Origin of the sequence: Clostridium disporicum (genome assembly GCF_001405015.1) — a bacterium.
GTDB lineage: Bacteria > Bacillota > Clostridia > Clostridiales > Clostridiaceae > Clostridium > Clostridium disporicum_B.
The window spans coordinates 115,343-173,013 of record NZ_CYZX01000002.1 but is presented as its reverse complement, the minus strand read 5'-3'; the positions used below and the strand labels follow the sequence as shown (position 1 = coordinate 173,013).

Sequence of the window (57,671 nt, the reverse complement as noted above, 5' to 3'; positions counted from 1 at the left end):
ACTTTACCTGGATCTGATACTTTGATATGGTTAGGATCTGTATACATGCTCATAATTTTTTTGCTAACCACATCAGCTTCATCTGATATATAAATAGCATTTCCTAATGACTTACTCATTTTTGCCTTGCCATCAATTCCTGGTAATCTTCCTAAGGTATCTTCAGGAACCATTGCCTTAGGCTCCACTAATATATCTCCATATATAGAATTAAAGGTTCTAACTATTTCTCTAGTTTGCTCAATCATAGGCAATTGATCTTCTCCAACTGGCACTAAATTAGCTTTGAATGCTGTTATATCAGCAGCTTGACTTACAGGATATATTAAAAATCCAGCAGGTATACTATTTTTAAAATCTCTTAATTTAATTTCCTCTTTTACTGTGGGATTTCTATTTAATCTAGCTACCGTAACAAGATTTAGATAATGCATAGTTAATTCATTTAACTCTTGTATTTGTGATTGTACAAATATAGTAGCTTTACTTGGTTCTATTCCAACTGCTAAATAATCTAACGCAACTTCTATTAAACTGTTTCTTATCTTTTCAGGATTTCTTGCATTATCTGTTAATGCTTGCTGATCAGCTATCATAATAAAACTTTCATACTTTCCAGTATTCTGTAATTTAACCCTGTTTTTTAATGAACCTATATAATGTCCTAAATGTAATTTACCAGTTGGTCTATCCCCTGTTAAAATAATTTCTTTATTCATACTTTTTAACGCCTCCAATAATTAAACTCAATTTGTAATCAAAGTAATACTCTGAATACTATTTTCTAATTTCTATACCATAAAAAAATAAAAACTCCATCCTATAAATATTATAGGACGGAGTTAATCCGCGGTACCACCTAAATTGTATAATTTAAAATTATACCTCTTAAATTCAAGTACTAATATACTTTACCTGCTATAAGGTGCAGGCCACCATATCACATACTCTTATAAAAATTTCTGCTAATTCCTCTAAGGTCCATTCACTAAATTTTTTCTTGCTAAGATTTCACCATCCTTAACTCTCTTAATTGAATCTAAATTTAGTTACTTCTCCTTTTCATAGGATTAATACAATTCATTTACATATATTGTATAATACTTTTATCATATATTCAATATTTTTATAATTTTATTTTCCATTTATTCTATCAATATATTCTCTCATTATTCTTGCAGATGAAGTAAACTTTTCTTTTTCTTCATCTGAAAAATCTACTTTAAGCACTTTTTCTACTCCATTTTTTCCTACAATTGTTGGAACACTTAAATAAGTGTCACTTACACCACAATAATCATTAAGAAGCGTTGATACTGTTAAAATAGTTTTTTCATCCCTTAAAAGAGCCTCCACTATTCTAACTAAAGCAACAGCAACTGCAAATGCTGTAGCTCCTTTACGATTTATTACTTCATAAGCACAATTCTTAACATCCTCTGATATAACTTTTTCTGTTTCACAATCCCATTCTATTGAATTTTGTTCTGAGAAGCTTTTAACAGGAATAGTTCCTACTCTTAATGATGACCAAGGAACAAATTCACTATCTCCATGCTCACCCATCACAAAACCATCAATTGTTCTTCCATCTATCTCAAAATATTTTCCAAGTAAACTTCTAAGTCTAGCTGTATCTAAAACTGTTCCTGATCCTATAACTCTTTCTTTTGGGAATCCTGATAACTTATATGTCATATAAGCTAAAATATCTACTGGATTTGATACTACTAGTAATATTGCATTAGGACTTGCCTTAGCTATCTTAGGAATAAAATCTTTAAATATACCATAGTTTTTATCTACTAAATCTAATCTTGTTTCTCCTGGTTTTTGATTTAATCCAGCAGTTATAATAACAACATCAGAATCTTTAGTATCTTCTATTGTTCCTAAAGTAACATTACATGGTTTGCATAATGAACTTCCATGCATTAAATCCATTACTTCTCCTAAAGCCTTTTCTTGATTTATGTCATTTATCACTATTTCCCTTGCTATACCTTTTTGCAATAATGCAAAAGCTGTTGTTGCTCCAATTGATCCTGCTCCTATAATTGATATTTTACTCATAGCTTTCACCCCTTGATTTTATATTGTTAATAAGCACTATTGTTTAATAATTGTTATTTTAGTATATTATACCATATATTTTTTATAATAAAAAATAAATTCATTCATATTATTAACTTTATTAAATCTAATATTCATACTATTAAATAACTTTTATATTATTAACCTCTTTTAAAAAAAATAAAGCCAAGAGATAACTTATTAATCTCATGGCTTTTATTCTTTATTTCTTTGCTATATTAAGAGCTAGATCTATTACTTTATCAGCATTTCTCATTCCATATGTTATATGATCTATAATTTGTACCGGTATTTCTTTAGGCTCTGCCATTTCTCTTACCTTTCTTATGTAGTGCTTAACTTGCGGTCCAAGTAAAATTACACTAGCTCCGTCTATCTCTTTAACTATATCCGTATATCCAACTCCTGTAATATCTAAATCAAGATTTTTTTCAATAGATATTTTATTCATCTTATTTACTAAGTCTCCTGTAGACATACCGTTTAAACAAACAAGAACTATCTTCATCTTACTTCTTTCTCCTCCCACCTTAAAATATTATACGAATTCAAAATATCTTTCGTTTCCATATCCCTCTCCTTTGATAACCTTTTCATTAATGGTGTTATTATAATTCTTTAAATTTATACTTCCACCTATAATATACTTATTTACATATCTCTAAATATATTCATCAATTTTATTTACATATTGAAAACCTCAAGCAATTCCACAACTTGAGGTTTTAGAATTTTTTAAAACTATCTTTACTCACACCTTGTTATAAGACTATATGAATCTTGTCTAATACTTATATCATTTATCTTTTTAATTGATATTTTTATTTTTCCTCCTACAACAGTATTAATATCTAAAAACTTATCAGTTTCTTTCTTTTCCTTTTCGATTTCTTTTTCCCAAATAAAAATTTTCTTATTTAATATTGCAGATGATATTCTAACGATATTAACTTTATTCTCAATCTCTTTTTGTTCTACTTTAAGTCTTTTATATTCATTCCACATAATCTCCATAGAATCTTCCTCATTATCATTAAATAAACTTCTATAATCTTCCGCAATATCTAACTCAACTTTTTTCTTAGGATATTTTTCTACCTTCCATTCAAAAACTTTAGCTAAATATATTTGAAAATCACTTGATACATTATTTTTTTCTACTCCAATGGGATGATACAAACCTTTTTCATCAACTCTGTACTTTTTAATTATCTCTGATGTACCATCCACTATATATTTATTTTTATTAACTTTATCATTTTTATATCTATCTTTAATTATATTAGATATTATTCCCTGTCTTATCTTCAGCTCCTCTATTTTCCAAAGATATTCTGCTATACATTCTGCATCTAACAATCTCAACATTTTATTATTTGTTATATCTAACTTAGTTAAGTCCAGTGTAATAATTTCTTCCCCAAATACATTATTTATTGATTTAATTAATTTTCTTTTTTTATATTTTGCTTTAAGTTTATTGGAAAGCTTACACCACATAACTCCCATATTCAATTTACCATTTAGCACCAACGTATACTCTCTAAATATATAAGAATCTAACTTTAATTTATTTTCTTTATTTTTTACCTCTCCGTCTATTTTAACCTTAGCGAAGATATTTAATTTCTTACTTCCTATAACTATATCTTTTATCTCTCCATAACCAATTTTAGGTCTTATAAAAATGTAATTATCTTCTATCATATAGTTTTTTTGAGTTGTTCTTTTATAATCATAGCTATAATCCCAAAGTAATTTTGATTCTTTATCTTCCATTATTTCATTTAGTATTTGAATCAAACATTCAGCCTCTTCATTTTTTGAATTTGCTTTTATCTTTAACTTTCCCTCTTTAAATCTATTGCTTCTTTCATCAATACATACCGTTAATATATTCATTACTTTTATTTTTTCTTCAATATTAAAGTCTTTTTCTAATAAATTATATATATAAATATCACCTATTTGAGCTATTATTTCTTGTCCACTTTCTATATTTTCATTTTTAATATAATATAATGCTAAAGAGTATAAAAAATCTTCTTTTATTGCTTCATCGATTTTATTTTTCTTTATAGCTTTAAACTTTTCTTCATTTATAATTAAATCATCTTCAAAAACAACTATTTCACATTTATCATAGGATATACTTCTATGTCCTCTCATTCTTCTAGATTCTTTTGTAATAAAATAATCATTACTTTCAATACTATAATCTTCACCTTTATCTGAAACTTTTTTTATTAAATAAAAATTACACATCTTATTTTCATATTCAGATATTTGAAGCTTTTCCCCTCCTAAATATTCCACTTCTAAAGACTCTTTACTTTTTAACATATTTTTCTCCTAAATATATCACTATGTAATAGTATATTTAGGAAAATAAAAACTTATGAACTCTAGTTCTAATATAAAATGTTTTTATAACAAAAATCTAGCTAAGTAATATTTAGTTAGAATAATATACTTTTTATTTACCACCCTACACCTAGATTATCAACTAATATCTAATAAATATTTTTATTAACAAGTTTAGAATAAATATCTTCCACTGAACAAATAATACTTATATCAAAGAATTATTTGTTTCAAAAATATATAAACTAAAAGGAGTAATCAATATGAAAAAACATTTCTCAAAATCTATTAACTTTTTATTAATAACTTTACTAGTAGTAGGGCTTTTTGTTGGTTGTGGTAATAAAACTACTAATGATACTACAAACAATAAACCGCAAACAGAAAACTCTACTAACAATACTACTAACAATTCTACTACAGATAATAAGGAATCAAGCAATTCAGGAAATGAAAAGACCTTTACTCTTGATGAACTATCTAAATATGACGGTACAAATGGTCAGCCTGCATATATAGCTGTTGATGGTGTTGTTTATGATGTAACTAGTAATTTTCCAAATGGTGAACATCATGGCTGTAAAGCTGGTACAGATTCAACTGAATCAATCAAAAAGATTTCTCATGGTTCTGCAATATTAAGTAACTCACCTGTAGTTGGAAAATTAGCACAATAGTAAAAGCTCGGCAATTAGCCGAGTTTTTTTTGCTAATACCGTTAATTGACTATATAATATTTATAAAATATTATATTAAGGAGGTTATCTTAAATGAATTCTAAGAACAATGAAGAAGTTATATGTCCAATTTGTGGAGAAATAATGGATAAATATCCTTATGCATATGATAATAATCAGTATGGTAAACTTTATTACAAATGTGATGTATGCGGCCATAAAGAAGTAAAAATTATATAGCTTATCATAATAAAAAAGTGCCTAGATAATCTATCTAAGCACTTCTTATTTTTAACTACTTTCTTTTATTAACTATTCAATCTATCCCAAAGCTTAGCTGATACCTCTCTTGATTTAGTTAATATTTCTTCTTCATCAACAGTTAATATTTTTCTATCTTTCATTACTACCTTACCATTAATTATTGTTGTATCTACTGATCTACCTGTCATTCCAAAGAATATATGTCCAAATAAATTATTTTCATTCATAACTGTAAGCGGATTATAATCTACTACTATTAAGTCAGCGTAAGCACCTTCTTTTAAAATTCCAACTTCATTTTTAAAGTACTTTGAAGCAATTTTACTATTATTCTTAAAGGCCATAGTTCCAGTTTCCATAAAACCTATATTTGGATTACAAAGATTGGCTTTATGAATTATATTTTCAACCTTAATAGATTCAAAAATATCACTTGTATAACCATCTGTTCCTAAGCCTACTGTTAATCCTTTTTCAAAAAATCTAATAACAGGTGCACATCCCACTGCATTTCCCATATTAGACTCTGGGTTATTAATTACAGTAGTATTAGTTTCTTTTAGAATATCCATCTCTCTATCATTTACATGAATACAATGAACTGCTAATGTCTTTTCACCTAAAATTCCATAATCATTTAGCCTTTCTACAACTCTCTTACCACTTCTATTTAAACTATCATATACATCTTCAATACCTTCTGCTACATGTACATGATACCCTACATCAAGTCCCTCCATAGCATCAACGCATTTTAAAAGGCTTTCATGACTTAAAGTAAAGGATGCATGCATTCCAAACATACCTTTTACCATATCATCAGTTCTACTATTGGCATATTTTATAAAATCTATATTCTCCTTTATTCCAGCTTCTAATATATCTTTACCATCTCTATCAGATACTTCATAACAGAAACTTCCTCTTACCCCTAAATCTTCAGCAGCTTTTGCTAAAGTAAAAAGACTTCCTTCTACTGACATAGGACTTGCATGATGGTCGAAAACAGTTGTTACTCCATCTTTGATACACTCAATTAAAGTAGTATATGCACTATACTTGTTATCCTCTTCTGTAAGCTTTTTATCTATTTTCCACCAAACATTTTTTAATATATCTGTAAAAGACTTAGCTGGAGGATTATTTAGGTTTAATCCTCTTGCAAAAGCACTATAAATATGATGATGAGTATTTATAAGTCCAGGCATTATAACCTTTCCAGAAACATCTATTACTTCAGCTTGTCCGTATTTAACCCTTAATTCTTTGGTTGTACCAATTTCCTTTATAATATTTCCATCTATTAGAACAGCTCCATTTTCTATAAAAGGATTGTTTTCATCATGAGTAATTACTCTTCCATTACATACTAATATCATAACTATCTCCTAACTTTATTCTTTTCCGTATTCGCCTTCCCAAACAATCTTCTTATACTTATCTGGGTCTGTATCTCCTTCTGTACTAAACAATAATATTTTTGAGTTTTCGTCTAATCCTAAAGTATCTTTTAATTCTTTGTATTCAGTATTAGTCATGATTTCATATATAAGCCCTAAAGTTACTGCTCCTGATTCTCCAGAAACTACTTTAGTATCACCTTTCATTGGATTACCAAGAATTCTCATTCCATTTGCTGCAACATAGTCAGGACAAGAAACGAATAGCTTTGAATAGTTCTTAAGAACCTTCCACCCTATTGTATTTCCTTCTCCACAAGCAAGACCTGCCATAATAGTTGGCATATCTCCATCTACTACCCTAAGATTTCCATCATTAGCTACTGCTGATTTATAAAGACAAGCTGCTTCACTAGCTTCAACTATTGTAGTTTTTGGACAATCATCTCCAAATATAGATGCAAAGAATCCTTGAATTCCACCAGCTAATGATCCAACACCTGCTTGTAGAAATATATGTGTTGGCCTTTCTACTCCATAGCTTCTTAATTGATTTAATGCTTCAAGCCCCATAGTCCCGTAGCCTTCCATAATCCACGCTGGAATATCCTCATATCCATCCCAGGCAGTATCTTGAATAACTACACCATTATGCTCATCTGCGTACTTTGCAGCAAGCCTAACAGCTTCATCATAATTCATATCTGTTATAGAAGCATCAGCACCTTCTTTTCTAATATTCTCTAATCTAGTTAAAGAAGAGCCTTTAGGCATATAAACTACGGACTTTTGTCTTAATTTATTTGCTGTCCAAGCTACACCTCTTCCATGATTCCCATCAGTAGCAGTTACAAAAGTTATATCTCCTAATTCCTTTCTAACTTCATCTGAAATAAGCTTTTCATATGGAAGTTCTGATATATCTTTACCTAATCTTTGAGCCATATATTGAGCCATAGCAAAAGAGCCTCCAAGAACCTTAAATGCATTAAGTCCAAATCTATATGACTCATCTTTTATATAAATTCCACCTAAACCTAAATATTCACTAAGCTTATCTAATGCAACAAGTGGTGTTTCCTTATATTGTGGAAAACTAGAATGAAACTCTCTAGCTTTCCTTATTTCTTTTTCAGATAAAAATTCTAAATCTATTTCTTCTTTATTATGAGGTAAAGTATTTACCTTCCATTTTATTTTTCCCCTCATTTCCCCATTCCCCTTTTATACTCTATTTGCTTATTCTTGTTCCTGTTTTACCAGCTATTCCATCCTTAGCTCTTTCTAATAGTGTTATTAACGCATAACGGCCTTCTTTTGATTCTGCAAATTCTATGGCAGCCTCAACCTTAGGCTTCATTGATCCAGGAGCAAATTGCCCTTCTTCTACGTACATTTTCATTTCTTCAACCTTTACATCATCAAGCCATTTTTGATTTTCTTTCCCGTAATTTATAGCTGCTTTTTCTACCGCAGTTAATATAATAAGGCAATCAGCATCTAATTCCTTAGCTAATTCACAACTTGCAAAATCCTTATCTATTACAGCATCAACACCTTTTAATTTACCATCTTTCTTTATAACTGGAATTCCTCCACCACCACAAGCAACTACCACGTGCCCAGCATCTGCTAAAGTTTTTATAGTTTCAATTTCTACTATGCTCTTAGGTTTTGGTGAAGCTACGACTCTTCTATATCCCCTACCAGCATCCTCTATTACATTTTCACCTTTTTGGACCATTAAATCTGCTTCTTCTTTAGTCATAAATCCGCCAATTGGTTTTGTTGGATTAGTAAATGCAGCATCATTTTTATCTACTTCAACCTGAGTTATTATTGTAGATACACTTTTATTTATACCTCTTTCTAGAAGTTCTTCTCTTAAGGCATTTTGAAGATCATATCCTATATATCCTTGGCTCATTGCAACACAAACAGACATTGGACACAATGAATACTTAGGATAATTTTTACCAAGTTCTGTCATAGCCAAATTTATCATACCAACTTGAGGCCCGTTTCCATGAGAAACTATAACTTCATTCCCATCTTCAATTAAATCTATAATTGCTTTAGCTGTAGATCTTACAGCTACCATTTGCTCCTCCAAATTATTTCCTAAAGCGTTTCCTCCTAAAGCAATAACTACTTTGCTCATTAATTTTCTCCTTTCAAAACCGTAACTTAATACTATAAATAATTAAAAAGGTAGCTTAGCCACTATTGAAAATTTACCTTCAATTAGTATTATCTTTTCTTTTAATACAGATGCTATTCACTACCTTTTAATTTAATAAAATTTCATCCTTAACTATTCTATAATATACTATTTTAATTTTCTAGCTTTATTATCATTTTCTAATTTAGCTAAAATCTCTTGAGGATTTTTAACCTTGCTTAAAAATATCATTGCAGCTATTATATATGGTTTAAAGCTAGCTTCTTTATATAAAGGATCTCTATATCTATCAAAAACAGATGCTGCTACTTCACCTGCTTCACAGCTTACACCAGTTATATCTGCAGGTAAGCAGTGTAAATAAAGTGCTGAGCCATCCTTAGTTAATTTCATCATTTCTTCAGTACATTCCCAATCTTTGTGATTAGCATTATGTGCTAATAATTCTTTTTCTAACTCCTTAATTCCCTCTAAATCACCTTTTCCATATAAGTCTGTACGTTTTTCCATTGCAACAAACGGTGCCCAGCTCTTAGGATATACTATATCTGCATCCTTAAATGCTTCTTCCATAGAATTAGTTTTAGTAAATGATCCACCTGACTTTTCAGCGTTTCTTCTAGCTACTTCTTCAACATCTCCCATAACCTCATAACCTTCTGGATGAGCAAGTACAACATCCATACCAAATCTAGTTAATAAACCTATAATACCTTGTGGTACTGATAATGGCTTACCGTATGATGGTGAATAAGCCCATGTCATTGCAACTTTTTTACCTTTTAAGTTTTCAACTCCCCCAAATTCATTTATTAAATGAAGTGCATCTGCCATAGCCTGAGTTGGATGATCAATATCACATTGCAAATTTACAAGTGTTGGTCTTTGTTCAAGAACTCCATTCCTATATCCTTCTTGAACTGCTTCAGATACATTTCTCATATAGGTATTACCTTTTCCAATATACATATCATCACGTATACCTATAACATCAGCCATAAATGAAATCATGTTTGCTGTTTCTCTTACAGTCTCACCATGAGCTATTTGAGATTTACCTTCATCTAAATCTTGAACCTCTAAACCTAAAAGATTACAAGCTGAAGCAAAGCTAAATCTAGTTCTTGTAGAATTATCTCTAAATAAAGATATTCCTAAACCTGAATCAAATATTTTAGATGAAATATTATTCTTTCTTAATTCTCTAAGAGCTTCTGCTATAGTAAATACCCCTTGGATTTCGTCATCTGATTTTTCCCATGTTAAGAAAAAATCATTGTTATACATTTCCTTCAAATCTAATCCATTTAATTTTTCTATATACTTATCCATTAACGCCATATTCGTATTCTCCTTTTCTCTCACTTCTTATATATAAATTTAAATATTTTAATTATTCTTTATCTTCACAATATAAAGTTGGAACTGCTGCATAAACTGCCGCACATTTAACTAAATCAGCTTTCCAAGTCTTTTCATTTGGCGCATGGGCTTCTTCCTCTTTACCTGGTCCGAATCCTATACAAGGTATTCCATATCTACCCATTATAGAAACTCCATTAGTAGAGAATGTCCATTTATCAACTTTAGGTGTTCCGTACATTCCTTCATATGCTTTAACCATAGCTTGTGTTGCTGGTGCTTCTTCCGGAATTACCCATGTTGGGAAGTAGCAATCTGTTGGATAAATAAGGCCTGTCCAGCTTGGTCTTTCATATTTATACATAGTAACTTCTGCATTATATTTCTTAGCAAAAGGTAAATTTCTTACTTCTTCTAAAGCCATTTCATAAGTTTCTCCATCTGTTAAACGTCTGTCTAATGAAATTGCACACATATCAGCTACTGCACAGCGTGATGGTGAATTATAGAATATTTGTGAAACTGTTATTGTTCCTTTTCCTAAGAATGGATCATAATGTAAGTTATCATTTAATACTCTTATTTCTTGAAGTATATCAGCCATTTTATAAATAGCATTATCTCCTCTTTCTGGAGCAGAACCATGGCATGATACACCTTTAACTTCTACTCTTATCTCCATACGTCCACGTTGTCCTCTATAAATATTTCCATTAGTTGGTTCTGTAATTACAACAAATTCTGGTTTTATTTCAGATTCGTTATATATATATTGCCAACAAAGTCCGTCACAATCTTCTTCTTGAACTGTTCCAGTTACTAGTACAGTATATTTATCTGATAAAAGCCCTAAATCTTTCATTATTTTAGCTCCATATGTTGCAGAAACTATCCCTCCTAATTGGTCTGATGCTCCACGTCCACCTATTTCACTTTCTGTTTCATATCCTTCATAAGGATCAAACGTCCAATTGCTTAATTCCCCAAGTCCAACTGTATCAATATGAGCATCATAGGCTATTAAAGTTTTACCTGTTCCCATATATCCTAATACATTACCCATTTTATCTATTTCAACTTTATCAAATTCTAAACTTCTCATTTCTTCTGCTATTCTTTTAATAACACCTTCCTCTTCAGAACTTTCTCCTGGTATAGCTATTAAGTCTCTTAAAAATCTTGTCATCTTACTTTCGTAACTCTTAGCACGTTCTTTAATCTTATTGAAATCCATAACAATCCTCCTACAAAGTTTTTTTTATTACAATTATTAATAAAGCAAAACTCATGCCAAATATAAAAATAAAAATTTAATTTTTTTCACCATTTATTCACGTTTTTTAAAGCCTCTATCTAGAATTATTTATATTGAAATTTAAAAAAATTATCAAAATGATAACTACTTATCATTTTGATAATCTGTCTTAATCCTTTAATTTTCATATCTTTGTTAGTATTTTATCATTTTGATAATTATTCTAAGCCATCCATTTTTCTATATAGCGTAGCTATTCCAATTCCCAATTTTTTTGCTGCAATTTTTTTACCTTCTGTAGTATTTCCATATTTCTCTATAGCTTTTTTTATATATAACTTTTCAATCTCTTTTAATGGTATTATTTCTTTAATATTTATACTTCTATCTATACTATCATTTAATAACTCCTTATAATTTTCTATAAAAGATTCTGGCAACATAGATTTATCTATAATACCTCTTTCATCTGAAATGCTTACCATAAACTCAACAACATTCTCTAACTCTCTCACATTTCCTTGCCACTTATATTTACGAAACATTTCTGATACTTCATCATCAATTTTGTTTACAGACTTATTAAGTAGATTATTATATTTATCCACTAAAACATTTACTAATAAAGCCAAATCCTTTCCTCGTTCTCTTAAAGCTGGAACTTCTATTGGTATTACATTCAATCTATAATAGAGATCCTCTCTAAATTTCCCTTTCCTAACAAGCTCTTTTAAATCTTTATTCGTTGCTGCAACAATTCTAATATCTAGTGATGTAAGTTTATTAGATCCAACCCTTACTACTGTTTTTTCTTGAAGTACTCTCAATAACTTAACTTGCAAAAATAGAGGCATATCTCCGATTTCGTCTAAAAATATAACTCCTCTATTAGCTAATTCAAATTTTCCTATACGCCCATTTACATTCGCTCCAGAAAAAGCACCTTTTACATATCCAAATAATTCACTTTCTAATAAAGATTCTGGTATTGCACCACAATTAATAGCTATAAAAGGTTTATTTCTTCGTTCTCCCTCTGCATGTATCGCTCTAGCTACTAGTTCTTTGCCTGTCCCACTTTCCCCTGTTATCAATACTGTTGACTTTAAATTACTTATGCTTTTAATTTTTTTCTTTAATGACTTCATAGCATCAGATTCACCAACAATACATGATATATCTGTTTTATTATTACCATAAGTTAAAGTTACAGCTTCTTCTTTTATATTCACAAGTTTATTAAATATTAATATTTTACTGTACTCATCTATATCTAATGATCCTTGGATTAATCTACCAACTACCTCATATTTTATATCGTCTATTTTTATTTGATAAACATTATTATCATTAAACTTATCATCAGTTTCATCAATAGATATTCGTTTATTTATTACCGATGATTTCAATTTTAATTCACTCGCACCTTTTTTATTAATACTACTAATTGAATTATTAGAATTTACAACTATAACTCCATCATTCACAGAATTAACTATCTCTTTAAAAAAATCTAAACTCTTTATTTGAATCATATCCTTAGTATATTCAGATACCTTTGCCGAGATAAGTTCTGATATTTGTTCTATAAATGATATTATTGTACCTAAATCATTTAACAGCCTACTTTTTTGTTCTACCGTGCTACATACTACCCCTATTACTCCAATAACTTTTTCTTCATATATTATTGGGAAACTTACCTCCATCTTCTCTAAACAATTATCTTTTTCTGGACACTTTTTACAAAGTATATGTTCTCCTGGATTTTCTATAAGATGAATTCTTTTTTTGTTTATAGTCTCTTTATATACAAAACCACTTCTCTTTATATTTTCATTTATTCTATCTTCAAAAATCCCTGTTCCAGCTATTCTATTTAAACTTTTATCTACTATCTCAACATCAATTTTTAATATATTAGAAATAACTTTAGCATATCTTATAACTGAATCCTGTATATTTTTTAGATAAAGAGAATTCATATACTCTATCCTCCTATAAACTTCTCACTCTATTATTATCCGTATGTTTTCTTTACTTAATAAATATTAATATATTATTAAATTATTAATCTCAAAACTTGTCTTATAAGATGATTTTACCTTTTATTACCATTTTATTCAATAAACAAAATAAAAAAGAAGTAATAATCGTTTTATTACTTCTTTAACTAAATAATTATTTTTTATGTAAATCTGAAAAATCTCCATTATTTATAGCAGCTCTTTCATTTAAAAGGTTAACTATTACTTCATTTAAAGTCCAATTTATTGATGTCTCTGTTACTATCGCTTTAAGAACATTATTTATTCTTATTTTCTTTAAATTATCTATAAACATATTAATTTTCATATTCGATATATTATTAAATATTATAGCTTTCTCTTTTCTGCCTTCTTCACAATTAGAATCTATTTTATCTTCTAATATATCTTTAATTATACTATTTCCATTTTTTGAATATAAACATATCTGATCTCTTAACCCTAAAATACTAGCATAATTCTTAACTGCTTTAAGTTCTTTTCCATTAAAATTACATAAAATCACACAACTTCTTGCATCGTTATCTAAATCACTATTTTTATCAAGTATCTCAAAAGACATAATTTCACCTCAACCTTAAATTTATTAAATATTAATTGAAATTCTATCATATTTGATAATAAATATCAAAATAAAAATATCTATCCAAACTGATAGATATTTTTATCAACTTTTAATTAATATTTAAGGCTTAATTATAAGGGTCTCAACCTTTCCTCCTGTACTACGTTCCTCTTCTCTATAATTTTCTTCATAATCATCGATTACTTCTTGCAAAGATTCTTTAACTATAGATAATATCTCTCTATCTTTAAGATTTTTCAAGTGATCCATACATAAATCCATATTATTATCTTCTTCGCATCCAACATTTTCTCTTAATTTATTTACCATCATTTCACTACCTGAACCAATAGCCCAAAAACTTCCTTTTCCTGAAATTCCTTGCCATATAGCTCTACCTTTTACAGCCTTAATTCCATAAATAACAGGCTCATCATTATCAAAACCTACTACTAATATATCCCCTGTATAATCTATTAAAAGATTAACATATTTTTCTGCAATTAACTCTGCAGTATCTGCTACTGTAAGTTCTTCAATACAGCTTAAATTATTAAGATCATTTATTATTGTACTTACTGATTTAGTTATTATATCTTTACCGCTTCTTAGAGTTTTTATAGAATTTGTATCTCCAGCAAAAGCTACACCTACACCATTCTTTAATTTAAATAGTTTTTTTCCTGTATCATCATGAATCTTTTCCCCATTCTTCTTTGTAATTGTAAGTCTAGTATCCGCTGCGAGCATTATTTTATTTTCACCAATTACAGCAATTATAGTAGTAGCATTGGCTGTTAATGTAATAAGCATAAAAAATATAATAGTATTACAAATAATTTTTTTTAACAAGCTACACCTCCTCCTCTCTCTATTTATAGTTTGTCAAATTGCTTTATTTATTCTAATTAAATTATGTTATATTATGACAACAATACCTTACCTAGCAAATATAAAAAACGTAAACCTTTAATAAAAACTTAAATTTAAATCTAAAAAAAGACTATTGCATCCAATTAATTTCTGCAATAGCCTAATAATTATGAAAACTTCCATCTTTTAATTCACTATTATATTTTTATTATTTAATCTTTTATTTATAAACTCTTTAGATACCTTATATATTACTGAGAAAGTTGGTATACCTAATAACATTCCTAAAAGACCAAAGGTATTACCTCCAATAAGCATAGCTAACATTACCCATATAGGTGGTAATCCTACTGAACTTCCAACTACTCTTGGATAAATTAAATTACCTTCAATTTGTTGAAGTACAATTATAAATATTACAAACCAAAGTGCTTTCATTGGATCTATTATTAAAATTATAAAAGCAGACGGTATAGTTCCTATAAAGGCTCCGAATATTGGTATTAATGCCGTTACAGCTACTAATACACTAATAAGTAATGCATATGGCATATTTAATATAATCATTCCTATAAAGCATAGTACCCCTATAATAATAGCTTCTATAAATTGGCCACCAATATAGCTAGAAAAAGATTCATTTGCTACTCTTCCTAAATACATCACCTTATCTGCAAAATTCTTCTTACTAAATGCATATAAAACTTTTTTCATACCTAATTGTAATCTTTCTTTATTTAGTAACATATAAATTGAAAAAATTAAAGAAAGTATAAAATTAACTAATCCACTAGTAAAGCCTACTGTAATATTAACTACCCCCGATAAAGATGATACAACTATTTGTCCTGTAAATTGAAGTACTTCCTTCCAAGCTGATAAAAAGTTATTCCATAGTGTACTTAAGATTTCTGTGTTACTTACATATTTATCTATTAAAGCTTCAAAAGATTTTATATATCCAGGTACTGTATCAGTTAAAGTAGACACACTATCAATCAGCTGTGGAATTATAAAGATTATTAATCCGCAAATTACAGCAACTACAGTTATAAAGGTTAAAGCTACTGATAATGGTCTTTTAAGACTAGAATACTTTATATACTTTCTACTATCTAAAAACTTAAATACTCTCTCTTCAAAAATTCTCATAACTAGATTTAATATAAATGCTATAGCTATTCCAATAATAAACGGTGAAATTATTCCTATTATATTCTTCCCACCTGAAATAATATTTTTAAAATTAAAAATTACATAAGCCAGAATAATTGTATATGTAACTAATCCCCAATACTCTTTAAACTTTTCTCCAATAAAATTTTTCAAAGTTTCCTAATCCTCCCTTAACATTCTTAAGTTTATTTAAATGATATTATACACCATTTAGGTAGATAAATATATTTTTCAGTCCATTTATACAGTAATTTTAACATTTTATTAATTATTAAGCTGTAATACTTTTAAATAATATGGATAATTTAAACAAAATCACCTTTTTTAAATACTATATAGTATAAAATCTAATGATAGGAGATGATATACATGTCAAGAAGTTGTTGTAATAATAACTCCTGTAATTCGTGCAATGGTAATAGTGCATTAGACTTCGGAAATTCTTGGATTGCTGTACTAGCAATATTTTTAATATTCGGTGGTGGAGGGTTTTCTCAAAGTAGCTTTTGGGGAGACTATAACAAAGTTTTTCGTTGTAGCGGATTTGCTAATGCTTGGTGTGATAATAATAACTCAAATTTTAGTAGCCTTACAGAATCCTCTAATTAAGTTCTGCACTTTTACAAAGCAAAAATATCCTCAGCATTCACGCTGAGGATATTTTACTTTACTATTTAATATTTTCTACTAATTTAACTGTATCTCTAGCAATCATTAATTCTTCGTTAGTAGGAATTACATAAACCTTAACTCTTGAATCATCTGTAGATATTTCTTGAATTTCTCCTCTTGTTTCATTTCTTTCATTATCAAGTTCAAATCCTAAGAATTCTAATCCTTTTAAGCTTTCTCTTCTAGTTAATGAAGCGTTTTCACCTATTCCTGCGGTAAATACTATTACATCAATACCACCCATAACTCCAGCATATGATGCAATTTGAGCTCTTACTTTATAATGGAATACATCTAAAGCAAGCTTAGCTCTTTCATTTCCTTGCTCTGCTGCATCTCTTACATCTCTGAAGTCTGAAGAAATTCCTGAAATTCCAAGAACACCTGATTTTTTATTTAATAAATCATCAACTTCTTGCATTGTATAACCTTTTTCTTTTATTAAAAATCCAATTACAGATGGATCAATACTACCTGATCTAGTTCCCATCATAACTCCTGCAAGTGGTGTGAATCCCATTGAAGTATCTATTGATTTGCCACCTTTTATAGCTGCTAATGAACAACCATTGCCTAAGTGACAAGTTACTATCTTAAGATCTTTTATATCTTTATTCATAACTTCAGCAACTTTATTTGATACATACTTATGAGATGTTCCGTGGAATCCATATTTTCTTATTCCATATTTTTCATATAATTCATATGGTAAAGGACATATATATGCTTCCTTAGGCATAGTTTGATGGAATGCTGTATCAAATACACCCACCATAGGTACATTTGGCATTAATTCCATACAAGCTCGTATTCCTATTATGTTTGGTGGGTTGTGTAACGGTGCAAGTGCATTACACTCTTCAACTGACTTTAAAACTTCTTCCGTTAATACCACTGATTCTGAATATTTTTCTCCCCCATGAACTACTCTGTGTCCAACTGCTGCTATCTCATCCATTGACTTTATTACGCCATGCTTTTCGTCGATTAAAGCTTCTAAAACTAATTTAATAGCATCTTTATGATCTTTAATCTCAGCTTTTATTATATATTTTTCTCTACCTTCAACTTTTTGAGTTAATTGAGAACCTTCAATTCCAATTCTTTCAACTAACCCTTGAACCATAGATTCTTCTGTACTCATATCAATTAACTGATACTTTAATGATGAACTACCACAATTGATTACTAACGTTTTCACTTATCTTTCCTCCAAACTGTAAAGCTAATAAATTTAACATACTTTAATAATACAACAAATCCTTGAAAATTGAAAATAATTAATTATTCTTTTTTATCAAAAAAATCTGATAATTGTTTCGTTATTTTATTTATTATTTTGGATAAACTATCATTGTATTAATTCCATATATAAAATTGCTAATAAAAAATTTAACTAGAGAGGAAGTGAATATTTGTAAGGTTTTAAATATTCCTTACTTTTTCAATATGAGTAACGAGAATAACAAGAATCAAAATAGTTTTATAAAACATGCACTTCAAATTCTTCCTGGATTTTTAGTGTGTGTTGTAATAGCTATAGTAAGTAAAATAATAGCTAAACTTTTTCTCCCAACATTAGGTGCAGCTACAATTGCAATAATTATAGGTATAATCGTAGGTAACACTTTTGGTAGAAAAGAGTATTTAAACAAAGGTACTAAATTTTCTGAAGGAACTCTTTTATCTATATCAGTAGTCTTATTAGGTGGAACATTAAATATTAGTCAATTATTAGATTTAGGTATCAGGGGTATACTCTTTATAATTTTGCTTATGCTAATGACATTATTCGGAACTATTTGGGTTGGAAGATATCTAAAGTTTGGAGAAGACTTTGTACTTTTAATGGCTAGTGGTAATGCTGTATGTGGTTCATCTGCAATAGCTTCAACAGCTCCCGTAATTAATGCACATAGTAGGGATAAAGGTATTGCCATTACTATGGTTAATGTAACTGGGACTGTTCTTATGATATTACTTCCACTTTTAACTTCTTTTTTATATAATAATGAAACTTTTAGAACATCAGCATTTTTAGGTGGAATACTACAATCTGTAGGGCAAGTTGTTGCTGCTGGTTCAATGGTAAGTGAACAAGTAAAAGAACAAGCTACTATTTTTAAAATAGTAAGAATTGTATTTCTTGTCGTCGTAGTATTTTTACTTGCAGCTTTAAAGAAAAAAAGTACTGTTAAAGGTGTTGAAGCCGTTGAAGAAGAAATACATAGTCATAATCATCAATCAAGAATAAAGATTCCATGGTATATTATAGGATTCTTTATAACTTGTGCTTTATATTCATTAAATATAATTCCACATAGTCTTACTCATACGTTAAAAGAATTAGATAACTTTATAGAAGTTATTGCTTTAGCCGGAATAGGTATGAGAGTATACTTTAAAGATTTAATACAACAAGGTCCTAAAGCTTCAATGTATTGCGTATTTATAGCTCTTATTCAAATAATAAGTGCTATTGTGTTAATAGGTGTTTTATTATAAATTTTTAACCATAAATTAATTTTAATATTAATTTATGGTATTTTTTATCATTTGTTATATAATTATAATAAAATCAAGTAAAAAGGGGGTAAAAGTAAAAGATTAATTTTTACTAAAAGCTATGATTAAATTTAGACTTGCGAGAAAAGGTGATGAAAAAGAAGTTTTAACACTTATAGATATTGTTTTATCTGAATATGGCCTTAATTTAGAACCTTCTGGTGCTGATTTTGACGTTACAGATATAACAAAATTTTATTTTAATAATAAAGGATGGTTTCAAGTTATTGAAGATGATAATAAAATCATTGGTTCAGTTGGAGTCTACAAGATAAATGACTCAACTTGTGAGCTTAGAAAGATGTATCTTTATAAAGAATATCAAGGCAAAAGCTTAGGAAAAACTTTGCTAAAAAATGCATTGCAATCTGCTCAAAATTTAGGTTATACTACAATGACACTTCAAACAAATTCACTTTTAACAAAAGCTTTACCACTATACGAATCTTTTGGATTTAAAAAAAATAATGATGAAGTTTGTTCAATATGCGATATTTCAATGCAAAAAGATATAAGGCTTACATAAATAAGCCTTATTATTTTAACTTTATCACTATTTTTGCCCTTCTAATTCTAAATACTGATTAACTATATTTATTTCTTTATCTCTTATTTTCAATAAAAAATTAACTGTAACACTTCCTATGATTAACAATATGGTAGTTATGTAGATATTAACAATCAATAGATATAATATTGCAAATGATACCACTTGAGCAACAGTTGCTGATTTGCTTCTAATATAAATATATTTTCTTATAAATCCAATGGAATCTTTAATAATAAAATACATAAATACGACTCTTACAGACATAATTACAGTTTTTATATATGTTGAATTAATTGTAAAATTCGTATTATTAATTATTTCTACTATTAGTAAATATGTCACTGAAATGAAATACGTTCTTTTAGAACAACATAAATAGCTTCCAATTTTTTTAAAGTTTTTTAATATATTATATTTCTCTTTACTAGCTTTATTTAAAATATTTAATTTATGTCCTATAAATAATGCTCCAACATAAGACACTAAAGCTGTTCCTACAGGTATAGTTGCAACAAATATATAAAAAGCCATTTTTGTTATTTCTTCATTTAAAGGAAACATTACAGCTACTGAATCAAAATCTTTAAGTAGACTATATCCTGTTAATGTTGATAAATATACATCTACAAGTATTACTACAAAACATCCTCCAATTGATGACCACAATATATCGTCTAATATTGCTCCTTTTTTAGATACAAAAAATCCACATATTAAACCTAGTATAATCCCTTGGCTCATCCATATCGCTGATGGAACATCCCCTATAGCTAGTGCTACAATAATTAAAGAAGTTAAAGAAGATAGTACTGTATATTTAAACCCTATTTTTAAATATAAAATTGAAATAAAAATAGGTACTATTATATCTAAATATATTGAGTACATAAGTCCAGTAGAAATTGCTACTATACTAACTACAACAAAAAGAGCAGATAGCATAGCTGCTTCGGTTAATTTTTTTGTTTTCAAATCTTTCACCTTCATTTGTTTTTAATTATATAACTTTTAGTATAATACTTATTTAATTAAAAGTTAATAGCTAATATAAATAAAGTGCTAAATGTCTCTTCTCATTTTCGAAATGAAAGAGCAGCTAATAGCAACTCCTTCATTAATAAGAATATTATAACTCTTTGCTTAGTTCTATAAACTTTTCAATATCTTCTTCTATTGTCTTTAAAGAACTTCTCCAGAAATCTTTATCATGAATATCTATTCCCATAACCTTTGTTACATCAGCAATCTTATTTTTCCCTGTTATTGAAAGTAAATTTTCGTAATCTTTAGGGAATGAATCTCCCCTCTTAATATATTCTGCATATAGCCCTTTAGCAAATAATAATCCAAATGCATAAGGGAAGTTATAGAAATTGCTATCTACATAATAATAATGAGGCTTCCAAGTCCACATATATGGATGTAAATATTCTGGATCTAATCCATCTCCATAAGCTTCTTTTTGTGCTTTAATCATAAGCTCTTTTATCTCATCTACAGAAAGCGCACTTTCTTTTCTCTTTTCAAAAAGCCAAGATTCAAATAAAAATCTTGAATATATATCTACTATAACTTGTGTTGAATCACTTATTTCACTTTCTAATATTGATAGAGCCTCTTCTTTATCAGCTTCCTTTATCGCTGCTTTTTTAATAATAGTTTCACAGAAAGTTGATGCTGTTTCTGCAATTGGCATTGGATAGTGAGAGTTTAAAGCACTTTCATTTTTTAAACACTCTCCATGGAATCCATGTCCTAATTCATGAGCCATAGTTACAACATCACTAAACGTATTTCCATAGTTTAATAAGAATCTACTTTCTCCTATAAAGTGAAGGTTTGAACAAAATGCTCCTCCCACCTTACCTTCTCTAGGATATACATCTATCCAGCTATTATCAACTGCTTTCTTTGCAAAATTTGCAAGGTTATCGCTAAATGTTCTAAAGTTCTTTTCTACAAACTTAGCTCCTTCTTCATATGAAAATTCCATATCTTTCTCTATTATTGGAGCATACATTTCATAAAATGGTAATCCATTATTATATCCTAATATTTCAGCTTTTCTTCTTAAATATTTTCTAAAGGTAGGCATCGCTTCTCTCATAGCTGAAAGCATTGCATCTAAAGATTCTTTATCCATTCTTGAATTTACAAGTGTTTGCTCTAATGGAGACTCATATCCCCTAAACTTACATATAGTTAATACTTCCCCTTTTATTGCATTTAATGCTGCTGCTACACCTTCTTCAATCTTTTTATATGACTCAATTTCAGCTAAATATGCCTTCTTTCTTACATCTTTATTATTGTCATAAGCCATATTTAAAACTACTGTAAGAGGTAACTCCTTCATTTGTCCATCCTCTTCAATATTCACTTTATGATTTGAAATTAAATTGTTTTTTAACTTTAACCATGCAGTTGATCCTGTATTTTGCATATTAGCAATTATACTCTCTTCTTTATCAGATAAAAGATATTTAGATTTTTCAACAATACTTGTTAAAATAAATTTATGTTCTTTCAATTTTTCTGAAGATTCAATAGCTTCATCTAGATTTTTTAATGTACTTATCCATTTATTTAATTTTGTTTCTGCTTCAACTATATTAGTTAATTTATCGTCTAAAATATCTGAATATTTTAATGCCACACCATTTGTTGTATCTGCACTAATAGTTAAATGAATAAATGCACCTAGTCTATTTGTTATATTTTCTAAATTAGTATAAAAATCAATATACTCTTCAAGTTTTTCTACTTCATTTTCATTATTTTTTACTGTTTCATTTGTCCAATCATTAAAGTTTGTAATTAAATTATCTACCTTTTCTAAATCTCTTTTAAACTCATCAGAATCAAATGATTTATATATTTCTTCTAAACTCCATTTTAATTCCATATTTTTCTCCCCAATCTTTTTAAATTTCATAAGCAGCATTCTATTTCTACTTATTAGGTATATTATATCATTTAAACTATAAAAATCCATATTTTGAAATAATTATGATAAATTATCTATCAAAAAAGAGGATGTCCAAAAACATCCTCCTAAAATTTATCTTTTTTTCTTTAATTGTAGCTTTTCTATCCAACCTTTTTCATAAATAAGTGATATATAACCTATTATTGACATAATTAATGCACCTAAGCAGTCAACTATTAAATCTTTCATAGTATCAACTAAAGCTGCTCTTCCAAGTAAATCTACTCCACCTTCTAGTGCAAATTTTTGCATATTTAATCCTAAAAGACCATCAAAAGTAAACTCATATATTTCCCAAAACACTCCAAGAGTTACTGCAAAGCAGAATGAAAATATAACAACAAATAATGGACTTAAATTAATAGGTACTGTTTCTGTTTTATTTAATAAAGTTACAAAAGAAAATCCTAATGCACCTAGCATAGCTCCACTAAAAGTATGCAGTATAGTATCCCAATGTGGTACATTATAATAAAAACTCTTTACTTCTCCTAAATATATTGCACAATATAAGAATATTGTATAAAGAATTAGCATATTTGAAGGTATTTCTATTTTAAATTTACGTTCAAATACCCCTGGTAAAAACATTGCAACAACACCTAAAATACATTGAGATAAAATAAGTACATAATCATTTTTTGTTCTTGCAAATGGATCACTTGGGTTCATTACTGATGGAGCTGCAATCATAGCCCATACTAAAAATATAATTGTTAAAATAAGCGAAATAAGTACGAAATAATTAAATATCTTCTGATAATTTATTTTTTTACCTTTCAAATTTTTCCTCTCCTTATTGTTTATTATGTATAAAACACCTGATTCAATATAATATAACAATTTTCATCAAAAGTAAAATATGAAATTTTAGTTAATTAAAAAAAAGTAACATATAAGAACCTCTTACATGTCACTTTTAAAATTTTTTTAATAATTTTCTATAAATACCTCAAAGTAACCTTGTGGATGCAAACATGCCGGACATGCCTTAGGTGCCTCATTTCCTTCATAAATATACCCACAATTATTACATTTCCATAATACTGATTCTTCTTTCTTAAATACAGAATCATTTTCTATATTTTCCAATAATTTTCTGTATCTTTTTTCATGTCTAAATTCAACTTCTGAGATTCTTTCATAAGCAATTGCTATATCTAAAAATCCTTCTTCTCTTGCAACTCTAGCAAACTCCGGATAATCAGCACTCCACTCCTCATGTTCTCCATTAGCAGCTGCTTTTAAATTTTTCACTGTTTCTCCATGTAGTGCTACTGGATATGATGCTGTTATTTCTATAGCTTCATCTGCAAATTCATCCTTTAAGAATTTATAAAATCTCTTCGCATGTTCTTTTTCCTGTTCTGCGGTCTCCATAAATATATTCGCTATTTGAACATATCCTTCTTTTTTAGCTGTACTAGCATAGTAAGTATATCTAGTTCTAGCTTGACATTCTCCCGCAAATGACTTTAATAAATTTTCTGCTGTTTTTGTTCCTTTTAACATTGTTAAAACCACTTCCTTTTATACCATTTTATAGTTATATTTTACCATTTATAGTTATATTTTAAAATACTATCTATTTATAAACACTAGGTATTACTTATTTTTTTCTAGTTTATCTAGCTTCTTATTATATAAAAACATATAAAATGATGCTCCAAATATAATTAAATACCCTATTACACTTAAATAATCTGGTAATACTCCAAAAATAACTAAACTTATTATTGCAGAGAATATTATATTAGAATAATCAAAAATAGATATTTCTTTTGAAGGTGCATATTTATATGCTAATGTTACCCCAAATTGTCCAATACTTGCAAAAATCCCCGCTAATATTAAATATACTAATTGAATCATGGTCATAGACTTATAAACTACAATCATAAATGGGAAAATTACAATAGTTGAGAATAATGAAAAATAAAATACTACCGTATAATGTTTTTCTTTCCCTCCTAAAACTCTTAGGCAAGTGTACGCTGCCGCAGCACAAATAGCTCCAACTACTCCTAATAATGATGGAATTATATCTAAATTAAAAGTAGGTTTTATTATAAATAGCGCACCTAAAAATGCAATAATTATTGCAATACTCTGTTTTATATTTATTTTTTCTTTTAAAAATAATGCTGAAAAAATTATTACAAAAAATGGGCTTAATTTATTCAACATATTAGCATCTGATAAAACTAACTTATCTATTGCATAAAAATTCAATACTATTCCTATAGTTCCAAATATCGATCTTAATATTAAAATCTTTTGGCTATCCTTTTTTCCAAAAAAACTCTCCTTATTCTTTATAATAAATATTGCTGCAATTATGCATGAAACAAGATTTCTAAAGAAAGTCTTTTGAAATGATGGTAAGTCCCCTGCTAGCTTTACAAATGCAGACATCATAGCAAATCCAAAAGCAGATGCTATTATAAATATTATACCTTTCGTCCTATTACTTAGTTCACTCATACTGTTACTCCTTTAATATTTAATTTTCTACATTATATATAATAACTAAAATAACTTATAAATCAAACTTTTAACTATAAAATATCTATAAATAAAAATAAAGTGGAAACCCACTTTATTTTTATTACTATTTCAGACTTTAAAGCTTTCTTATATAATCCTCTGTTAATCTAAATGTTGTCCATTCATCCATAGAAATTGCTCCTAATCCCTTATAGAATTTCTTTGAAGGTTCATTCCAATTTAAACAGACCCATTCCATTCTTTTACACCCCTCTTCTCTTGCAAGCTTGCCTAATATCTTAAATATTTCTTTTCCTAATCCCATACCTCTATATTCTGATCTTATAAATACATCTTCTAAATAAAGACCTGATGTGCCTGTAAAAGTAGAGAAATTATAAAAATAAACTACATATCCTATAGGATTCTCATCTTTCTCAACTATTAAAACTTCTGCTCTTCTTTTTTCAAAAACGTATTTTTTAAGTGACTCTTCTGTTGCGTCTACAGCATGAGATAATTTTTCATACTCAGCTATTTCTTTAATAAATCCTAGAATTAATGATAAATCATTTTCACTTGTTTCTCTTAATGTAAACCCCTCAATATTTGTATTATATCTTCTCATGTTATCCCCCTATGTGTAATATAAATATCTTCAAATGATATCTAAATTCTAATTAAAATATCATTTATATCATTACTAACTTTTAATCTTTCACTGTATACCCATTCTACATCAAATTCTAATGAAAATATTTTTGAGAATGAGTAGTACATACTTATTTCTTGATAATAGATTTCTAAAGCTTCTAAGTTGCCTTTATAACATTCTGGTTTAAATAATTTCTTTTCTTTATTTATAAATAACTCATCAACATATTTTAAAAAGGTCTCCATAAGACTTTCATTTTTAACATCAAAAGGAACTTTTAACAAATCCCATTGAATATCTTCCTTTAAGTTATATCTTTTAATAGCTTCTAATACAATTAGATAATCATTTATATCCATCTTTCGATAATAATTAAGTTTTTCTTCTCTAGTACTCCACAATGCTAACTTCTCTTTTAATGGTAGATTCTTTATATTTAGAATAGCCTCTGAAGGACCAACTACAGCTTTCTCTATTGGTTTATCTATACTCTCTATCTTTTCCTTTATGAAATCAGCTGTATCTCCTACTGAAGCTACATATCCAACATCATATATTCCTTTTCTTCCCGCTCTTCCTGCTACCTGTTTTACTTCTTGAGATGTAAGCTCTCGTATTTCCTCTCCATCAAATTTTCTTATAGACATAAATACGATTCTTCTTATAGGTAAATTTACTCCCATTCCTATTGCATCTGTTGTAACAAGAACTTTAGTATCTTTATTTATAAACTGATTATATTGCATTCTTCTAACCTCAGGTGGTAAATCACCATATATTATACTAGCTTTAATACCTAGATTAGAATATTCTGATGCAATTTCTAAAACTCGCTTTTTAGAGAATACTACTATTGCATCTCCCTCCTGCGCATCTCTAATATTGAAATTCTTATATTCTACTTCTAAAGGAACATTTCTTGTATACTCCTTTATTTCATAATCATCTTTACAATCCTTTAATATCTTTTCAAGTAACTCCTTAGTATTAAGTGCTCCACAAACATGAATTTCTTTACATCTTAAACCTAATAAAGCTCTAGTCCATGCTGCCCCTCTTTGAGAATCACCAATCATTTGAATCTCATCTATTACTGCAATATCATATTCTTCTCTTAAATTAAGTTTTTCAATTGTACATGATAAATGAGTTGCACCTTCTTTAATTATTTCTTCCTCTCCTGTAGCTAAGTTACAAACAACCCCTTCACTGTTAAGCTTTTCAAAGTTTTCTAAAGCTAATATTCTTAAAGGTGAAAGATATATTCCCTTTCTAGCTGTTTTTAATCTCTCTATAGCATTAAATGTCTTACCTGTATTTGTATCACCTAAATGAATAAAGAATTTTCTTTCTATATTTCTAGCATTTATATATTCATTTTTAGGATTATCAGGAAAATTCTTTTCAAACTCTTCTGCTATTATATTCGGAATATGATGTTTTGTAAGTACAGTAATAAATCCAGAGTTTATTAATAAATTATAATTTCCCCTTACAACTTGATAATAGTCAAAATCTGTTCCATTTTTTTTATTATATGATTCAAGTATTCTCTTAGCTGTCTCTTCAAGAAGTTCCTCATACCTCTCTAAAACAACATCATATTCTTTAAACCCTTCAGTTTCCATTTCCAATAGTGTCTTTATTTTTTTCCTTATTGCTGCTTCATGTTCAAAAAGAGCCCCTGCCTTAGAGTGATGAACTATTTCTTCTATTTGAGTAATTTGACTTTTTAATTTTTTAAATTCTCTTTGTGCTGCATTTTTTTTCATATACTCCCTCCATAAGGATTTTATTAATATATTTATATTGTACAACAAATAAGGGCCGTTTCAAAACAGCCCTTAAGATTTTTATTAAAACTTTACACTTGATACTTGTCTTACCATATCCAACTCCTTTTCAGACTCTACTTGGACTAATGTTTCGTTCCAATTTTTATCAAACTTAATCTTAAATACTTCAACATCAGCCTTGTTACTTACTGGTGCCATTGTTACATACTCAGTTTTATTAATCAGTTTTTGCTCTAAAATTTGATAGTCAATTTTATTTCCGTTTTCATCATGAAAAGTCATTATCTTTTGTTCCAAAATTATCACTCCTTCATCAATAATATTAGTATTGTTCAAAACCTATAAAAATTATAGCTTTAAATTTTATTTATTTTCAAAAAAATTAGAGCTACCTTCTTTGATAGCTCTAACCTTTTATTCTAAAACTTTTATATTTTCCCCATCACTTTCTAGAATGATAGTTCCTTCAAAATCAGTTCTAAGTAAATTAATATTATTCTTTTCTAATAGCTCTAGTATTTCCTTATGAGGATGTCCATAATCATTTCCTTCTCCAACTGGAATAACTGCAATATCTGGTGAAACTTCTTTTATAAAGTCTTCTGATGAAGAAGTAGTACTACCATGATGGCCTACCTTTAATACATCAGCATCAATATTTTCTCCATTAGCAATAACTTGCTTTTCTACAAGTTTCTCTGCATCTCCAGTAAATAAGAATGAATTCTCTCCAAAAGTAATCTTCATAATAGGAGAATAATCATTTAACTCATTATATTTATCATCTACTGGTGAAAAAATTTCTACTTTAGTACCATCTCCTAAATCTATCTTAGATCCATCTCCAGCTTTAATAGTAGTTATTTTTAATCCTTCATTTGTAACAGCATTTATCATTTTTTCAAAAGTCTTAGTAGTATGCTCAACCTTTGGAGAATAAAAGTTTTTAACCTCAAATGCATCAAAAATTTCATCAATTCCACCTATATGATCTTCATGAGGATGAGTTGCAATAACGTGGTCTATAGTTGTTACTCCTATTCCTTTAATATATTCTACTAAGCTGTCTGCCGACTTATTTGGTCCTGCATCTATTAATAAATTTTTACCATTAACTTGTACTAAAGTTGCATCGCCTTGTCCAACATCGATATAGTGAACCTTCATAGTACCAATAGCGCCTGTAGTTGTATTTTTTAGTTCTCCACCAAATGCTATAGTTACTAAAGCAATAATCGCAAAAATCACTGTTGTAATTAATTGAGCCTTTTTGTTTCCTTTGTGCTTCTTCATAGCCTTATCATAGCTATTTTTCAATTTCTTATCATTCATTTAAATCTTTATCCTTCCTATAGTATACGTAAAATAATTTTACATTGTAAATATAAAACTGTCTAGTATAGTTAAAAATCAACTAAATAAAGGAGATGTAAAAAACACCTCCTTCATTTATAACTATGCAGTTACTTCATCAATCATTATATCATCATCCGAATAATATTTTTCTTCATCAAACTCATTTTCACTTTTACTTACGATAAGTGTACATATACAATCCCCAAATACATTTATTGTAGTTCTACACATATCTAGTATTCTATCTACACCCATAATAAGCCCTATACCTTCTACAGGTAATCCAACAGTTCTTAAAACCATAGATAACATTACTAGCCCAACTCCTGGCACTGCAGCAGTTCCAATAGATGCAAGTGTTGCAGTAACTATTACAGCCATTATTTGTCCTATTCCTAATTCAATTCCATATATTTGAGCTATAAAGACAGTTGCAGCTCCTTGCATTATAGCTGTTCCATCCATATTTATTGTTGCTCCTAAAGGTATTGTAAAAGATGATACCTTATTACTTACTCCAGAATCATCCATTGCCTTTTTTGTAACAGGTAATGCAGCCCCACTTGATGCCGTTGAAAAAGTTACAGCTGCAACTTTAGCGAATCTTTTAACAAATGGTACAATGTTTAATCCTGTAAATGCTTTTAATAATCCAGAATATACAACTACAGCATGAACAGCTAACGCTAATAAAACAACTATCATATATTTAACTAATGATCCAAAAGCTTCAAATCCTGTTGTTGCAAAAGTATTTGCTATTAGTCCAAATACTCCAAAAGGTGCAATAGCCATTACTATATTAACCATTTTTAAGCAAACCTCATTTAAACTTAGCATAAAGGTTTTTACAGGTTTAGCCTTTTCACCTAATATACTTATAGTAGCCCCAAATAAAATTGAGAACGAAATTATTTGAAGCATGTCCCCATCTACCATAGCTTTAATTGGGTTTGTTGGAATTATGCTTATTATTAAATCAGCTATGCTTTGACTTTCTCCTATTGTAGGTTCTTGAAGAACTAAACTTGACATATCTAATCCTACTCCTGGATTAATTAAAAATCCTAGTCCTATAGCAATAGATATAGCAACCGCTGTTGTAAATAAATAAAATACTACTGTTTTGCCCCCAATTCTTCCTAAGCTCTTTATATTTGCAAGTGATGCAACTCCACAAGTTATAGATGCAAACACTAATGGAACTACAAGCATCTTAATAGCACTAATAAATCCTGTTCCTAAAACTTTTAAGATTCCATTTAAAAATACTGTATCTTTTATAAATCCACTTGGTAAAGCTCTAATTGCTAATCCTAAAAGTAATCCTAGCCCCATTCCTATAAATATTTTTGCAGTTAATCCTATTTTATTTTTCATAAAACTCCCCCTTTTATTTTGCTTATATCTATATATTACCACATAAATGCATAATTTCAAAATTTTTATTCATTTTTCTAAAAATTAAATTCTATTTTTTTATTTTATTCATTTTCATATTATATATTAATCTGCATTTATTCTTCCTTTTAAAGCTATATCTAAAATTTACTTTTTGTTTTTATAATATTATAAATATCATATTATGAAATTTATTTTTTTATAACTTTCATTTTAAAAAAATAACTTTTTTCTGTTAAATAACCCTGTTTTTGTATATTTTTCTAGGTTTAGACTGTTTTATTAAAGATACTTCTCTTTTTTATGATATAATATTACCTATAAATACATAGATAAAGGAACTTTTTAATTATGAATATTTTTAAATCTTTTTTAGAATTTCTTCCTTATCCAGTTTGGATAGAAGACATAAATACTAAAATAATATTCTTAAATAAATCTTATGAAAATTTATATAATACAAAATATAGTGATATCATAGGTAAGACAAATAAAGAAGTTTTTCCCAAAGTAACTGCAACATTATATGATAACCAAATAAAAAGATGTATATCAGAAAAGAAGAGTATAACTTTTAATGTTAATATAGATAATATTTTTGTTGAGTGCATAATCTTTCCTTTATTAAATTCACATAATGAAATACATTCAATAGCCGGTATTATATTACCTATAAACGATAAATTAAAAAGAGAAAAAGAGTTAAAAAAACAAAAAGATATATTAAAAACTATAATAGACTCTTTACCAGAAGCTATATTCTACAAAGATAAAGATTGTAAATTTATCGGCTACAATAAAAACTTTAGTGACTTTTATGAAAAGCTTGGAGTTTATGATTTAATAGGCAAATCTGATTTGGAAATATATCCAAATAAAGAAATTGCAAAAAAATTTCTTGAGCAAGATAAAGAAATTATGAAGACAAAGAAAGCAAAGTCTTCTCAATACTCTATATCTTATAAAAATGGTGATGTTAAATTTGAAGAAAACCTTAAAGTTCCTGTCATTAATGAAGATGGTGATGTTTTGGGAATTGTAGGCCTTTCTAGAGATATTACAGATAGAAAAAAATTAGAGAACAAACTAAGATATTTAAGCTATACTGATTATCTTACTGGTTTGTATAATCGTTCTAGCTTCGAAGAAAAACTAAACAAATATAATCAAGAAAAATATCTTCCTCTCGGAATAATAATGGGTGATGTCAATGGTTTAAAAATAGTTAATGATACATTAGGCCATCTAGAAGGTGATAAACTTCTTATAAGCATCGCTAATGTATTAACAGATGTTTGTTCAACAAAAGGTTCTGTCTTCCGTTGGGGTGGAGATGAATTTATGATTCTTTTACCAAATAGCAATGAACAATTATGCGAAAATATAATGAGAGAAATTTTACACAAATGCGAAGATAGTGATTATAAATTTATTCAATTAAGTATAGCACTAGGCGAATCTGTCAAAAGCTCCACATCTCAAAATATATACGATTGTATAAAAGAAGTAGAAGAAAAAGTATATAGAAGAAAATTGTTAGATAAAAAAAGTATACGAAGCTCTGTAACAGATTCTTTAATAAAAAGTCTTCAAGAAAAAAATACTGAAACTGAAGAACATACCGAAAGAGTAACTACATACGCTTATTCCTTAGGACTTGTACTCAACCTTAAAGCTTCAGAATTAGATGAACTCTTTTTAGTTGCTAAGTTCCATGATATAGGAAAAATAGGTATACGTGAAGATATACTTTTAAAACATGGAAAATTAACATACGATGAATTCATGATAATGAAAACCCATTCCGAAAAAGGCTATAGAATACTTCAAGCTATGGGAGAACTCGAAAATGTAGCTAAATGTGTTTTATGCCATCATGAAAAATGGGATGGTACTGGCTACCCTCTAGGACTTAAAGAGCAAGAGATACCTCTTATATCACGAATAATTTCTATTGCAGATGCTTATGATGTTATGAGAAGTGAGCGTACATACAAGAAACCAATGAGCAAAGAAGATGCTATTTTAGAGTTAAAAAATTGTTCTGGTTCTCAATTTGACCCTTTTTTAGTTGATACTTTTATAAATTATGTTTTAAATAATATTTGATTTATCTATAATCAAAAGATAAGGAGATTAATTATGGACAATATTTTAACTACTGAATTGAATAATTTCAAATTATTATATCCAAACATTGAATTTTATTTTTTCGAAGAAATTGACTCTACAAATAATTTTTGTAAAAGTTTAGCTAATAAAGGCTTCGATAAACCAACTTTAGTATTAAGTGATAAACAAATATGTGGTAGAGGAACAAAAGGTAGAAACTGGCTTTCACCTAAAAATAAAGGACTATGGTTTTCTCTCTTATTAAAACCAGACTTTTCTACTAAATTTCTAAGTATTATCCCTATTTTAACAGCTACTGCTATATATGAGACTCTGTTAGAATTTGATATTAAAGCTACTATTAAGTGGCCAAACGATATTTTTATTAAAGATAAAAAATTAGGTGGTATTTTAACTGAGAGCAATATTTCCAACGAAAAAATAGACTATTTAATAATTGGTATCGGTATTAATATAAATTTAGATATAACCGATTTTGACTTAGAACTTCAAAACAAGGCTACATCACTTAAAATTGCTTATGGAAATGATTTTAATAGGTTTAAGATTCTTAATACTTTCATAAAAAAATTCAGCAATATATATTCAGATATTACTGAAGATAAGATAATTTCTATATTAAAAATTTATAAAGCTAACTCCTGTATTTTAAATAAAGAAGTCAGCTTACATTATAATAATACATATGAAATTGTAACTCCTATCGATATTGCCAATGATGGAAGCCTATTAGTAAAAGACTCTAATAATATAATAAAACAAATTTACTCTGGTGAAGTTTCTCTTAGATTTTAAGAGAAACTTCTAAATCTTTTATATCGCTCGTCTAAAAGAGCATTTATTGTTTTACTCTTCAAAACTTCTAATTCTTTTATTAGCTCTACCTTTATATTTTTAGCAACACTTTCTATATCATTATGAGCTCCACCTTTAGGCTCTTTAATGACTTTTTCAATTATATTTCTCTCTAAAAGCTCATAAGATGTAATCCCCATATTTTCTGCTACTTCTTTTGATTTTGTTGCATCTTTTAATAATATAGATGCAAAACCTTCTGGTGATAAAATTGAATACACAGAGTTTTCTAACATCCAAACTCTGTCTCCAACAGCTAATGCAAGTGCTCCGCCACTTCCACCTTCACCAATTATAATTGATATTATAGGGACCTTAATTTTAGAAATCTCCATTAAATTTCTAGCTATAGCTTCTCCTTGCCCTCTCTTTTCTGCTTCAACACCACAATAAGCTCCTGCTGTATTTATAAAACAAATTATAGGTCTATTAAACTTTTCAGCTTGCTTCATAAATCTTAATGCTTTTCTGTATCCTTCTGGGTGGGGAGAACCAAAATTTCGTTCTATATTTTCTTTTAAATCTCTTCCCTTTTGCATCCCTATTACAGTGACTGGTTCATTTTCTAAAAAAGCAATACCGGCTACCATAGCCTTATCATCTTTATAAGCTCTATCTCCATGAAGTTCTATAAAATCTTTAAATATTATATCTATATATTGAAGTGTAGTAGGCCTTTCAATCATTCTCGCTGTTTCAACTCTACTCCAAGCTTTAATGTTTTTGCTCATAGTTACGCCTCCTTGTATCCATGAAGCTTTAAAAGTTTATATAAAGTTCTTTTCATATCTTCTCTCTTAACTATTTTATCAACAAATCCATTTTCTAATAGAAACTCTGCACTTTGGAAGTCATCAGGTAACTTTTCTTTTAATGTTCCTTCAATAACCCTTCTTCCAGCAAATCCAACCAATGCTTTTGGTTCGGCTAAAATTATATCACCTAACATGGCAAAACTTGCGGTAACACCTCCTGTTGTAGGATCTGTTAATACTGTAATATATAAAAGCCCTTCATCATTATGCTTTGCAATAGCACTACTTACCTTGGCCATCTGCATAAGCGAGAAAATACCTTCCTGCATTCTAGCACCACCAGATGTAGTAAAAATTATTATAGGTAATTTCTCTTTTGTAGCCTTTTCAATTGCTAATGTTATTTTTTCTCCCACAGCAATCCCCATACTCCCCATAAGAAAGTTTGAATCCATTACAGCTATTATATTTTTTATTCCATTTATTTTACAGTCACCTGTAATTACTGCTTCAATTAGTCCACTTTTCTCTCTATTACTTTTTAACTTTTTCTCGTATCCATCAAAATTCATAGGATTTCTTGATGAAATACTAGAGTTAAATCCATTGAAAGACCCTTTATCACATATTTGATCTATTCTCTCATAAGCTCCCAATCTAAAATATCCGCCACAGTGATTACAGATTTTATAGTTTTCTTCTAATACTTTTTTGTATAATATTTTTCCACAATTTCCGCATTTAACCCATGTACCATCTGGAACTATCGGTAAATCTAAAGCTTCTTCTTTAGTTAAATTTACTACTCCGTACTGTCTTTTCTTAAAAATACCCATAATAATCACCATACTATAAATTATATTCTGTACTTATAAATGAAGTATCAAAAATACCTAATTTAAATCTTTCATTGTTTAATATGTCTATCTGAAAATCTATATTGCATTCTACTCCTTGTATTACAAACTCATCTAAAGCTCGAATCATTTTATTTATAGCCTCTTCTCTATTATTTCCATGAACTATCACTTTGGCTATCATTGAATCATACACCGGTGGTATTGTATATCCTGGATACACCGCTGTATCTACCCTAATACCATTCCCCCCTGGCACATTTAAAAACTCAATTTTCCCAGGAGAAGGTGCAAAATTCTTATTAGGATTTTCTGCATTTATTCTACATTCTATAGAGTGACCTTTAACATTTATATCTTCCTGATTTATTGACAGTTTCTCACCATTAGCTATTCTCAATTGTTCTTTAACTATATCTACTGAAGTAACCATTTCTGTTACTGGATGCTCTACCTGTATCCTTGTATTCATTTCCATAAAATAAAAGTTCTTATGTTTATCTACTAAAAACTCAATTGTTCCAGCATTTGTATACCCTACTGCTTTAGCAGCATCTACTGCAGCTCTTCCCATCTTTTCTCTTAACTCATCAGAAAGTATAGATGATGGTGCTTCTTCTAATAATTTTTGATTTCTTCTTTGAACAGAGCAATCACGTTCACCTAGATGAACTACATTCCCAAAACTATCTGCAAGTATTTGAAATTCAATATGTCTAGGATTCTCTATAAACTTTTCCATATATACTGAATCATCACCAAAATTAATTTGTGCTTCAGATTTAGCAGTAAAAAATGAATTTTCAAGTTCATCTTCTTTATGAACTATTCTAATCCCTTTACCTCCACCACCAGCTGAAGCTTTTATCATAACTGGATAGCCAATTCTCTTAGCTTCTATTTTGGCTTCCTTAAAAGATTTTACCAATCCATCACTTCCTGGAACAATTGGTACTCCAGCCTTACTCATAATTTCCCTTGCTTTTGATTTATTCCCCATAAGATTTATAACTTCACTACTTGGTCCTATAAACTTTATATTACATTCTTCACATATAGCTGCAAATTCTGCTTTTTCAGATAAAAAACCAAATCCAGGATGAATCGCATTGCATTTAGTTATAACTGCAGCACTTATTATATTGCTTTCATTTAAATAGGAGTCTTTTGACTTAGGAGTACCAACACAAATAGACTCATCAGCTAATTGAGTATGCATAGCTTCCTTATCTGCTTCAGAATATATTGCAACAGTCTTTATTCCCATTTCCTTACAAGCTCTTATTACTCTTACAGCAATTTCACCTCTATTAGCTATTAATACCTTTCTTATCATAAAACACCTCTTTATCTTAACCTATCATAAATGTTAATTCAGCTTCACAAGCCTTTTTACCATCTACATATGCTATTCCTTTACCAATACCTGCTACTCCTCTAATTTTAGTTAATTCAACCTCTAGAGTTAAAATATCACCAGGCACAACTTTTTTTCTAAATTTAGCATTATTTATACCACCAAAATAAGCTATTTTTCCTTTAAACTCTTCTCTTTTTAAAAGAGCAACAGCACCTGCTTGCGCTAAAGCCTCTACTATCAATACTCCAGGCATAACCGGTTCTACTGGAAAATGTCCTTGAAAGAAATATTCATTCATAGTAACATTTTTTATTGCAACTATTTTATTTCCTTCTAAACTTTCAACCTTATCTATTAAAAGAAAAGGATATCGATGCGGAATTATCTCCATAATTTCTTTTATATCCATAACTAATCTCCTTAGACTATTTAATTTTAAATATATTCATACCAAACTCTACTATATCTTCATCTTTTCTTAATACTTCAACTATCTCACCATCAAAATCTGAAGTGATTTCATTCATAATCTTCATAGCTTCAACTATACAAAGTACATCTCCCTTTTTTACTTTAGATCCAACCTCAACATAAGGCTTACCACCTGGTGTTGAAGATGAATAAAATGTACCAACTAAAGGTGACTTAACTTCTTTTAACTCTATATCGATAATATTATTACTTTCTTCTTCCACTACTAATTCTTTTTTAGGTATAGATTTTGAATTAGTATTTCCAACATTAACTTCTTCTTTGTTATTTATTTCTTTAAAACTTACTTCATCATTTTTACTCAATTTTAATTTAAAACCATCATTTTCTAGTTCAAATACTCTTATACTAGATGAATCTATTTCATGTATTAGTTCTTTTATTTTGTTATAATCTAGCACTATAAATTCTCCCTCCATTTTTTAAATATAAGGGTTCCATTATGTCCTCCAAATCCTAATGAGTTTGACATTGCATAATCATACTCTTTTCTTATACCTTCATTAACAACTAAATTTAAGTCACATTCTTCATCTTCATTTTTATAATTTATAGTTGCTGGAATAAAGTCCTCCTCTAATGATTTAATTGATATTATAGCTTCTATAGCTCCAGCTGCTCCTAAAAGATGACCTGTCATTGACTTAGTAGAACTTACGTATATATTTTTATAATCTTCTCCAGTTGCTTTTTTAACTGCTAACGTCTCAACCTTATCATTAATCTCTGTAGATGTACCATGAGCATTTATATAACCAATATGCCTTGAAGAAATATCTGCATCTTTCATCGCTTGAATCATAGCTCTTGCTGCTCCATCTCCATCACTACTTGGTGATGTAATATGATATGCATCACATGTAGTACCGTATCCTACTACTTCAGCATAAATTTTAGCACCTCTTTTTAATGCACTATCTAAATCTTCTAAAATTAATGCCCCTGCACCTTCCCCCATAACAAATCCATTTCTATCCTTATCAAAAGGTATAGATGCTCTATCCTTATCCTCACTTCTGCTCAAAGCAGTAAGTGACTGGAACCCTGCAATTCCGAAAGGTGTAATTGAAGCTTCAGAACCACCAGCAATAATGACATCTAAATAACCATCCTTAATACTTCTATAAGCTTCACCTATAGCATGTGTAGAGGTTGCACATGCAGAATTTAAACTTAAACAACTACCTAAAATCCCATGCTCTATAGCTATTGTTCCAGCTGCAATATTAGCAATTCCCATTGGTATAGTAAGTGGTGATACTCTACTTGGCCCTCTATCTTTTAGTGTATTGATTTGATTTTCTATAGTACCTATTCCACCTATACCACTGCCAAATACAACTCCAACTCTTTCTTTATCTATATTACCTAACTCAAGCTTACTATCTTTTATAGCTTCATTAGATGATATAACAGCAAATTGAGTGTACTTATCCATCCTTTTTGCATCTTTTTTTCCTATATAATCTTCTACATTAAAATTTTTAACTTCTGCTGCTAGCTTAACTTTAAAATCTTCTGTATTAAAATAAGTAATCTGTTCTATACCATTTTTATTCTTTTTTACATTGTTCCAAAATTCACTTACTGAATTTCCTATTGGCGTTATTGCTCCCATTCCTGTAACTACTACTCTTCTTTTCATAAGAAACTCCCTTCTAGTTCATAACCATTCCACCATCAACACTAATTACTTGCCCAGTAATGTAGTTAGATAAATCAGAAGCTAAAAACAATACTAAATTTGCTACTTCTTTTGGTTCTCCTATTTTTTTCATAGGAATACTTTGGATTATGCTCTCTTTAACTTTCTCTGGTAAACCCTTTGTCATATCAGTTTTTATATAGCCCGGCGCAACTACATTTACGTTAACATTTCTTGTTGCTAACTCTCTTGCAATAGACTTTGAAAACCCTATTACTCCAGCTTTCGATGCTGCATAATTACATTGACCTACATTCCCCGATATACCAACTACTGAGGAGATATTTATTATCTTTCCATATCTTTGCTTCATCATAATTCCAGAAGCAGCCTTTGTAGCATTAAAAACCCCTTTTAAGTTGACATCTATTACTGAATCAAAATCCTCTTCTTTCATTCTGAGAATTAAACCATCCTTAGTTATTCCTGCATTATTAACTAAAATATCTATGCTCCCAAGGCTTTCCTTTGCTTCTTTAATGAATTCATCAACTTCTCCTCCGTTGCTTACATCGCACTTTCTAGTAAACACTTTAACACCTAGTTCTTTTAACTCATTAATCAAGCTACTTAAATCTTCATTTTCTTTTCTATAATTTATAGCTATATTGGCTCCATTTTTCGCCAAAGTTATAGCTATTTCCCTTCCTATACCTCTTGTGGCTCCAGTAATAACTGCATTTTTATTATTAAGCATTCAAATCACCTACTCCCTCTAATGTTTTATTTAAAGACTTAAGATCTTCAACATTAAATATATTTACTTTAGCTTTATTAGCTCGAGCTATTTCTTTAATGAAACTACTTAATGTTCTTCCTGGCCCTATCTCTATAAATGTATCAATTCCCATATCAATCATTTTTTCTATTGTCTCTCTCCATCTAACAGACGACTTAACTTGCTTCCCAAGAATATCCTTTATATCATCATCTTTTTTTATTTCTTCCGCTGTAACATTATTTATTACAGGTATTTTTATATTACTAAAACTTATGTTACTAAGTTCTTCTTTCAATTTAATAGCTGCCGGCTCTAATAATACAGTATGGAAAGGTCCAGATACTTTAAGACTTATAGCTCTTTTTGCTCCATATTCTAAGCAAAGATTAGCTGCAAAATTCACTGCTTCCAACTCTCCACCTATTACAATTTGGTTTGCTGTATTATAATTAGCAATTTGAACTATACCTTTATCCTTAGACATCTCTATAGCTTCTTCTATTTTTTCTATAGATAATCCCATAATTGCAGTCATTGCACCAATACCTAAAGGAACAGCTTCCTGCATATACTTTCCTCTCTTTTTTACTAATGCTACTGCATCTTTAAAAGATACGGCCCCTGAGGCAACAAGCGCTGAATATTCTCCCAAGCTTAATCCAGCAACTACCTCAGCTTCAATGCCTTTATTTTTTAGTACTTCTAAAGCCGCAATAGACATAGTAAGTATTGCAGGCTGAGTATTTTCAGTAATATTTAACTCTTCAGCATCACCATTAAAAGTTAAGTTCTTTAAATCAAAATCTAATACTTCATTAGCATCATCAAAAATTCTTTTTGCTTCTTGGAAATTTTCATATAACTCTTTTCCCATTCCTACATACTGTGAACCTTGCCCTGAAAATACAAATGCTACTCTCATATGTCCTCCTTATTTTATAAGGCTTTTCTTAACTCCTCATATTCATTAAATATCTCTTCAATTATCTCTTTAACACTTTGCTTTTTAGAAACCATTCCACTTATTTGACCTGCCATTAATGAACTATTGTCAACATCTCCATCTTTTACAGCTCTTCTAAGCGCTCCTCTTCCTAACTCTTCTAGCTTCTCTGCTGATACATTGCTAGCCTCTAACTTTAGAAACTCTCTAGCTAATCTATTTTTTATTACTTGAACAGGATGGCCTGTAACTCTTCCAGTAACTACTGTATCTATATCCTTAGCTTTTATAACAGCATTTTTATAATTTTCATGAATTGTACATTCATCTGAAACTAAAAATCTAGTTCCCATTTGAATTCCTCTTGCTCCAAGAGCAAAAGCTGCTGTAATCCCTCTTCCATCACAGATTCCTCCTGCTGCTATTACAGGAATATTAACTGCATCCACAACTTGTGGAACTAATACCATGGTTGTTAACTTTCCAACATGACCACCTGATTCGCATCCTTCTGCTATAACAGCGTCAGCTCCAGCTCTCTCCATCCTTTTAGCTAATGCAACTGATGGAACTACAGGTATAACCTTGATTCCAGCTTCTTTCCACATACTCATATATTTACCTGGATTTCCCGCTCCAGTAGTTATAACCTTAACACCTTCTTCTACTGCAATCTTAGCTAATTCTTCTGCGTTATCAGAAAGTAACATTATATTTAAACCAAAAGGTTTATCTGTTAACTTTTTAGTTTTTCTTATTTCTTCCCTAATATAATCTACAGGAGCTGTTGCTCCTGCGATTATACCTAACCCTCCAGCATTTGAAACTGCTGAGGCTAATGAACTATCTGATACCCAAGCCATTCCCCCTTGGAAGATTGGATATTTTATATCTAACATTTTACAGATATCATTTTTCATAAAATCTACTCCAATCTATTATTTTGTTACAGATTCCACAAACTTTACTGCATCTCCAACAGTTTTTATATTTTCAACATCTTCCACTTTTACATTAAACTCATCTTCTAACTCCATAATAACTTGGAATAAATCTAATGAGTCTGCATTTAAATCTTCTATAAATCTTGTTTCTAAAGTTATGTTTTCCTCTTCTATTCCTAATTGATCTGCTACTATTCCTCTAATTTTTTCAAATATCATAATAAATTCCTCCAAATTCAATTTTAATTTTTTATTTTATATTTAAAATTCTATTAATGTTCCTGCCCAAGTTAATCCGCCACCAAAGGCAGCTAAAATTATCTTATCACCTTTTTTTATAAGTTCCTTTTTCACCATCTCATCTAATGCTATTGGTATACTAGCTGAAGATGTGTTTCCATATCTCTCTAGATTTATATAAAATCTATCACTAGTTATTCCTAATCGCCTTGAAGCTTCATCAATAATTCTTGAATTTGCTTGATGTGGTATTATATATTTTATATTCTCTATCTTTTCTCCTGATTTCTCTAAAAGATTATTTACTATGATTGGTATTATTGATACTGCGAATCTAAATACCTCTCTACCTTCCATATCTATATATCTTTTTTCTTCATCACACTCTTTTACAAATGGATTATTTAAAGAAAGACTTGTGCTAGTCAAAGCTTTTACTCCTCTTTCTCCATCGGAACCAAAATAAGTACCGATAATTCCACATTCATCACTAATTTCTAAAATTGCAGCTCCTGCACCATCTCCAAATAAAACACAAGTATTTCTATCTTTCCAATCTACAATTCTTGATAAAACTTCCGCTCCAATCACTAATGCTCTAGTTTTTTCATTAATTTTTAGTAAACTATTAGCTACTATAAGACCATATACAAACCCCGAGCATGCTGCGGATATATCAAAAGCTGTTGCATTTGCACATCCTAATCTTTCTTGTACACTACAAGCTGTAGATGGCATTATTCTATCTGGCGAAGTAGTGGCTACTATAATTAAATCAATATCTTCTGAAGTATACCCACTATTTTTCAGAGCTTCTTCACTAGCCTTAACAGCAATATCTACTGTACCTTCACCACTAGATATTCTTCTTTCTTTAATACCAGTTCTTTTTATTATCCACTCATTAGAAGTGTCTACTAAGGATGATATATATTCATTACTAACTACATTACTTGGGCAATAATGTCCTATTCCTACTATCTTAACTCCTTTCATATCAGTCCTCTTCTCTCATTTTATTTAATTCAATATCAAATATTTTGAATATCAAATTATTTGTATAATAATACTTTTCCCCAATATTGTCAACATTTATATTTTTTATAAAAACCTTGTGTTTTTTTACTCATACTACTATAATAGCATTATTATTTTGATTATCAAACTATTTATTTAAAGGAGTTTATTATGAAAATTAAACCATTAATAATCGGAGATTTAATAACAAAATTACCCATTATACAAGGAGGTATGGGCGTAGGTGTATCATTGTCAAACTTAGCTGGGAATGTTGCAAAACATGGCGCTATAGGCGTGATATCTGCCGCTCATGCCGGATATATGGAGGACGATTTCGAAGAAAACACAACTGAAGCTAATATACGAGGATTAAAAAAACATATAAGAAGAGCTAAAGAAATTTCATTTAATGGAATAATAGGTGTAAATATAATGGTTGCAACTAATTATTATAAAGAACATATCAAAGCCGCTATAGAAGGTGGTGCTGATTTAATAATATCTGGTGCTGGTCTACCATTAAAGCTACCAGAGTTTATAGGTGAAAGTTTAATTAAAATAGTTCCTATAGTTTCATCAGCTAAAGCTACTAATGTTATATTGAAGTACTGGTATAAACATTATAATAAAACTGCTGACGCTATAATAGTTGAAGGTCCACTAGCTGGTGGCCATCTAGGTTTTAAAAAAGATAACCTGGAAGATGAAATAAAAAATTTTGATAAATCCATCAAAGAAGTTATACAAGAGATATCTAATTTCGAAAAAATATTCAACAAAAAAATTCCTGTTATAGTTGCCGGTGGAATCTTTGATTCTGATGATTTTAAAAAATACTTATCTTTAGGTGCTAGTGGTGCTCAAGTAGCTACAAGATTCGTTGCTACTCATGAATGTGATGCTCATATCAACTTTAAAAATGCATACATAAATAGTACCAAAAATGACATTGAATTAGTAAAGAGCCCTGTTGGTATGCCAGGTAGAGCTTTAAGAAATAAATTTACTGAAACTTTAAAAAAAGAAAATATACCCGTAAAAAAATGTTATAATTGTTTAATTCCTTGTAATCCTGCCACTACCCCTTACTGCATCTCAGAAGCATTAATCACAGCAGTAAAAGGAGATACAGATAACGGATTAATTTTTTGCGGCTCAAACGCACATAGAATTAACGCAATTACTTCAGTAAGTGATGTATTATCAGACCTTACTAAAGATCTTGAAATATCATAATTTATTTTTTACTCCTATTAAAATTAATTATTTATTAACTTTTTATTTACGATAATAAATTGTCCCATTAATATTTTTATACTATAATATACATAATTAATATTTTTAGGAGTGATAAAATGAATTTTTTAAAAGGTTCTTATGGAGTAGATTTATTATCTTTATTCCTTATTTTATTATCTTGTATTTTAAATATATGGGATATTACTAGAATATTTTCTATTGCATTGTTAATATTTGCTTTTTATAGAGCTTTTTCAAAGAAAATATATAAACGAAGAGAAGAATATAATATATTCTATACTTATACAAATAAACTATTATCAAAATTCGGAAAATCCCTTCCTTACAATATACCAGTTTATGACCTAAATAACCTTTCTAAAATATTTGAAAACTTTAACTATTGGTTAAATCAAAAGAAAAACTATAAGATTACAAAATGTCCAAACTGTAAGCAAAAATTAAGATTACCAAGAGGAAAGGGAAATATAGTTGTAACTTGTAAAAAATGTTCAACTAAGTTTGATTTTAGAACTTAAAAAAAATGCTATTGCTCCTTTAAAACTGCAATAGCATTTTTTCATTATATATAATTATAATTTTCACTTAACTTATGTACTTTTTATGAACTTTTCTAAAATATCTAGAATTTTAAACTCTGGAGCTTCTTCTCTTAATTTATCTAATTCTACTAGATTCTCTTTAGCCTTTTCAATTGTTTCCCTGTCAATATACTCATTTACAAAGTCATCATTACAATATAATTTATATTTATATATGCTCTCTACATCTAAAACTTCTACCATTTTATATTCTTTTTTGTTAATTTCTTCTTGCAGGTAAAATTTGTTAAATTTTATTATTTATAGTATATAACCTTTATACCTCTTTATCATTAGGATAATAATTCCGATAAGCTACTATTGAATCTACCTCTTCCTTACTTTTTAAACTTTCCTTTCCTTTGCTTTTTGCACCTTTATTCTTTTTTACCACCGATACTTCACCTCTTATATATTAATTACTATTATAAATTTTTATATTTATAATATGTCACTTTATTACTAATACTATTATTAATATAATTTATATTCTTTTATAAGGAGATATCAAAATGAAAAAATTAACATTTATTCTTTTAGTTTTTTTACAACTTAATTTAATTAGTAATATAGTTTATAGTTTATCTGTATTTAATGCTTATGATTTTAAATCTTATGATTATCAAGAACCAACCTACAAAATAATGTTACCTAAATGGTGGAATAACTAAAATAAAAGCTTGAGAAGAGCCAAATACTCTCCTCAAGCCTTATTACTTATTATTTAAACTACTGTTTAACACCTTTAGCAATTAGATTTATAAGAATAACTATTGTATTTTTAGAACTGATCATATCTTTACTTTGCTTTAACAAATGAGCTAGCTTAGGATTAACTCTGGATAAATTCTTAATATCTTCATTTGTAATATTCATTTCTCCTGCAATGCTTCCAACGCCAACTATATCACTATGGATAGCTACAGCCTCAAAATCTAATCCATTAAATCCTCCTAGTTTTAGTATTCTTAAAAGCTTTCTTCCAACTTCCCTATTCCATCTAGCTTTCTTCTCTAGTCTCCCAAGTATATTTCTTTCATTTTTTAATATGTCCGGTTCACTTATTCCCCATACCCCTCTATCTGAATCTATAACTGAAACTATACCTCCATACTTTAAAACCCTATAGATCTCTTTACTTGCAGCTATAGGATCATCTAAATGTTGAAAAACAAATCTACTTACTACAAAGTCATATTTTTCACCATCCAGACTATTATTATAAATTGATTCTTCTTTGAATTCCACTCTACCTTCATATTCGCTTAGATTCTCTTTGGCAAATTTCATAAAATCACTATCTGGCTCTAATAAAGTAACTTTGCAATTTGGCAAATTTTCTAATAAAAGCTTTGAAAAAAATCCTGGTCCTCCTCCTAAATCTAGTATTTTCATACCATCTTCTAACCCTAACCATTTCAAAGTTCTAAATTCTTTTTCCCATCCTAGGCTAACTTGTCTTTCTAATCTATTTATTTCAGCCTTAACTCCTATTAAATTATAAAGGTCACTATAATTCACAATTAACTCCCATTAATATTATTTGTATTCATATTATGATTAAAACTTAATATTTGTTAATTTTATAGTATTATTCTTATTATTAATTCTATTTATAATAAAAGAGATTAATTTAAAATTATAAAATTTAAAATTAATCTCTTAACTATAAATATTAAAATAATGATAATTGGTTTGTCTCAGACATTCCTTCTAAACATCCATGATTGCTTAAAGTTTCTATAACTGTTTTAGAAACCTTAGTTCTAAGTCTTAAATCTTCCTTAGATATAAATTCTCCATTAACTCTTGCTTCAGCTATTGCTTTAGCTGCATTTACTCCAACTCCCTGAAGAGAGCTTAGTGGAGGTCTTAATGAATTATCTACTATTAAAAATTTAGTTGCATCTGATTCATATAAATCAACCTTAAGCATCTTAAATCCTCTTTTATACATTTCAAAAGAAAGTTCACAAACAGTAATTAATCCCTTATCTTTTACAGTTGCACTATTTCCAAGTGCATACAATTCTTGTAATTTTGCATGAACAGCCCCTTCACCTTTGCAAATCAAATCTGCATCAAAGTCATCAGCTCCTCTTACTGTAAAATATGTTGCATAATAAGCAAGTGGGTAATAAACTTTAAAGTAAGCAACTCTAACAGCCATCATTACATACGCAACGGCGTGTCCCTTCGGGAACATGTACTTAATTCTTTTACAACTTTCTATATACCAATCCTCAACGTTATTTTCTTTCATGGTCTTTTCAAACTCTTCAGTAAGCCCCTTACCTTTTCTTACACTTTCCATTATTGTAAAAGCAGTTTTAGGAGCTACGCCTTTATACATAAGATAAACCATAATATCATCTCTTGTAGCTATACAGTCTCTAAGTGTTGTATATCCTTCCTTAATAAAATACTGAGCATTATTAAGCCAAACATCAGTACCATGTGATAAACCTGATATTCTTACTAAGTCCGAAAAAGTTTGTGGTTGTGTATCCACAAGCATTTGCCTAACGAATTTAGTTCCAAACTCCGGCAACCCATATGAACCAACTTCACACTCTAATTCCTCTTTAGTAACTCCTAAAGCATCAGGAGATGTAAATAATGATAATACTTTTTTATCATTCAACGGTATAGTCTTAGGATCTACTCCAGTAATATCTTGAAGCATTCTAAGTACCGTCGGATCGTCGTGTCCAAGTATATCTAACTTAAGCAATCTACCTGATATTGAATGATAATCAAAGTGTGTTGTTGTAACATCTGACGTTGAATCATCTGCTGGCCTTTGTATTGGTGTGAAGTTATATACTTCTGTATAATTAGGAACAACCATAATACCACCTGGATGTTGCCCTGTAGTTCTTTTTATTCCAGTACATCCTATAGTCAATCTTTCTATTTCTGCTTGTGATACTTGCATACCTTTTTGATCTAGATATTTTTTAACAAATCCATAGGCTGTTTTTTCAGCCACTGTACCTATTGTTCCAGCTTTAAATACATATCCTTTACCAAATAATACTTCTGTATACTTATGAATATCCGCTTGGTTATCTCCTGAGAAATTTAAGTCTATATCTGGCTCTTTATCACCTTCAAAACCTAGGAATGTTTCGAAAGGTATATCATGCCCATCTTTAATATAAGGAACACCACAATCTGGACAATCTTTATCTTCTAAATCCGCTCCAGAACTTACTGATCCATCTAAGAAGAAATGTGACTTTTTGCATTTCGGACAAACATAATGTGGTGGTAATCCATTAACTTCTGTTATATCTGACATAGTAGCAACAAAAGAAGATCCAACAGATCCTCTTGATCCAACTAGATATCCATCAGAATATGACTTTGCCACTAACTTTTGTGCAATAAGATAAAGAACAGCATATCCATTATTAATAATAGAATTTAATTCTTTATCCAATCTTTTTTGAACAACTTCTGGTAAATTCTCTCCATAAATTGAGTGTACTTTATTCATGGTCATATTTCTAATATCATCATCAGCACCTTCAATTTTAGGTGGATATGTTTCATCTGGTATAGGTTTTACTACATCTATAGAATCTGCTATTGCTTGTGGATTCTTAATTACTACCTCTTTAGCAATTTCACTACCTAAATACGAAAACTCTTTTAACATTTCTTCGGTAGTTTTAAAATATAGTGGTGGCTGGTTATCTGCATCACCGAAACCTTGCCCTGCCATTATTATTCTTCTAAAAGCTTCATCATAAGGTTCTAAGAAGTGAACATCTCCCGTAGCCACTGTCGGTTTATTTATTTCCTTTGCTAAATTATAAATCTTTCTGTTAATTTCCTTTAACTCATTTTCATCCTTAACATTACCTTTTTCTATTAGATATGCATTATTTGCTATCGGTTGAATTTCAACATAATCGTAAAAACTCATTATCTCTTTAATTTCTTCATCACTTTGACCACCAAGCACAGCTCTATAAATTTGCCCTGCCTCACAAGCTCCACCAATTATTAAGCCATCTCTCATTTCCATAAGTCTTGATTTTTTAGTTCTTGGCCTCCTAAAGAAGTTATCTATATGTGCCTCTGAAACCAGCTTATATAAATTTTTTATACCTTCTTGAGTTTTAGCTAATATAATTATATGATATGTCGGTAATTTTTTTATATCAACTTTATCCAAGAATACCTTATTAAGCTCTGTTAAAGTTTCAACTTCTAACTCTTCTTTTATCTTCTTAATACACTCTACTAAAATATCAGCTGTAGCTTTAGCATCATCTACCGCTCTATGATGGCTTTCAAGTTTAACACCTAAATATTTTGCTACTATATTCAATTTTACCGACTTTAATTCTGGATATAAAAATCTACAAACCTGTACTGTATCAACTACTGTAGGTGAGAATTCTAATCCCATATCATTACAATTTTTTGCTATAAAACTACAGTCAAAGCTTGCATTATGTGCAACTACAACTGAATCTCCAATAAAGTCAATAAACCTTGGTAATACATCATGTATACTCTGTGCATCTCTTACCATATCTTCAGTTATTCCAGTTAATTCTGTTATCTTATATGGTATAGCTCTTCTTGGATTTACAAATTCACTAAAGTTATCTATTATTACTCCACTTTTTATCTTAACAGCACCAATTTCAATTATAGAATCATTTTTCGGAGAAAACCCTGTTGTTTCTAAATCAAACACTACATATGTATCATCTAGACTTTGTCCTTTTTCATTTAATGCTAATGGTACTCCGTCATCTACTAAGTATCCTTCAACACCATATAGTACTTTTATCTTATTTTTCTTAGCAGCACTTTGGGCATCAGGGAATGCTTGAACAACTCCATGATCTGTAATTGCAACTGCTGAATGTCCCCACTTAGCAGCTCTTTCTATTATCTTACTTACAGGGGTAACTCCATCCATAGCACTCATAGTAGTATGGCAATGAAGCTCAACTCTTTTTTCTTCAGCTCCATCCATTCTTTCTATCTTTTTCATCTTTAAAATATCTCTTCCCATAAGTACAACTTCTCTTGCATAAGAATCATAAACAGCTTCTCCTCTTACTTTGCAATAAAGTCCCTTTTTAATATTATCAAGAACTTCTTCTTTTTCTTGAGGTTTTAAGAAGCATTTAACAATTATTGATCCTGTAAAGTCTGTTATATAGAATGTTAATATTATCTTTCCAGTCTTTGTTTCCATAGTCTCTACTTTAAAGACTTCTCCAAGTACAGCTACATACCCAGAAGTTTCATTTATATCTCTAATTGCAGTAGCCTCAATAGAAATATTTCTACCGTAAATGGCATTCTCTGCTTTAGCTTCTCTTTTATATGTATTTTCCTTCTTTTCATATGGTTTTTTCTCAGCTGGCTTACTAGCAGGTTTTGTAACTTGCGGAGCTACACTTACCTCCTTAGCCCTATCTGACATAGCCTTTGCAATTAATTCTCTTTCTTTTCTCGCTGCTTCTTCTGGATCTATTATAACTTCCATCGATGGATCGAATTTTATTTCTATTCTACAATTAATTCCAAATATAATTTTTATGCTATTCTCTATATTTTTACTACCATCTTTAGAATTTAAATGCTCTGTAAGTTTATCATATCCATTAAGAACTAAAACCTTATTATCTTTTACTATCTTCTTACAATTCAACAATAAAGTTTTACATAAAGGCGTCTTCTTAATTATATCTGATACACATTCTACCCAATGATCATTTATTACTTCTTCTAAGCTTATATCACTAGCATCTCTATAGAAGATTATTTCAACAGTAATTTTTATCATAAGTGTTCTACATATAATATTTTTTATTAGTTGTTCCTCTTCTATAGCTAATTTTTCTTTTCCTCTTAAAACTACTTTCAATATATTGCTCTTTTTTAAAAATTGAAATTTTATTATTTTAAGTTCTTTATCTTCTAAGCTCTCATGTTTATTTATTTCAAGGGTTAACTTTTTTAAAACATCTTTGCCCATCTTGTACCCCCAATCAACTTTATCAATAAGTAACTACATTATTATAACACAAATTTATTTTTCTTAAATAAATTTAGAACTTGTATTAATTTCTAACTATATGCACTATAAATTAAATAGTTTAAATCTATTTAATAAATTATTATTATTTTCATTATTCCTTTTTATTAATTCTTCAATATTTCTTCCCTTTATCAATGCTATAACTATAGGAGACAATGCTACTAATCCATCTCTATACCCTAGTTCAACCCTATCATTTAATGTAGATTGATTTAGGTTTATAGTTCCCATTCCTTGAATAGTTTCTAAGTGAGCTGAAGGATATATTTCTATTATATTGTTATCTTTAAAATACTTTTTATCAATTTTATCTTTATGTGACAAATAAATTACTATTATAAGGTCACACTTGTGATTAATTACTGGTTTTATTGGAACATTATCAGCATTTTTATTTGGATACTTAGGATTATTAATTCCTCCATCTGCATATTTATATCCTTTAAACTGTATTGGTTTAAATATAAAAGGAATTGCACAAGATGCTAATGTTATGTCTATTACTTCATCTTCTGAATAATCATTTAATCTAAAATATTCAGGATGCCCTAAGTTAATATTATAAGCACAAGCATATATAGTTCTATTACACTTCTTTATTTCATTCATATTTATATATTCTTCTATAAACTGTTTCACTCCAGATTGTGATAATAAGCCTATGTCTCCCTGTCTAGCTAGATGAGTCTCAATTGTAGCTTTCTCACCAGTATATATTCTTTTAACTGCATCAGATATATTTTTATTTCGTATACTATCTTCATTTAAAATAAATCTTGAATAACTAACATTTGCCCAACTTGATTCTAAAACATTGCTATCATCCATAGAAAACATTAAACCATTAACCGTTCCTATAGATGTTCCAGATATAACAGATATATTTTTAACTATATCTAAATCCCACATAGCCTTAAAAACACCTGCTTCATATGCACCTTTTGCCCCTCCCCCAGATAAAACTAGACCTATGTTTATATCATCTATTTTCTTAGTAATCATATTCAAGTATCACCTCTCACAATTTTATAATAAATAATATTACTTCATAGTACATATATTAACTAACATTTATTAATTCTTAACTTTAAATTCTAAATTAAACAGAGGATACATCTCAATTTTAAAATGTATCCTCCGTTTATTAAAGTTTCTCTATTTCTTTCATTAACTCTTCAATTAAGTCTTCTTCCTTAACTTTCTTAATTATTTCTCCCTTTTTGAAAATTAATCCTTCACCATTTCCTCCAGCAATACCTATATCAGCTTCTCTTGCTTCCCCTGGGCCATTAACAACACAACCCATTACTGCAACCTTTATATTTTTATCACAATTCTCAAGTCTCTTTTCAACTTCTTCTGCAATTTTTATAAGATTGATTTGAGTTCTTCCACAGGTAGGGCAAGATACAAATGTCATACCTTGCTTTCTTAAGCCTAAAGCTATAAGCATTTCTTTTGCAACTTTTATTTCTTCTATAGGATCGCTTGTTAATGACACTCTAATTGTATCACCAATACCTTCAGCTAATAATGTTCCTATCCCTAAAGTTGACTTTATAGTACCACGGAATACAGTTCCTGATTCAGTAACACCTAAATGAAGTGGATAATCACATTCTTTGCTCATTAATCTATATGCTTCTATCATCATAGGAACATCGGAAGACTTTATAGATATTACTATATCAAAAAAGTTCAATTCTTCTAATATTTTTACATGTCTTAAAGCAGATTCAACTAAACCTTTTGCTGTTGGTCTACCATCTCTTTCTAGTATATCTTTTTCTAAAGAACCTGAATTAACACCAATTCTTATCGGAATATTCTTTTCTTTAGCCGCTTCAGTAACTATTTTAACTCTTTCAACATTTCCAATATTACCTGGATTTAATCTTATTGCAGAAACACCATTTTCTATAGATTTAAGCGCTAATCTATAATCAAAATGTATATCTGCAACTACAGGCATAGGAGAATTTTCACAAATCTCCTTTAAACTTTCTGCAGCTTTCATATCAGGTACTGCACATCTTATTATTTCACAACCTGCTACATGTAATGCTCTTATTTGATTTAAAGTAGCTTCTACATCTCTTGTATCTGTATTAGTCATAGATTGAATACTTACTGGTGCATCTCCACCAACATAAACATTTCCGACTTTAACTTTTCTTGTAATTCTTCTTTCCATTTATTCATCTCCTAAAGTTTAACTGGGAAAATTATATCCTTCAATGTTACTATTATCATAAATCCTATTAATATCATAAACCCAACATAATTTACAGCTCCTACTATCTTATCTGGGACTTTTCTCCTTGTTATTAATTCTATAAGCAAAATTACTGTCCATCCACCATCTAATGCTGGGAATGGCAATAAATTAAACACTGCTAAATTTATACTTATAAATGCTAAGAAATATGCAAGTGTATATAGCCCATTTTTAGCTGCTTGCCCTGAAATTTTTATTATTGTTACTGGCCCACCAACGTCTGTCTTAAAGTTTAACTTACCTGTTACTAGTAATTTTAAACTTTTATACGTTTGCCCAACTAAAGATATTGTTTCATTAAATGTTGCTTTAATTGCCTGCCCTATTGTAGGATTTTCTACAGCAGAATAATAAAATCCTATTTGGTATATTTGACTACCATTCTCTTCTACCAACCTAGGTGTAATAGATAAATCTACTTTTTCTCCATTTCTATCAACTAATAAATTTACATTATCACCTTTAGATAATTGAATCTCTATAGAAACATCACTAGGCGTGAATACTCTTGATCCATTAATCTTTAAAATAGTATCTCCTGCCTGTAAGCCTGATTCTAAAGCTGGAGAATTCTCTACTACCTTACTTACTGTTTGTGTACTAAATCCTCTATTGAAGAAAAATACTGTAAAAATTACTAAAGCAAAAAGTATATTCATAATTGCTCCAGCAATAATAACTGAAATTCTTCTTAATGGTGATTTACTTGAGAAGCTTCTTTCATCATCTACTACTTCTTCTTCACCTAACATCTTAACATAACCACCAATAGGAAATAGTCTTAATGAATATTGTGTTTCTTTTCCCTTATGAGAAAAAATCTCTGGTCCCATTCCAATTGAAAACTCTTCTACTTTTATGCCATTTACCTTAGCCATTATGAAATGTCCTAATTCATGAACTATTATAAGCAAACTAAAACCAAGTATCGCTGCTATTATATACACTTATTTTCCTCCTAACACCATTTATTTCTAATGTATTTTCTTACTCTGCAATCTAAATCTATTATGTTGTCTAAAGTTAATTCATTATTTTTTTCATCTTTAAAGTGTTCTAATGATTCCTCAATTATTTCAGCTATTTGTAAGAATTTAATTTTTTCTTCTAATAATAATGCTACAGCCTCTTCATTTGCACCATTTAAAATAGTTGTAGCAAGACCACCTTCTTTTCCTGCTTTATATGCAAGTTCTAAACATTTAAAAGTATGTAAATCAGGCTTTTCAAATGTTAATGTAGCAATTTCATAAAAACTTATAGGTTTTGCAATTCTCTCTATTCTTTCTGGATAATTTAATGCATATTGAATCGGTAATCTCATATCTGGTGAACCTAATTGAGCTATAATACTAGCATCTTTATATTCTACCATAGAATGTATTATACTTTGAGGATGTACTACTACTTCAATATTATCGTAATCACAGTCAAATAAGAAATGTGCCTCAATAACTTCTAATCCTTTGTTCATCAAAGTAGCAGAATCTATTGATATCTTCTTCCCCATATTCCATTTAGGGTGTTTTAAAGCTTCATGTACAGTAACATTTTTAAGTTCCTCTATTTTTTTACCTCTAAAAGGTCCACCTGAAGCTGTTAAAATTATTTTATTTATATCTTTTGAAGTATACCCACTTAAAGACTGAAATATAGCACTATGCTCAGAATCCACTGGAAGTATTTTCACTCCCATTTCTCTTGCTTTGTCCATTACAAGTTCCCCTGCTACAACTAAAGTTTCTTTATTAGCAAGAGCTATATCTTTTCCTGCTTCTATAGCTGCCATAGTAGGTCTTAAACCAATCATACCAACTACCGATGTAACTACTGTATCAATTTCATCTAATGAAGCTATTTCTATTAATCCCTCTATACCTTCTAAAACCTTTATGTCAAGATCATTACTACTACAATAATTTTGTATTTCTTTAGCACAATCTTTATCCATCATAGCCACATATTTAGGTGAAAATTCTTTTATAATTTCAATTACCTTCTTAACAGAAGAATTTGCTGTAATCCCTATAAGATTTATTTTATTAGTTGAATTTCTAATAACATCTAGTGTCTGCGTTCCTATGGAGCCTGTAGCTCCTAAAATAGAAATGTTTTTCATTTTTACCTCCTACGTTTTTAATTTATATGTTTTACTAAACAATATAAATTATGTAATTCCTTATTGATATTTTATATTATTCCTTTCAGAAAAACAATTAATGTTACCTTCTTTTAATTATATATTTAAATTTGTAAATACATTACTTATTTTTTAATATAAAGAATACTAAAATAGGAGCCATAAAAAATAGCTCCTATTTTAGCATTATTTATATTTTAACAATAAAAGTTAAATAATAAAATACTACCATTCCATTAAATAAAATAGAGTCAAATCTGTCCAATATACCACCATGTCCTGGAATTATATTACCATAATCTTTAATACCAACAGCTCTTTTAACTGAAGATGCTACTAAATCTCCAAACTGTCCCATAATTCCGCATAAAGCTCCAATTAAAAAGTAATGAATTAAATCTACTCCAGGTACATATTTACCAATTATCATCCCAAAAATTCCACATCCTATAACACTTCCTAGAAATCCGCCTAAAGCACCTGCTATAGTTTTTTTTGGACTAACTTTTGGACATAACTTTTTCTTGCCTAGATATTTTCCACTATAATATGCTAAAGTATCACAAAGCCAAGATCCAATAAATACTAGCCATATTAAGTATTGTCCTCCTACCTTATTATTGATAATAGGTAAAAAACTAAATAATATTCCTACATAAATAAATCCCAAAATAGTTACAGCTACATCCATAAATGAATACTTTAAGTCTATAACTGGAATTATTAAAGCTATTACAGTTATAAAAATAAGAATATATAACATATTTTCAAAATTATTATTGATTAAATAATATATAGCTAATAGAATATATCCTATTATTGGTAATGTCTTTATCTCTTTGCTTTTAAGCGCATTGTAAAACTCGTATAATCCAACTGCTGAAATTACTATTGTAAATAACTTTAATGGCATTCCCCCCAAAAATACAAATATTAATAGGGGAGCAAGTATTAGCGCTCCTAAATATCTACTATTTGATTTCATATATCCACCTCAATTATTATACTCCACCAAATCTTCTATCTCTATTTTGATAATCATAAATAGCCTTTTGTAAATCGGATTCACTAAAATCAGGCCAATTTACATTAGAATACCAAAATTCTGAATAAGCACATTGCCATAACAAGAAGTTACTTATTCTTTGCTCTCCTGAAGGTCTTATGATTAAATCTGGATCTGGCGAATTTTTTGTGTATAGATAATTATTAAATAAATCTTCGTCTATATTTTCTTTATTTATCTTTCCAGATTCTATATCAGAAGCTATATTTTTTACAGCTCTAACTATTTCATCTCTACCACCGTAATTAAAAGCAACATTTAAAACTATTCCTTTATTATCTTTTGTTAATTCTATTGCTTCATAAATTTTATTCTTAACTTGATCTGGTAAAGCATCAACATCACCTAAAATTCTTAAAACAACTCCATTTTGATGCAAAGCTTCAACTTCATTAGTTAAATATTGCACTAACAATTTCATTAATGCTTCTACTTCATCTTTTGGTCTTTTCCAATTTTCTGTAGAAAATGCATACAAAGTCATATATTCTACACCTAATCTATCAGCTTCTTTAAGGATTTTTCTTATAGTTTCTACACCAGCTTTGTGTCCCATCGATCTTGGAAGTTTTCTTTTCTTAGCCCATCTTCCATTTCCATCCATAATTATAGCTATATGTTTAGGAATTTTATTAAAATCAAGTTGAATTTCTTCATTAATTTCTTTATCCTTTTTAAATAGCTTAAGCATATTTAACTCTCCTCCATCATCACAAAGCAACCTTTGAAAAATATATTATGGAAAAAACCTGCTAAATAGCAGGTTTTAAATTGACATAATCTCTTTTTCCTTAGCTACTATTATTCCGTCTATTTCTTTAACGAATAAATCAGTCTTCTTTTGAACTCCATCTTCTGCCTTTTTAACTTCATCATCAGATATGTGTCCATCTTTCTTTAATGCTTTAATCTTTTCATTAGCATCTCTTCTTATAGATCTTATAGCTATTTTAGCATCTTCTCCTACAGCCTTAACATTTTTAACAAGTCTTTTTCTTGTTTCTTCTGTTAATTCTGGAACTAATAATCTTATTACTGATCCATCATTTGAAGGATTTATTCCTAAATCAGATTTTAATATAGCTTTTTCTATCTCCTTTAATAAAGGCTTCTCCCATGGAGTAATAACTAACATTCTTGGTTCTGGAGCAGAAATATTTGCTACTTGAGATAATTGACATTGGCTTCCATAGTAGTCAACGAAAATTCTATCAAGCATTGTTGGGTTTGCTCTCCCCGCTTTCATTGTCGATAAATCTGAAGTTAAAACTGAAACAGTTTTTTTCATCTTAGCTTCTGCAGTATTAATTATGTCTTTAATCATATTTTACCTCCTTATTACTTAGATACTATTGTACCTATCTTTTCACCTTTAATCGCTCTTTTTATATTACCTTCATCACTTATTCCAAATACTAATATTGGGATATTATTGTCCATACATAGAGTTGTTGCAGTTGTATCCATAACTTGTAACCCTTGTTCAATAACTTCCATATATGTAAGTTTATCAT

General features: G+C 29.1%; 56 protein-coding genes and 1 other annotated feature (2 of these 57 running past the window's edge). Of the genes, 10 read left to right on the top strand and 46 right to left on the bottom strand.

What is annotated here, in order from left to right:
- From trpS to ARA56_RS01990, 4 genes are all read right to left on the bottom strand, one after another.
- A protein-coding gene (gene trpS / locus ARA56_RS02005; protein ID WP_055263417.1) for a tryptophan--tRNA ligase crosses the window boundary here: on the bottom strand, positions 1 to 719 show its 5' portion. The gene continues 295 nt to the left of window position 1, outside the view; only the first 719 of its 1,014 coding nucleotides appear in the window; its start codon is at positions 717 to 719; its stop codon lies off the left edge, out of view.
- A 110-nt stretch (positions 720 to 829) separates the two neighbouring features.
- Positions 830 to 1,075: a binding site (T-box leader), on the bottom strand.
- 59 nt (positions 1,076 to 1,134) lie between these two features.
- Positions 1,135 to 2,073 carry an L-lactate dehydrogenase gene (locus ARA56_RS02000; RefSeq protein ID WP_055263415.1) on the bottom strand — a complete coding sequence of 313 codons (939 nt, stop codon included), beginning with the start codon at positions 2,071 to 2,073 and terminating at the stop codon, positions 1,135 to 1,137.
- Between the two features lie 223 nt (positions 2,074 to 2,296).
- A complete protein-coding gene (locus ARA56_RS01995) occupies positions 2,297 to 2,602 on the bottom strand; it encodes a PTS sugar transporter subunit IIB (RefSeq protein ID WP_055263413.1) in 306 nt (101 codons plus the stop codon).
- A gap of 239 nt (positions 2,603 to 2,841) precedes the next feature.
- Entirely contained in the window at positions 2,842 to 4,437 is a 1,596-nt protein-coding gene (locus tag ARA56_RS01990; protein ID WP_055263411.1) for a hypothetical protein, read from the bottom strand.
- A gap of 284 nt (positions 4,438 to 4,721) precedes the next feature.
- Here ARA56_RS01990 and ARA56_RS16355 point away from each other — a divergent pair, with 284 nt between their 5' ends.
- On the top strand, positions 4,722 to 5,135 hold the full coding sequence (locus ARA56_RS16355) for a cytochrome b5 domain-containing protein (RefSeq protein ID WP_084758928.1): 414 nt from the start codon (positions 4,722 to 4,724) through the stop codon (positions 5,133 to 5,135).
- A 93-nt stretch (positions 5,136 to 5,228) separates the two neighbouring features.
- Complete coding sequence (locus tag ARA56_RS16765; protein ID WP_172675728.1) at positions 5,229 to 5,375, top strand: hypothetical protein; 147 nt, start codon at positions 5,229 to 5,231, stop codon at positions 5,373 to 5,375.
- Positions 5,376 to 5,443: 68 nt separating this feature from the next.
- Here ARA56_RS16765 and ssnA read toward each other — a convergent pair whose 3' ends face one another.
- The 9 genes from ssnA to ARA56_RS01940 form a co-directional block, all read right to left on the bottom strand.
- Positions 5,444 to 6,778, bottom strand: coding sequence for a putative aminohydrolase SsnA (gene ssnA, locus ARA56_RS01980; RefSeq protein ID WP_055263409.1), 1,335 nt, complete (start codon positions 6,776 to 6,778; stop codon positions 5,444 to 5,446).
- Positions 6,779 to 6,793: 15 nt separating this feature from the next.
- Positions 6,794 to 8,008, bottom strand: coding sequence for a diaminopropionate ammonia-lyase (gene dpaL, locus ARA56_RS01975; RefSeq protein ID WP_055263407.1), 1,215 nt, complete (start codon positions 8,006 to 8,008; stop codon positions 6,794 to 6,796).
- A gap of 22 nt (positions 8,009 to 8,030) precedes the next feature.
- Positions 8,031 to 8,960 (bottom strand): carbamate kinase, encoded by a 930-nt coding sequence (arcC, locus tag ARA56_RS01970; protein ID WP_055263405.1) that lies wholly within the window; start codon positions 8,958 to 8,960, stop codon positions 8,031 to 8,033.
- Positions 8,961 to 9,128: 168 nt separating this feature from the next.
- Entirely contained in the window at positions 9,129 to 10,322 is a 1,194-nt protein-coding gene (gene ygeW, locus ARA56_RS01965; protein ID WP_055263403.1) for a knotted carbamoyltransferase YgeW, read from the bottom strand.
- A 52-nt stretch (positions 10,323 to 10,374) separates the two neighbouring features.
- A complete protein-coding gene (locus tag ARA56_RS01960) occupies positions 10,375 to 11,577 on the bottom strand; it encodes a YgeY family selenium metabolism-linked hydrolase (RefSeq protein WP_055263401.1) in 1,203 nt (400 codons plus the stop codon).
- A 239-nt stretch (positions 11,578 to 11,816) separates the two neighbouring features.
- Positions 11,817 to 13,583, bottom strand: a complete 1,767-nt coding sequence (locus tag ARA56_RS01955; protein WP_055263399.1) for a sigma-54-dependent Fis family transcriptional regulator — start codon at positions 13,581 to 13,583, stop codon at positions 11,817 to 11,819.
- 196 nt (positions 13,584 to 13,779) lie between these two features.
- The gene (locus ARA56_RS01950; protein WP_055263397.1) at positions 13,780 to 14,208 is read right to left on the bottom strand and encodes a DUF3783 domain-containing protein; all 429 of its coding nucleotides are present in this window, start codon (positions 14,206 to 14,208) and stop codon (positions 13,780 to 13,782) included.
- A gap of 123 nt (positions 14,209 to 14,331) precedes the next feature.
- The gene (locus ARA56_RS01945; RefSeq protein WP_055263395.1) at positions 14,332 to 15,063 is read right to left on the bottom strand and encodes an Ntn hydrolase family protein; all 732 of its coding nucleotides are present in this window, start codon (positions 15,061 to 15,063) and stop codon (positions 14,332 to 14,334) included.
- Between the two features lie 207 nt (positions 15,064 to 15,270).
- Positions 15,271 to 16,413 (bottom strand): AI-2E family transporter, encoded by a 1,143-nt coding sequence (locus ARA56_RS01940; protein ID WP_055263393.1) that lies wholly within the window; start codon positions 16,411 to 16,413, stop codon positions 15,271 to 15,273.
- Positions 16,414 to 16,629: 216 nt separating this feature from the next.
- Here ARA56_RS01940 and ARA56_RS01935 point away from each other — a divergent pair, with 216 nt between their 5' ends.
- Positions 16,630 to 16,869 carry a hypothetical protein gene (locus ARA56_RS01935; protein ID WP_055263391.1) on the top strand — a complete coding sequence of 80 codons (240 nt, stop codon included), beginning with the start codon at positions 16,630 to 16,632 and terminating at the stop codon, positions 16,867 to 16,869.
- A 61-nt stretch (positions 16,870 to 16,930) separates the two neighbouring features.
- Here ARA56_RS01935 and ARA56_RS01930 read toward each other — a convergent pair whose 3' ends face one another.
- Positions 16,931 to 18,133, bottom strand: coding sequence for an acetate/propionate family kinase (locus ARA56_RS01930; protein ID WP_055263389.1), 1,203 nt, complete (start codon positions 18,131 to 18,133; stop codon positions 16,931 to 16,933).
- 248 nt (positions 18,134 to 18,381) lie between these two features.
- On the opposite strand from ARA56_RS01930, the gene ARA56_RS01925 reads away from it, so the two are divergent.
- Both ARA56_RS01925 and ARA56_RS01920 read left to right on the top strand, forming a co-directional pair.
- Positions 18,382 to 19,437: a YeiH family protein gene (locus ARA56_RS01925; RefSeq protein ID WP_055263557.1), complete on the top strand. Its 1,056-nt coding sequence runs from the start codon at positions 18,382 to 18,384 to the stop codon at positions 19,435 to 19,437.
- A 121-nt stretch (positions 19,438 to 19,558) separates the two neighbouring features.
- A complete protein-coding gene (locus tag ARA56_RS01920; RefSeq protein WP_055263387.1) occupies positions 19,559 to 20,023 on the top strand; it encodes a GNAT family N-acetyltransferase in 465 nt (154 codons plus the stop codon).
- 27 nt (positions 20,024 to 20,050) lie between these two features.
- Here the strand turns inward: ARA56_RS01920 and ARA56_RS01915 are convergent, their stop codons facing one another.
- The 10 genes from ARA56_RS01915 to ARA56_RS01870 all read right to left on the bottom strand — a co-directional run bounded on the left by ARA56_RS01915 (position 20,051) and on the right by ARA56_RS01870 (position 30,710).
- Entirely contained in the window at positions 20,051 to 21,019 is a 969-nt protein-coding gene (locus ARA56_RS01915) for a YybS family protein (RefSeq protein WP_055263385.1), read from the bottom strand.
- 154 nt (positions 21,020 to 21,173) lie between these two features.
- On the bottom strand, positions 21,174 to 22,952 hold the full coding sequence (locus ARA56_RS01910; RefSeq protein WP_055263383.1) for a M3 family oligoendopeptidase: 1,779 nt from the start codon (positions 22,950 to 22,952) through the stop codon (positions 21,174 to 21,176).
- A gap of 156 nt (positions 22,953 to 23,108) precedes the next feature.
- Entirely contained in the window at positions 23,109 to 23,819 is a 711-nt protein-coding gene (locus tag ARA56_RS01905; protein WP_055263381.1) for a DUF2238 domain-containing protein, read from the bottom strand.
- A gap of 147 nt (positions 23,820 to 23,966) precedes the next feature.
- Positions 23,967 to 24,548, bottom strand: a complete 582-nt coding sequence (gene rbr, locus ARA56_RS01900; protein ID WP_055263379.1) for a rubrerythrin — start codon at positions 24,546 to 24,548, stop codon at positions 23,967 to 23,969.
- 93 nt (positions 24,549 to 24,641) lie between these two features.
- Positions 24,642 to 25,520, bottom strand: a complete 879-nt coding sequence (locus tag ARA56_RS01895; protein WP_055263377.1) for a DMT family transporter — start codon at positions 25,518 to 25,520, stop codon at positions 24,642 to 24,644.
- Positions 25,521 to 25,659: 139 nt separating this feature from the next.
- On the bottom strand, positions 25,660 to 26,151 hold the full coding sequence (locus ARA56_RS01890) for a GNAT family N-acetyltransferase (RefSeq protein ID WP_055263375.1): 492 nt from the start codon (positions 26,149 to 26,151) through the stop codon (positions 25,660 to 25,662).
- A gap of 41 nt (positions 26,152 to 26,192) precedes the next feature.
- Positions 26,193 to 27,950, bottom strand: a complete 1,758-nt coding sequence (locus tag ARA56_RS01885; RefSeq protein ID WP_055263373.1) for a helicase-related protein — start codon at positions 27,948 to 27,950, stop codon at positions 26,193 to 26,195.
- 84 nt (positions 27,951 to 28,034) lie between these two features.
- Entirely contained in the window at positions 28,035 to 28,280 is a 246-nt protein-coding gene (locus ARA56_RS01880; protein WP_242855836.1) for a DUF1292 domain-containing protein, read from the bottom strand.
- A gap of 108 nt (positions 28,281 to 28,388) precedes the next feature.
- Positions 28,389 to 29,306 (bottom strand): ComEC/Rec2 family competence protein, encoded by a 918-nt coding sequence (locus ARA56_RS01875; RefSeq protein WP_242855834.1) that lies wholly within the window; start codon positions 29,304 to 29,306, stop codon positions 28,389 to 28,391.
- Between the two features lie 123 nt (positions 29,307 to 29,429).
- The gene (locus tag ARA56_RS01870; protein ID WP_055263371.1) at positions 29,430 to 30,710 is read right to left on the bottom strand and encodes a dicarboxylate/amino acid:cation symporter; all 1,281 of its coding nucleotides are present in this window, start codon (positions 30,708 to 30,710) and stop codon (positions 29,430 to 29,432) included.
- Positions 30,711 to 31,082: 372 nt separating this feature from the next.
- On the opposite strand from ARA56_RS01870, the gene ARA56_RS01865 reads away from it, so the two are divergent.
- Complete coding sequence (locus ARA56_RS01865; RefSeq protein WP_055263370.1) at positions 31,083 to 32,840, top strand: sensor domain-containing diguanylate cyclase/phosphohydrolase; 1,758 nt, start codon at positions 31,083 to 31,085, stop codon at positions 32,838 to 32,840.
- 33 nt (positions 32,841 to 32,873) lie between these two features.
- Positions 32,874 to 33,659 (top strand): biotin--[acetyl-CoA-carboxylase] ligase, encoded by a 786-nt coding sequence (locus tag ARA56_RS01860; protein WP_055263368.1) that lies wholly within the window; start codon positions 32,874 to 32,876, stop codon positions 33,657 to 33,659.
- On the opposite strand, the gene ARA56_RS01855 is transcribed toward ARA56_RS01860, so the two are convergent.
- Genes ARA56_RS01855 through ARA56_RS01805 form a run of 11 tightly spaced genes read right to left on the bottom strand, consistent with a single transcriptional unit; the run spans position 33,656 to position 42,732 of the window.
- Positions 33,656 to 34,450, bottom strand: a complete 795-nt coding sequence (locus ARA56_RS01855; protein ID WP_055263366.1) for an acetyl-CoA carboxylase carboxyltransferase subunit alpha — start codon at positions 34,448 to 34,450, stop codon at positions 33,656 to 33,658. The two genes, ARA56_RS01860 and ARA56_RS01855, sit on opposite strands and share 4 nt — an antisense overlap.
- Positions 34,451 to 34,452: 2 nt before the next feature.
- Positions 34,453 to 35,310, bottom strand: coding sequence for an acetyl-CoA carboxylase, carboxyltransferase subunit beta (gene accD / locus ARA56_RS01850; protein ID WP_055263364.1), 858 nt, complete (start codon positions 35,308 to 35,310; stop codon positions 34,453 to 34,455).
- Between the two features lie 13 nt (positions 35,311 to 35,323).
- Entirely contained in the window at positions 35,324 to 36,667 is a 1,344-nt protein-coding gene (locus ARA56_RS01845) for an acetyl-CoA carboxylase biotin carboxylase subunit (protein ID WP_055263362.1), read from the bottom strand.
- Positions 36,668 to 36,683: 16 nt separating this feature from the next.
- Positions 36,684 to 37,100, bottom strand: coding sequence for a 3-hydroxyacyl-ACP dehydratase FabZ (fabZ, locus tag ARA56_RS01840; protein ID WP_055263360.1), 417 nt, complete (start codon positions 37,098 to 37,100; stop codon positions 36,684 to 36,686).
- 16 nt (positions 37,101 to 37,116) lie between these two features.
- Positions 37,117 to 37,584, bottom strand: a complete 468-nt coding sequence (accB, locus tag ARA56_RS01835) for an acetyl-CoA carboxylase biotin carboxyl carrier protein (protein WP_242855832.1) — start codon at positions 37,582 to 37,584, stop codon at positions 37,117 to 37,119.
- Positions 37,584 to 38,828 (bottom strand): beta-ketoacyl-ACP synthase II, encoded by a 1,245-nt coding sequence (fabF, locus tag ARA56_RS01830; protein WP_055263356.1) that lies wholly within the window; start codon positions 38,826 to 38,828, stop codon positions 37,584 to 37,586. The genes accB and fabF overlap by 1 nt, the downstream gene beginning before the upstream one ends.
- A 13-nt stretch (positions 38,829 to 38,841) precedes the next feature.
- The gene (gene fabG / locus ARA56_RS01825) at positions 38,842 to 39,585 is read right to left on the bottom strand and encodes a 3-oxoacyl-[acyl-carrier-protein] reductase (RefSeq protein WP_055263354.1); all 744 of its coding nucleotides are present in this window, start codon (positions 39,583 to 39,585) and stop codon (positions 38,842 to 38,844) included.
- A complete protein-coding gene (fabD, locus tag ARA56_RS01820) occupies positions 39,578 to 40,531 on the bottom strand; it encodes an ACP S-malonyltransferase (protein ID WP_055263352.1) in 954 nt (317 codons plus the stop codon). The genes fabG and fabD overlap by 8 nt, the downstream gene beginning before the upstream one ends.
- 14 nt (positions 40,532 to 40,545) lie before the next feature.
- Entirely contained in the window at positions 40,546 to 41,472 is a 927-nt protein-coding gene (gene fabK / locus ARA56_RS01815) for an enoyl-[acyl-carrier-protein] reductase FabK (protein ID WP_055263350.1), read from the bottom strand.
- A gap of 18 nt (positions 41,473 to 41,490) precedes the next feature.
- On the bottom strand, positions 41,491 to 41,715 hold the full coding sequence (gene acpP, locus ARA56_RS01810; RefSeq protein ID WP_055263348.1) for an acyl carrier protein: 225 nt from the start codon (positions 41,713 to 41,715) through the stop codon (positions 41,491 to 41,493).
- A 42-nt stretch (positions 41,716 to 41,757) separates the two neighbouring features.
- Positions 41,758 to 42,732: a beta-ketoacyl-ACP synthase III gene (locus ARA56_RS01805; RefSeq protein WP_055263346.1), complete on the bottom strand. Its 975-nt coding sequence runs from the start codon at positions 42,730 to 42,732 to the stop codon at positions 41,758 to 41,760.
- Positions 42,733 to 42,924: 192 nt separating this feature from the next.
- On the opposite strand from ARA56_RS01805, the gene ARA56_RS01800 reads away from it, so the two are divergent.
- Together ARA56_RS01800 and ARA56_RS01795 are read left to right on the top strand one after the other, a co-directional pair.
- Positions 42,925 to 43,992 (top strand): NAD(P)H-dependent flavin oxidoreductase, encoded by a 1,068-nt coding sequence (locus ARA56_RS01800; RefSeq protein ID WP_055263344.1) that lies wholly within the window; start codon positions 42,925 to 42,927, stop codon positions 43,990 to 43,992.
- A gap of 119 nt (positions 43,993 to 44,111) precedes the next feature.
- Positions 44,112 to 44,534: a zinc ribbon domain-containing protein gene (locus ARA56_RS01795; protein ID WP_055263342.1), complete on the top strand. Its 423-nt coding sequence runs from the start codon at positions 44,112 to 44,114 to the stop codon at positions 44,532 to 44,534.
- A gap of 72 nt (positions 44,535 to 44,606) precedes the next feature.
- Here the strand turns inward: ARA56_RS01795 and ARA56_RS01790 are convergent, their stop codons facing one another.
- Positions 44,607 to 44,801: a hypothetical protein gene (locus tag ARA56_RS01790; protein WP_055263340.1), complete on the bottom strand. Its 195-nt coding sequence runs from the start codon at positions 44,799 to 44,801 to the stop codon at positions 44,607 to 44,609.
- Between the two features lie 308 nt (positions 44,802 to 45,109).
- On the opposite strand from ARA56_RS01790, the gene ARA56_RS16555 reads away from it, so the two are divergent.
- Complete coding sequence (locus ARA56_RS16555) at positions 45,110 to 45,268, top strand: hypothetical protein (protein ID WP_156334246.1); 159 nt, start codon at positions 45,110 to 45,112, stop codon at positions 45,266 to 45,268.
- Positions 45,269 to 45,326: 58 nt separating this feature from the next.
- Here ARA56_RS16555 and ARA56_RS01785 read toward each other — a convergent pair whose 3' ends face one another.
- The 10 genes from ARA56_RS01785 to pyrH all read right to left on the bottom strand — a co-directional run.
- A complete protein-coding gene (locus ARA56_RS01785) occupies positions 45,327 to 46,118 on the bottom strand; it encodes a class I SAM-dependent methyltransferase (RefSeq protein ID WP_055263338.1) in 792 nt (263 codons plus the stop codon).
- Between the two features lie 154 nt (positions 46,119 to 46,272).
- Positions 46,273 to 50,610 carry a PolC-type DNA polymerase III gene (locus ARA56_RS01780; RefSeq protein ID WP_055263336.1) on the bottom strand — a complete coding sequence of 1,446 codons (4,338 nt, stop codon included), beginning with the start codon at positions 50,608 to 50,610 and terminating at the stop codon, positions 46,273 to 46,275.
- A gap of 105 nt (positions 50,611 to 50,715) precedes the next feature.
- Positions 50,716 to 51,675, bottom strand: a complete 960-nt coding sequence (locus ARA56_RS01775; protein ID WP_055263332.1) for a patatin-like phospholipase family protein — start codon at positions 51,673 to 51,675, stop codon at positions 50,716 to 50,718.
- 142 nt (positions 51,676 to 51,817) lie between these two features.
- Positions 51,818 to 52,867, bottom strand: coding sequence for a flavodoxin-dependent (E)-4-hydroxy-3-methylbut-2-enyl-diphosphate synthase (gene ispG / locus ARA56_RS01770; RefSeq protein ID WP_055263330.1), 1,050 nt, complete (start codon positions 52,865 to 52,867; stop codon positions 51,818 to 51,820).
- Positions 52,868 to 52,878: 11 nt separating this feature from the next.
- Positions 52,879 to 53,898, bottom strand: a complete 1,020-nt coding sequence (locus ARA56_RS01765) for a M50 family metallopeptidase (protein ID WP_055263328.1) — start codon at positions 53,896 to 53,898, stop codon at positions 52,879 to 52,881.
- 11 nt (positions 53,899 to 53,909) lie between these two features.
- Positions 53,910 to 55,070, bottom strand: a complete 1,161-nt coding sequence (locus tag ARA56_RS01760; RefSeq protein ID WP_055263326.1) for a 1-deoxy-D-xylulose-5-phosphate reductoisomerase — start codon at positions 55,068 to 55,070, stop codon at positions 53,910 to 53,912.
- A 211-nt stretch (positions 55,071 to 55,281) separates the two neighbouring features.
- A complete protein-coding gene (locus ARA56_RS01755; RefSeq protein ID WP_055263324.1) occupies positions 55,282 to 56,076 on the bottom strand; it encodes a phosphatidate cytidylyltransferase in 795 nt (264 codons plus the stop codon).
- A 16-nt stretch (positions 56,077 to 56,092) separates the two neighbouring features.
- Positions 56,093 to 56,848 (bottom strand): isoprenyl transferase, encoded by a 756-nt coding sequence (locus tag ARA56_RS01750; protein WP_055263322.1) that lies wholly within the window; start codon positions 56,846 to 56,848, stop codon positions 56,093 to 56,095.
- A 75-nt stretch (positions 56,849 to 56,923) separates the two neighbouring features.
- Positions 56,924 to 57,481 carry a ribosome recycling factor gene (gene frr / locus ARA56_RS01745; RefSeq protein ID WP_055263320.1) on the bottom strand — a complete coding sequence of 186 codons (558 nt, stop codon included), beginning with the start codon at positions 57,479 to 57,481 and terminating at the stop codon, positions 56,924 to 56,926.
- A gap of 14 nt (positions 57,482 to 57,495) precedes the next feature.
- Positions 57,496 to 57,671, bottom strand: partial view of a UMP kinase gene (gene pyrH / locus ARA56_RS01740; protein ID WP_055263318.1) — the end only. Its footprint extends 535 nt past the window's final position; 176 of the gene's 711 nt are visible here — the last part of the coding sequence; its start codon lies beyond the right edge, outside the window; the stop codon is at positions 57,496 to 57,498.

Excerpts from the sequence above, each read along its gene's own strand:
- ARA56_RS02000 (WP_055263415.1), bottom strand. The coding sequence starts at position 2,073 with ATGAGTAAAATATCAATTATAGGAGCAGGATCAATTGGAGCAACAACA.
- ARA56_RS01995 (WP_055263413.1), bottom strand. The coding sequence starts at position 2,602 with ATGAAGATAGTTCTTGTTTGTTTAAACGGTATGTCTACAGGAGACTTA.
- ARA56_RS01990 (WP_055263411.1), bottom strand. The coding sequence starts at position 4,437 with ATGTTAAAAAGTAAAGAGTCTTTAGAAGTGGAATATTTAGGAGGGGAA.
- ARA56_RS16355 (WP_084758928.1), top strand. The coding sequence starts at position 4,722 with ATGAAAAAACATTTCTCAAAATCTATTAACTTTTTATTAATAACTTTA.
- ARA56_RS16765 (WP_172675728.1), top strand. The coding sequence starts at position 5,229 with ATGAATTCTAAGAACAATGAAGAAGTTATATGTCCAATTTGTGGAGAA.
- ssnA (WP_055263409.1), bottom strand. The coding sequence starts at position 6,778 with ATGATATTAGTATGTAATGGAAGAGTAATTACTCATGATGAAAACAAT.
- dpaL (WP_055263407.1), bottom strand. The coding sequence starts at position 8,008 with ATGAGGGGAAAAATAAAATGGAAGGTAAATACTTTACCTCATAATAAA.
- arcC (WP_055263405.1), bottom strand. The coding sequence starts at position 8,960 with ATGAGCAAAGTAGTTATTGCTTTAGGAGGAAACGCTTTAGGAAATAAT.
- ygeW (WP_055263403.1), bottom strand. The coding sequence starts at position 10,322 with ATGGCGTTAATGGATAAGTATATAGAAAAATTAAATGGATTAGATTTG.
- ARA56_RS01960 (WP_055263401.1), bottom strand. The coding sequence starts at position 11,577 with ATGGATTTCAATAAGATTAAAGAACGTGCTAAGAGTTACGAAAGTAAG.
- ARA56_RS01955 (WP_055263399.1), bottom strand. The coding sequence starts at position 13,583 with ATGAATTCTCTTTATCTAAAAAATATACAGGATTCAGTTATAAGATAT.
- ARA56_RS01950 (WP_055263397.1), bottom strand. The coding sequence starts at position 14,208 with ATGTCTTTTGAGATACTTGATAAAAATAGTGATTTAGATAACGATGCA.
- ARA56_RS01935 (WP_055263391.1), top strand. The coding sequence starts at position 16,630 with ATGTCAAGAAGTTGTTGTAATAATAACTCCTGTAATTCGTGCAATGGT.
- ARA56_RS01925 (WP_055263557.1), top strand. The coding sequence starts at position 18,382 with ATGAGTAACGAGAATAACAAGAATCAAAATAGTTTTATAAAACATGCA.
- ARA56_RS01920 (WP_055263387.1), top strand. The coding sequence starts at position 19,559 with ATGATTAAATTTAGACTTGCGAGAAAAGGTGATGAAAAAGAAGTTTTA.
- ARA56_RS01910 (WP_055263383.1), bottom strand. The coding sequence starts at position 22,952 with ATGGAATTAAAATGGAGTTTAGAAGAAATATATAAATCATTTGATTCT.
- rbr (WP_055263379.1), bottom strand. The coding sequence starts at position 24,548 with ATGTTAAAAGGAACAAAAACAGCAGAAAATTTATTAAAGTCATTTGCG.
- ARA56_RS01895 (WP_055263377.1), bottom strand. The coding sequence starts at position 25,520 with ATGAGTGAACTAAGTAATAGGACGAAAGGTATAATATTTATAATAGCA.
- ARA56_RS01890 (WP_055263375.1), bottom strand. The coding sequence starts at position 26,151 with ATGAGAAGATATAATACAAATATTGAGGGGTTTACATTAAGAGAAACA.
- ARA56_RS01885 (WP_055263373.1), bottom strand. The coding sequence starts at position 27,950 with ATGAAAAAAAATGCAGCACAAAGAGAATTTAAAAAATTAAAAAGTCAA.
- ARA56_RS01875 (WP_242855834.1), bottom strand. The coding sequence starts at position 29,306 with ATGAATGATAAGAAATTGAAAAATAGCTATGATAAGGCTATGAAGAAG.
- ARA56_RS01870 (WP_055263371.1), bottom strand. The coding sequence starts at position 30,710 with ATGAAAAATAAAATAGGATTAACTGCAAAAATATTTATAGGAATGGGG.
- ARA56_RS01865 (WP_055263370.1), top strand. The coding sequence starts at position 31,083 with ATGAATATTTTTAAATCTTTTTTAGAATTTCTTCCTTATCCAGTTTGG.
- ARA56_RS01860 (WP_055263368.1), top strand. The coding sequence starts at position 32,874 with ATGGACAATATTTTAACTACTGAATTGAATAATTTCAAATTATTATAT.
- ARA56_RS01855 (WP_055263366.1), bottom strand. The coding sequence starts at position 34,450 with ATGAGCAAAAACATTAAAGCTTGGAGTAGAGTTGAAACAGCGAGAATG.
- accD (WP_055263364.1), bottom strand. The coding sequence starts at position 35,310 with ATGGGTATTTTTAAGAAAAGACAGTACGGAGTAGTAAATTTAACTAAA.
- ARA56_RS01845 (WP_055263362.1), bottom strand. The coding sequence starts at position 36,667 with ATGATAAGAAAGGTATTAATAGCTAATAGAGGTGAAATTGCTGTAAGA.
- fabZ (WP_055263360.1), bottom strand. The coding sequence starts at position 37,100 with ATGGATATAAAAGAAATTATGGAGATAATTCCGCATCGATATCCTTTT.
- fabF (WP_055263356.1), bottom strand. The coding sequence starts at position 38,828 with ATGAAAAGAAGAGTAGTAGTTACAGGAATGGGAGCAATAACGCCAATA.
- fabG (WP_055263354.1), bottom strand. The coding sequence starts at position 39,585 with ATGCTTAATAATAAAAATGCAGTTATTACTGGAGCCACAAGAGGTATA.
- fabD (WP_055263352.1), bottom strand. The coding sequence starts at position 40,531 with ATGAGAGTAGCATTTGTATTTTCAGGGCAAGGTTCACAGTATGTAGGA.
- fabK (WP_055263350.1), bottom strand. The coding sequence starts at position 41,472 with ATGAAAAATGATATCTGTAAAATGTTAGATATAAAATATCCAATCTTC.
- acpP (WP_055263348.1), bottom strand. The coding sequence starts at position 41,715 with ATGATATTTGAAAAAATTAGAGGAATAGTAGCAGATCAATTAGGAATA.
- ARA56_RS01805 (WP_055263346.1), bottom strand. The coding sequence starts at position 42,732 with ATGAAAGGAGTTAAGATAGTAGGAATAGGACATTATTGCCCAAGTAAT.
- ARA56_RS01800 (WP_055263344.1), top strand. The coding sequence starts at position 42,925 with ATGAAAATTAAACCATTAATAATCGGAGATTTAATAACAAAATTACCC.
- ARA56_RS01795 (WP_055263342.1), top strand. The coding sequence starts at position 44,112 with ATGAATTTTTTAAAAGGTTCTTATGGAGTAGATTTATTATCTTTATTC.
- ARA56_RS01790 (WP_055263340.1), bottom strand. The coding sequence starts at position 44,801 with ATGGTAGAAGTTTTAGATGTAGAGAGCATATATAAATATAAATTATAT.
- ARA56_RS16555 (WP_156334246.1), top strand. The coding sequence starts at position 45,110 with ATGAAAAAATTAACATTTATTCTTTTAGTTTTTTTACAACTTAATTTA.
- ARA56_RS01780 (WP_055263336.1), bottom strand. The coding sequence starts at position 50,610 with ATGGGCAAAGATGTTTTAAAAAAGTTAACCCTTGAAATAAATAAACAT.
- ARA56_RS01775 (WP_055263332.1), bottom strand. The coding sequence starts at position 51,675 with ATGATTACTAAGAAAATAGATGATATAAACATAGGTCTAGTTTTATCT.
- ispG (WP_055263330.1), bottom strand. The coding sequence starts at position 52,867 with ATGGAAAGAAGAATTACAAGAAAAGTTAAAGTCGGAAATGTTTATGTT.
- ARA56_RS01760 (WP_055263326.1), bottom strand. The coding sequence starts at position 55,070 with ATGAAAAACATTTCTATTTTAGGAGCTACAGGCTCCATAGGAACGCAG.
- ARA56_RS01755 (WP_055263324.1), bottom strand. The coding sequence starts at position 56,076 with ATGAAATCAAATAGTAGATATTTAGGAGCGCTAATACTTGCTCCCCTA.
- ARA56_RS01750 (WP_055263322.1), bottom strand. The coding sequence starts at position 56,848 with ATGCTTAAGCTATTTAAAAAGGATAAAGAAATTAATGAAGAAATTCAA.
- frr (WP_055263320.1), bottom strand. The coding sequence starts at position 57,481 with ATGATTAAAGACATAATTAATACTGCAGAAGCTAAGATGAAAAAAACT.